General features: G+C 66.3%; 51 protein-coding genes (1 of these 51 running past the window's edge). 27 read left to right on the top strand and 24 right to left on the bottom strand.

Features of this window, described 5'->3' with window-relative positions; genetic code table 11:
* Positions 1–460 carry the beginning of an NADP-dependent malic enzyme gene (locus tag ARC78_RS01490; protein ID WP_054659761.1) on the bottom strand. The gene continues 1,835 nt to the left of window position 1, outside the view, so the window shows 460 of its 2,295 coding nt (coding positions 1–460); its start codon is at positions 458–460; the stop codon falls past the left edge of the window.
* A gap of 266 nt (positions 461–726) precedes the next feature.
* Between ARC78_RS01490 and ARC78_RS01485 the strand changes: the two genes are divergently transcribed.
* The 7 genes from ARC78_RS01485 to ARC78_RS01455 all read left to right on the top strand — a co-directional run bounded on the left by ARC78_RS01485 (position 727) and on the right by ARC78_RS01455 (position 8,913).
* Positions 727–1,938, top strand: coding sequence for an amino acid deaminase (locus tag ARC78_RS01485; protein ID WP_199398883.1), 1,212 nt, complete (start codon positions 727–729; stop codon positions 1,936–1,938).
* A gap of 22 nt (positions 1,939–1,960) precedes the next feature.
* Positions 1,961–3,316, top strand: coding sequence for a GntT/GntP/DsdX family permease (locus ARC78_RS01480; RefSeq protein WP_057505583.1), 1,356 nt, complete (start codon positions 1,961–1,963; stop codon positions 3,314–3,316).
* A 4-nt stretch (positions 3,317–3,320) separates the two neighbouring features.
* On the top strand, positions 3,321–4,196 hold the full coding sequence (locus ARC78_RS01475; RefSeq protein ID WP_199398882.1) for a MurR/RpiR family transcriptional regulator: 876 nt from the start codon (positions 3,321–3,323) through the stop codon (positions 4,194–4,196).
* A 3-nt stretch (positions 4,197–4,199) separates the two neighbouring features.
* Positions 4,200–5,636, top strand: a complete 1,437-nt coding sequence (locus tag ARC78_RS01470; RefSeq protein ID WP_057505582.1) for an N-acyl-D-amino-acid deacylase family protein — start codon at positions 4,200–4,202, stop codon at positions 5,634–5,636.
* Positions 5,637–5,682: 46 nt separating this feature from the next.
* Positions 5,683–6,081, top strand: a complete 399-nt coding sequence (locus ARC78_RS01465) for a RidA family protein (RefSeq protein ID WP_054660859.1) — start codon at positions 5,683–5,685, stop codon at positions 6,079–6,081.
* A gap of 295 nt (positions 6,082–6,376) precedes the next feature.
* Entirely contained in the window at positions 6,377–7,582 is a 1,206-nt protein-coding gene (gltS, locus tag ARC78_RS01460) for a sodium/glutamate symporter (protein WP_054660720.1), read from the top strand.
* An 89-nt stretch (positions 7,583–7,671) separates the two neighbouring features.
* Positions 7,672–8,913 (top strand): FAD-dependent oxidoreductase, encoded by a 1,242-nt coding sequence (locus ARC78_RS01455; protein ID WP_057505581.1) that lies wholly within the window; start codon positions 7,672–7,674, stop codon positions 8,911–8,913.
* Between the two features lie 22 nt (positions 8,914–8,935).
* Here ARC78_RS01455 and ARC78_RS01450 read toward each other — a convergent pair whose 3' ends face one another.
* Both ARC78_RS01450 and rsgA read right to left on the bottom strand, forming a co-directional pair.
* Positions 8,936–10,192, bottom strand: a complete 1,257-nt coding sequence (locus ARC78_RS01450) for a flavohemoglobin expression-modulating QEGLA motif protein (RefSeq protein ID WP_057505580.1) — start codon at positions 10,190–10,192, stop codon at positions 8,936–8,938.
* Between the two features lie 32 nt (positions 10,193–10,224).
* A complete protein-coding gene (gene rsgA, locus ARC78_RS01445; RefSeq protein WP_054660022.1) occupies positions 10,225–11,322 on the bottom strand; it encodes a ribosome small subunit-dependent GTPase A in 1,098 nt (365 codons plus the stop codon).
* 193 nt (positions 11,323–11,515) lie between these two features.
* Here rsgA and ARC78_RS01440 point away from each other — a divergent pair, with 193 nt between their 5' ends.
* From ARC78_RS01440 to ARC78_RS01425, 4 genes are read left to right on the top strand one after another with little or no spacing between them, the layout of a single operon-like run.
* Complete coding sequence (locus ARC78_RS01440) at positions 11,516–12,790, top strand: aminotransferase class I/II-fold pyridoxal phosphate-dependent enzyme (protein WP_057505579.1); 1,275 nt, start codon at positions 11,516–11,518, stop codon at positions 12,788–12,790.
* Positions 12,791–12,799: 9 nt separating this feature from the next.
* Positions 12,800–13,441 carry an SGNH/GDSL hydrolase family protein gene (locus tag ARC78_RS01435; protein WP_057505578.1) on the top strand — a complete coding sequence of 214 codons (642 nt, stop codon included), beginning with the start codon at positions 12,800–12,802 and terminating at the stop codon, positions 13,439–13,441.
* Between the two features lie 23 nt (positions 13,442–13,464).
* Positions 13,465–14,163: a class I SAM-dependent methyltransferase gene (locus ARC78_RS01430; protein ID WP_057505577.1), complete on the top strand. Its 699-nt coding sequence runs from the start codon at positions 13,465–13,467 to the stop codon at positions 14,161–14,163.
* Positions 14,164–14,216: 53 nt separating this feature from the next.
* Positions 14,217–14,546, top strand: a complete 330-nt coding sequence (locus tag ARC78_RS01425; RefSeq protein WP_057505576.1) for a DUF6172 family protein — start codon at positions 14,217–14,219, stop codon at positions 14,544–14,546.
* A gap of 18 nt (positions 14,547–14,564) precedes the next feature.
* Here ARC78_RS01425 and ARC78_RS01420 read toward each other — a convergent pair whose 3' ends face one another.
* Complete coding sequence (locus ARC78_RS01420; protein WP_057505638.1) at positions 14,565–15,821, bottom strand: DEAD/DEAH box helicase; 1,257 nt, start codon at positions 15,819–15,821, stop codon at positions 14,565–14,567.
* Between the two features lie 42 nt (positions 15,822–15,863).
* Positions 15,864–16,643 (bottom strand): polysaccharide deacetylase family protein, encoded by a 780-nt coding sequence (locus ARC78_RS01415; protein ID WP_057505575.1) that lies wholly within the window; start codon positions 16,641–16,643, stop codon positions 15,864–15,866.
* 61 nt (positions 16,644–16,704) lie between these two features.
* Here ARC78_RS01415 and grxD point away from each other — a divergent pair, with 61 nt between their 5' ends.
* Complete coding sequence (grxD, locus tag ARC78_RS01410) at positions 16,705–17,631, top strand: Grx4 family monothiol glutaredoxin (RefSeq protein ID WP_054658072.1); 927 nt, start codon at positions 16,705–16,707, stop codon at positions 17,629–17,631.
* Positions 17,632–17,710: 79 nt separating this feature from the next.
* On the opposite strand, the gene ARC78_RS01405 is transcribed toward grxD, so the two are convergent.
* A complete protein-coding gene (locus ARC78_RS01405; RefSeq protein WP_425478309.1) occupies positions 17,711–18,253 on the bottom strand; it encodes a DUF924 family protein in 543 nt (180 codons plus the stop codon).
* 317 nt (positions 18,254–18,570) lie between these two features.
* On the opposite strand from ARC78_RS01405, the gene ARC78_RS01400 reads away from it, so the two are divergent.
* Together ARC78_RS01400 and ARC78_RS01395 are read left to right on the top strand one after the other, a co-directional pair.
* Positions 18,571–20,370, top strand: coding sequence for a methyl-accepting chemotaxis protein (locus ARC78_RS01400; protein WP_158499970.1), 1,800 nt, complete (start codon positions 18,571–18,573; stop codon positions 20,368–20,370).
* Positions 20,371–20,388: 18 nt separating this feature from the next.
* Positions 20,389–22,608, top strand: a complete 2,220-nt coding sequence (locus ARC78_RS01395) for a putative bifunctional diguanylate cyclase/phosphodiesterase (protein WP_057505573.1) — start codon at positions 20,389–20,391, stop codon at positions 22,606–22,608.
* Here the strand turns inward: ARC78_RS01395 and ARC78_RS01390 are convergent.
* Positions 22,554–23,369, bottom strand: coding sequence for a helix-turn-helix transcriptional regulator (locus tag ARC78_RS01390; RefSeq protein WP_083468414.1), 816 nt, complete (start codon positions 23,367–23,369; stop codon positions 22,554–22,556). The two genes, ARC78_RS01395 and ARC78_RS01390, sit on opposite strands and share 55 nt — an antisense overlap.
* A 484-nt stretch (positions 23,370–23,853) precedes the next feature.
* Here ARC78_RS01390 and ARC78_RS01385 point away from each other — a divergent pair, with 484 nt between their 5' ends.
* From ARC78_RS01385 to ARC78_RS01375, 3 genes are all read left to right on the top strand, one after another.
* Complete coding sequence (locus tag ARC78_RS01385) at positions 23,854–24,798, top strand: DegV family protein (protein ID WP_054658060.1); 945 nt, start codon at positions 23,854–23,856, stop codon at positions 24,796–24,798.
* A gap of 85 nt (positions 24,799–24,883) precedes the next feature.
* A complete protein-coding gene (locus ARC78_RS01380) occupies positions 24,884–25,222 on the top strand; it encodes a hypothetical protein (RefSeq protein ID WP_054658058.1) in 339 nt (112 codons plus the stop codon).
* A gap of 3 nt (positions 25,223–25,225) precedes the next feature.
* Positions 25,226–25,900 (top strand): Dph6-related ATP pyrophosphatase, encoded by a 675-nt coding sequence (locus tag ARC78_RS01375; RefSeq protein WP_054658056.1) that lies wholly within the window; start codon positions 25,226–25,228, stop codon positions 25,898–25,900.
* Between the two features lie 58 nt (positions 25,901–25,958).
* On the opposite strand, the gene fghA is transcribed toward ARC78_RS01375, so the two are convergent.
* The 4 genes from fghA to ARC78_RS01355 are packed head-to-tail and all read right to left on the bottom strand — an operon-like array spanning position 25,959 to position 28,576.
* A complete protein-coding gene (gene fghA, locus ARC78_RS01370) occupies positions 25,959–26,798 on the bottom strand; it encodes an S-formylglutathione hydrolase (protein WP_054658054.1) in 840 nt (279 codons plus the stop codon).
* Between the two features lies 1 nt (position 26,799).
* The gene (locus tag ARC78_RS01365) at positions 26,800–27,129 is read right to left on the bottom strand and encodes a DUF3658 domain-containing protein (protein ID WP_158499969.1); all 330 of its coding nucleotides are present in this window, start codon (positions 27,127–27,129) and stop codon (positions 26,800–26,802) included.
* Positions 27,130–27,139: 10 nt separating this feature from the next.
* Positions 27,140–28,249: an S-(hydroxymethyl)glutathione dehydrogenase/class III alcohol dehydrogenase gene (locus ARC78_RS01360; RefSeq protein ID WP_054658050.1), complete on the bottom strand. Its 1,110-nt coding sequence runs from the start codon at positions 28,247–28,249 to the stop codon at positions 27,140–27,142.
* Between the two features lie 51 nt (positions 28,250–28,300).
* Complete coding sequence (locus tag ARC78_RS01355; RefSeq protein WP_057505572.1) at positions 28,301–28,576, bottom strand: metal/formaldehyde-sensitive transcriptional repressor; 276 nt, start codon at positions 28,574–28,576, stop codon at positions 28,301–28,303.
* 153 nt (positions 28,577–28,729) lie between these two features.
* Between ARC78_RS01355 and ARC78_RS01350 the strand changes: the two genes are divergently transcribed.
* Positions 28,730–30,412: a tetratricopeptide repeat protein gene (locus ARC78_RS01350; protein ID WP_057505571.1), complete on the top strand. Its 1,683-nt coding sequence runs from the start codon at positions 28,730–28,732 to the stop codon at positions 30,410–30,412.
* A gap of 93 nt (positions 30,413–30,505) precedes the next feature.
* On the opposite strand, the gene ARC78_RS01345 is transcribed toward ARC78_RS01350, so the two are convergent.
* From ARC78_RS01345 to ARC78_RS01325, 5 genes are all read right to left on the bottom strand, one after another.
* Positions 30,506–31,147, bottom strand: a complete 642-nt coding sequence (locus ARC78_RS01345; RefSeq protein WP_057505570.1) for a glutathione S-transferase family protein — start codon at positions 31,145–31,147, stop codon at positions 30,506–30,508.
* 98 nt (positions 31,148–31,245) lie between these two features.
* Entirely contained in the window at positions 31,246–32,421 is a 1,176-nt protein-coding gene (locus tag ARC78_RS01340) for a hypothetical protein (protein ID WP_054658186.1), read from the bottom strand.
* A 52-nt stretch (positions 32,422–32,473) separates the two neighbouring features.
* Positions 32,474–34,111 carry an alkaline phosphatase D family protein gene (locus ARC78_RS01335; RefSeq protein WP_054658184.1) on the bottom strand — a complete coding sequence of 546 codons (1,638 nt, stop codon included), beginning with the start codon at positions 34,109–34,111 and terminating at the stop codon, positions 32,474–32,476.
* Between the two features lie 72 nt (positions 34,112–34,183).
* Positions 34,184–37,198: a TonB-dependent receptor domain-containing protein gene (locus ARC78_RS01330; protein WP_057505569.1), complete on the bottom strand. Its 3,015-nt coding sequence runs from the start codon at positions 37,196–37,198 to the stop codon at positions 34,184–34,186.
* A gap of 298 nt (positions 37,199–37,496) precedes the next feature.
* On the bottom strand, positions 37,497–38,861 hold the full coding sequence (locus tag ARC78_RS01325) for a glutamate--cysteine ligase (RefSeq protein ID WP_054658183.1): 1,365 nt from the start codon (positions 38,859–38,861) through the stop codon (positions 37,497–37,499).
* Positions 38,862–39,022: 161 nt separating this feature from the next.
* Here ARC78_RS01325 and ARC78_RS01320 point away from each other — a divergent pair, with 161 nt between their 5' ends.
* Positions 39,023–39,727: a VIT1/CCC1 transporter family protein gene (locus ARC78_RS01320; protein WP_057505568.1), complete on the top strand. Its 705-nt coding sequence runs from the start codon at positions 39,023–39,025 to the stop codon at positions 39,725–39,727.
* A gap of 42 nt (positions 39,728–39,769) precedes the next feature.
* Here ARC78_RS01320 and yihA read toward each other — a convergent pair whose 3' ends face one another.
* Positions 39,770–40,405, bottom strand: a complete 636-nt coding sequence (gene yihA / locus ARC78_RS01315; protein ID WP_054658180.1) for a ribosome biogenesis GTP-binding protein YihA/YsxC — start codon at positions 40,403–40,405, stop codon at positions 39,770–39,772.
* Positions 40,406–40,636: 231 nt separating this feature from the next.
* Between yihA and ARC78_RS01310 the strand changes: the two genes are divergently transcribed.
* The 4 genes from ARC78_RS01310 (at position 40,637) to ARC78_RS01295 (ending at position 43,890) form a co-directional block, all read left to right on the top strand.
* Complete coding sequence (locus ARC78_RS01310) at positions 40,637–41,422, top strand: c-type cytochrome (RefSeq protein ID WP_057505567.1); 786 nt, start codon at positions 40,637–40,639, stop codon at positions 41,420–41,422.
* Between the two features lie 98 nt (positions 41,423–41,520).
* Complete coding sequence (locus tag ARC78_RS01305) at positions 41,521–42,165, top strand: thiol:disulfide interchange protein DsbA/DsbL (protein WP_054658178.1); 645 nt, start codon at positions 41,521–41,523, stop codon at positions 42,163–42,165.
* A gap of 117 nt (positions 42,166–42,282) precedes the next feature.
* Positions 42,283–43,080 (top strand): thiol:disulfide interchange protein DsbA/DsbL, encoded by a 798-nt coding sequence (locus tag ARC78_RS01300; RefSeq protein WP_057505637.1) that lies wholly within the window; start codon positions 42,283–42,285, stop codon positions 43,078–43,080.
* A gap of 72 nt (positions 43,081–43,152) precedes the next feature.
* A complete protein-coding gene (locus ARC78_RS01295) occupies positions 43,153–43,890 on the top strand; it encodes an endonuclease/exonuclease/phosphatase family protein (protein WP_172675130.1) in 738 nt (245 codons plus the stop codon).
* Positions 43,891–43,960: 70 nt separating this feature from the next.
* Here ARC78_RS01295 and ARC78_RS01290 read toward each other — a convergent pair whose 3' ends face one another.
* Positions 43,961–44,368: an ExbD/TolR family protein gene (locus ARC78_RS01290; protein WP_054660477.1), complete on the bottom strand. Its 408-nt coding sequence runs from the start codon at positions 44,366–44,368 to the stop codon at positions 43,961–43,963.
* Between the two features lie 202 nt (positions 44,369–44,570).
* Between ARC78_RS01290 and ARC78_RS01285 the strand changes: the two genes are divergently transcribed.
* Complete coding sequence (locus ARC78_RS01285) at positions 44,571–46,538, top strand: transglycosylase SLT domain-containing protein (RefSeq protein WP_057505566.1); 1,968 nt, start codon at positions 44,571–44,573, stop codon at positions 46,536–46,538.
* A 42-nt stretch (positions 46,539–46,580) separates the two neighbouring features.
* On the top strand, positions 46,581–47,801 hold the full coding sequence (locus ARC78_RS01280) for a multifunctional CCA addition/repair protein (protein WP_057505565.1): 1,221 nt from the start codon (positions 46,581–46,583) through the stop codon (positions 47,799–47,801).
* Here the strand turns inward: ARC78_RS01280 and ARC78_RS01275 are convergent.
* The 6 genes from ARC78_RS01275 to ARC78_RS01250 all read right to left on the bottom strand — a co-directional run bounded on the left by ARC78_RS01275 (position 47,798) and on the right by ARC78_RS01250 (position 53,976).
* Positions 47,798–48,232, bottom strand: a complete 435-nt coding sequence (locus tag ARC78_RS01275) for an SseB family protein (RefSeq protein ID WP_054658038.1) — start codon at positions 48,230–48,232, stop codon at positions 47,798–47,800. The genes ARC78_RS01280 and ARC78_RS01275 overlap by 4 nt on opposite strands.
* A 72-nt stretch (positions 48,233–48,304) precedes the next feature.
* Positions 48,305–49,372, bottom strand: a complete 1,068-nt coding sequence (locus ARC78_RS01270) for an acyltransferase family protein (RefSeq protein ID WP_054658040.1) — start codon at positions 49,370–49,372, stop codon at positions 48,305–48,307.
* A gap of 17 nt (positions 49,373–49,389) precedes the next feature.
* Positions 49,390–50,532: an N-acetylglucosamine-6-phosphate deacetylase gene (gene nagA / locus ARC78_RS01265; protein ID WP_057505564.1), complete on the bottom strand. Its 1,143-nt coding sequence runs from the start codon at positions 50,530–50,532 to the stop codon at positions 49,390–49,392.
* Entirely contained in the window at positions 50,532–51,560 is a 1,029-nt protein-coding gene (locus tag ARC78_RS01260) for an SIS domain-containing protein (protein WP_054658042.1), read from the bottom strand. Before ARC78_RS01260 ends, nagA begins: the two co-directional genes overlap by 1 nt.
* A 6-nt stretch (positions 51,561–51,566) precedes the next feature.
* Entirely contained in the window at positions 51,567–52,643 is a 1,077-nt protein-coding gene (locus ARC78_RS01255) for a LacI family DNA-binding transcriptional regulator (RefSeq protein WP_054658044.1), read from the bottom strand.
* Positions 52,644–52,686: 43 nt separating this feature from the next.
* Complete coding sequence (locus tag ARC78_RS01250) at positions 52,687–53,976, bottom strand: sugar MFS transporter (RefSeq protein WP_054658046.1); 1,290 nt, start codon at positions 53,974–53,976, stop codon at positions 52,687–52,689.
* 366 nt (positions 53,977–54,342) lie between these two features.
* Between ARC78_RS01250 and ARC78_RS01245 the strand changes: the two genes are divergently transcribed.
* The gene (locus ARC78_RS01245; protein ID WP_054658048.1) at positions 54,343–55,377 is read left to right on the top strand and encodes a glucokinase family protein; all 1,035 of its coding nucleotides are present in this window, start codon (positions 54,343–54,345) and stop codon (positions 55,375–55,377) included.
* 76 nt (positions 55,378–55,453) lie between these two features.
* On the top strand, positions 55,454–57,671 hold a 2,218-nt coding region (locus tag ARC78_RS01240; RefSeq protein WP_057505563.1), incomplete at its 3' end, for a TonB-dependent receptor.

The following is a 57,671-nucleotide window of genomic DNA, read 5'->3' as shown; positions in this document are numbered from 1 at the left end:
GCTCGCGCAGCTTGCGCTCGATGACGAAGCACTCCGGCGCCTTGATGTCTTCCAGGTTGATGCCGCCGAAGGTGGGCTCCAGCGAGGCGATGATGTCGATGAGCTTGTCCGGATCGTTCTCGTCGACCTCGATATCGAACACGTCGATGCCGGCGAACTTCTGGAACAGCACGCCCTTGCCTTCCATCACCGGCTTGCTGGCCAGCGGACCGATATTGCCCAGACCCAGCACCGCGGTGCCATTGGAGATCACCGCCACCAGATTGCCGCGGGCGGTCAGTTCGCTCACCTGCGCAGGGTCGGCCACGATCGCTTCGCAGGCATGCGCCACGCCGGGCGAGTACGCCAGCGACAGGTCGCGCTGGGTCAACATGGGCTTGGTCGCCGCGACCCGGATCTTGCCCGGGGGCGAGATGCGGTGGTATTCGAGGGCGGCCTGCTTGAAATCTTCTTTGGACATCGACGGGACTTGCAGTGGCTGAACCGTCGATTCTAGCGACTCGGCGCCGACATTAGCGGTTTCCAGCAGGTCCCCATTCAGGACAAACGTCACCCTTCTCATATGCTGCCATGCAGCAATATGCGAAAATATTTTTCACTCGCGGCGATATCTGGTACATAGACAGCTCCCGCTTCAGTGGCCAGCGCTTGTCGCCCGGGTGTATCGCATTGGATAAAAAATTATTTCAGCACACGTCCGCCCCGCTGCGTGGCAAGGGCATCGGCGTGTCCGCCACGGCCCTGGGTATTGCAGACGCCAGCGCCCAGGGCTGGTCGATCCTGCATGAGGACGTCAGCCTGCCCGCCGCCGTCCTGAGGCATGAAGCGTTGCTGCACAACCTGGAATGGATGCGCCGCTTCACCGCCGCCTACGGCGTGCACCTGGCACCGCACGGCAAGACCACGATGAGCCCGGAACTGTTCCGGCTGCAGCTGCAAAGCGGCGCCTGGGGCATCACCGTAGCCACGGCGCCCCAGGCCCGCGAGGCGTGGCTGGCCGGCGCGCGGCGCATCCTGATGGCCAACCAGCTGGTGGGCAAGGCCAACATGGCCATCGTCGCCGAACTGCTGCGCGATGCCGGCACCGAATTGTTCTGCCTGGTGGATTCGCCGGACAACGTCGCTGCGCTGGGCGGGTACTTCCGGCCGCAGGCCTTGCGCGTTGGCGTGTTGCTGGAGATCGGCGCCGCCGGCGGCCGCACCGGTGTCCGCGATGCGGCGCAGGTCCACGCGGTGATCGCCGAACTCGCCCGCTGGCCGGACGCCGTGCAGCTGGCCGGCGTGGAAGTCTACGAAGGCGTGGCGCCGGATGAGGCCGGGGTGCGCGCGATCCTGCAGCACACCGTGACCACCTTCCAGCAGCTGCATCAGGCTGGCGCGCTGGCCCGGAGGCCGGCACTGGTTTCAGGCGCCGGTTCGGCCTGGTTCGACGTGGTCGCCGAGGAGTTTTCGGTACTGGCCGGCGATCCGGGCATCGAGGTGGTGCTGCGCCCGGGCTGCTACCTCACCCATGACGTGGGTATCTACCGCGACGCGGCCAAGCGCATCCATGCCAGCAACCCGGTGGCGCGCCAGATGGGCAGCAGCCTGCAACCGGCGCTGCAGTTGTGGGCCTACGTGCAATCCCGCCCGGAGCCGGGCAAGGCGATCATCGCCCTGGGCAAGCGCGATGCCGCCTTCGATGCCGGCTTCCCGGTACCGGCGCTGCACTACCGGCCGGGCACTGCGGCACCGGTTGCCGCAGCCGGGCACTGGAAGATCACCGCGATGATGGACCAGCACGCCTTCCTCGACGTCGGCGACCAGGACGACCTGCGCGTGGGCGACATGCTGTGCTTCGACATCTCACACCCGTGCCTGACCTTCGACAAGTGGCGCCATCTGCTGGTGGTGGATGACGCCTATACCGTCGTCGACGCCATTTCCACCCAGTTCTGATCCACGCACCCGGCCTGTACGCATGAGCAATGGAAACCTGCTGTTGATCTACGCGGTACTGTCGATCCTGGCGCTGGTCGTGCTGATCGCCCGCTACCGGCTCAACCCGTTCATCAGTGTCACCGTGGTCTCGGTCGGGCTGGCGCTGCTGGCCGGGATGCCGGCCCCGGAAATCCTGCCGGCCTACGAGCAGGGCGTGGGCAAGACCTTGGGGCATATCGCGCTGATCGTTGCGCTGGGCACCATGCTCGGCAAGATGATGGCCGAATCCGGCGGCGCCGAACGCATCGCGCGCACCCTGATCGCCCGCTTCGGGCCGAAGAACGTGCACTGGGCGATGATGCTGATCGCCTTCTGCGTGGGCCTGCCGATCTTCTTCGAGGTCGGCTTCGTGCTGCTGATCCCGATCGTGCTCAACGTCGCCCGCCGCACCGGCGTACCGCTGCTGCTGGTCGGCCTGCCGATGGTCGCCGGCCTGTCGGTGGTGCACGGGCTGGTGCCGCCACACCCGGCGGCGATGCTGGCGGTGCAGGCCTATGGGGCCGATGTCGGCCGCACCGTGCTGTATTCGCTGATCGTTGGCCTGCCCACCGCCGCGCTGGCCGGCCCGGTGTTCGCCAAGTTCGTCGCACCGCGGGTGCAGCTGCCGGCGCACAACCCGATGGAGGCGGCGCTGCTGGATGAAGGCCATGGCCGGATTCCCGATGAGCAGCTGCCGGGTTTCGGCATCACCCTGGCCACCTTGCTGGTGCCGGTGGGGCTGATGCTGCTGGGCGGCTGGGCCGACCAGATCGCCACGCCGGGCTCGGCGCTGAACCACGGCCTGCGCTTCATCGGCCACTCGGTGGTGGCGCTGCTGATCGCCACCTTGATGAGTTTTGTCACCCTGGGCCTGATGCGCGGCTTCAACCGCGAGCAGATCCTGAAGTTCTCGCAGGAGTGCCTGGCCCCGACCGCGGCGATCACCCTGCTGGTCGGTGCCGGCGGCGGCCTCAACGGCATCCTCGTCCACACCGGCGTGGCCACCGAGATCATCGGCCTGTCGCAGCGCTTCGACCTGTCGCCACTGCTGATGGGCTGGACCATGGCCGCGCTGATGCGGGTGGCCACCGGCTCGGCCACGGTGGCGATGACCACCGCCTCGGGCATCGTCGCCCCGATCGCCGCCGCGCTGGGCTATCCGCACCCGGAACTGCTGGTGCTGGCCACCGGCGCCGGCTCGGTTGTGCTGTCACACGTCAATGACGGTGGCTTCTGGCTGGTCAAGGAATACTTCAACATGAGCGTGGCCCAGACCTTCAAGACCTGGACCGTGCTTGAAACCCTCATCTCCATCACCGCGCTGCTGCTGGTGATGGCCCTTGCCGCGGTGCTCTGAACCGATGACCTCCACCATGTTCGATATCGTCTACGAACTACGCCAGCGGCTGCATGAATTCAGCCCGGTCGAAGCCCGCATCGCCCACACCATCCTTGCCGATGTGGACGCTGCCGCCCAGTACGGTGTCACCGAGCTGGCCGATCGCGCCGACGTCAGTGCCGCGGCCATCTCGCGATTTGCCAAGACCCTGGGCTGCGAACACGTGCGCGAACTGCGCGCCCGCCTGGCCTCGGCCGGCGCGGTCGGCAAGCGCTTCCTCGAACAGCAGAACGCGCCGCCGGTCTCAGCCCTGTATGCGCAGATCTGCGATGACATCGAAGCCAGCCTGCGCCACAACCTGGCCAACCTGAAGGAAAGCGTGGTGCAGGATCTGGCCGACGCGTTGTGCCAGGCCCGGCGCATCCATGTGTTCGGCATCGGTGGCTGCTCGACCGTGTTCTCGCAGGAGATGCAGAACCGGCTGATGCGTTTCGGCCTGCCGATCTCGGCCTGCAGCGACGCGGTCACGATGAAGATGATCGCCGCAACCCTCGGTCCGAAGGATGTGGTGCTGGCCCTGTCGGTCAGCGGCATCACCCCGGAGATCGTCTCGGCCATCGACATCGCCCGTACCTATGGCGCGCGCGTGGGCGCCATCACCCGCGCCGACACGCTGCTGTCCGAACGCAGCGACTGGCTGCTGCCGATCAGCATCGAGGAAACGGATTTCGTGTTCAAACCCTCGGCCTCGCGCTACGCGATGATGCTGGCCATCGACGTGCTGGCCACCACCGTCGCGCTCAACAACGCCAGCGACAACCACGAGCACCTGCGCCGCATCAAGCTGGCGCTGGACCGCTACCGCGGCGGCGATTCGCGCCTGCCCCTGGGCGACTGATCCGTGTACGAGCTCCTTATCCGCAACGCCCTCGTCTTCGATGGCAACGACCGGCCCGCGGTCCGCGCCGATGTGGCCATCAACGGCGGCCGCATTGCCGCCATCGGCCGGCTCGCCGGCCCGGCCGGTGAGGTGATCGACGCCGCCGGTCGCGCGCTGGCGCCGGGCTTTATCGATGTACACACCCACGATGACCTGGAAGTGATCCGCAACCCGGACATGACCAGCAAGCTCTCGCAGGGTGTGACCACCGTGGTGGTCGGCAATTGCGGGATCAGCGCCAGCCCGGTCCGGGTGCGCGGCGAGGTGCCCGATCCGATGAACCTGCTCGGCGATGCACCCGACTTCCGCTATCCGGATTTCGCCAGCTACCGCCGTGCGGTGGAAGCGGCCGCCCCGGCGGTGAACGTGGCCGCACTGGTCGGCCACACCGCGCTGCGCCAGAACCATATGGACCGGCTGGATCGCGCCGCCTCGGTGGAGGAGATCGCGTCCATGCGCGCGCAGCTGCGCGAGAGCCTGGCCGCCGGCGCGCTGGGCCTGAGCAGCGGCCTGGCCTATGCCTCGGCCTTCAATGCCCCGTCCACCGAGGTGGATGCACTGGCCGGGGAACTGCCGGCTGGCGGGCTCTACGCCACCCACCTGCGCGACGAGTTCGCCGGCATCCTCGCGGCGATGGATGAAGCCCTCCATGCCGCGCGCACGCCGCAAGCCGCGGTCCGCGTGTCGCATCTCAAATGTGCAGGCGTGGACAACTGGGGCCGCAGCGCCGAGGTACTGGAACACCTGCAGCACGCCGCGGCCGGGCAGGACGTGGCCTGCGACTGCTATCCCTACGCCGCCAGCGCCTCGACCCTGGACCTGAAGCAGGTCACCGATGCCTACGACATCCTGATCACCTGGTCCGAGTCCGAACCGGACCAGGGCGGTCGGCTGTTGGCCGAGATCGCCGCCGACTGGCATCTGCCGCTGACGGAGGCCGCCGTGCGTCTGCAGCCGGCCGGCGCGGTCTACTTCTGCATGGACGAAACCGACGTGCGCCGCATCCTCAGCCACCCGCTGACGATGATCGGCTCGGACGGTCTGCCGCGCGATCCGCGCCCGCACCCGCGGCTGTGGGGCACCTTCCCCCGCGTGCTCGGCCACTACGCGCGCGACGAGCAGCTGTTCCCGCTGCACACCGCCGTGCACAAGATGACCGGGCTGCCGGCCTCGCGCTTCCACATGGGCGCCCGCGGCCAGATCCGCGAAGGCTGGTGGGCCGACCTGGTGCTGTTCGACCCGGTCCGGGTGCGCGACACCGCCAGCTTCCACGATCCGATCCGCGCCGCCGAAGGGATCGACGCGGTCTGGGTCAACGGCCGGCTGGCCTACGACGGCCGCCAGGTTACCGCCCGCCCGGGCCGGTTCATCCATCCGGAACCGGCGCCAGCGGCCTGAACCGGCGCAACTTCCCGGTACACCTCATACATAGAAAGGAATACCCATGAGTGACATCAAGCGCTATGGCGCCGAAGGCGGCGTCGGCCAGGGCAAACAGCACATGCCGTTCTCGCGGGCGGTGGAGGCCGATGGCTGGCTGTTCGTCTCCGGCCAGGTGCCGATGCGCGATGGCGAGCTGGTCGCCGGCACCGTGACCGAGCAGTCGCACGTGGTGATCGGCAACGTGCTGGCGATCCTGGCCGAGGCCGGCTACGGCCCCGAGCATGTGGTGCGCTGCGGCGTATGGCTGGACGACGCGCGCGACTTCTACGCCTTCAACGGCGTGTTCAAACACTATTTCGGCGAGCACCCGCCGGCCCGTGCCTGCGTGGAAAGCCGCATGGTGGTGGACTGCAAGGTGGAAGTGGACTGCGTGGCCTACAAGCGTCCACCGCGCGACTGAGCCGCCGGCAGCGCGGCGCCTTTCCGCAGCGGGGCGCACCCGGCCGCTCGAACTGCGAACAGGCGCGCACCCAGCCGCAGGCCGCAAACCGCTGTGGGGGTTCCGCCGGCAAACCCCCACAGCGCGCGCGGGGCCGGCGCTGCACGCATCGCAAGCCATCCCCATTCAGCTTCGAGCCGGGCGATTCCAGCGCCACCCGGTGGCGGAAATGCCGCCGCAACCACCTCTACCTGCTATTGATATTGTTTCTTGAGCCGGACAAAGTCCGTGTCCCGTTGGTAGAGGTACCTGTTCCATGATCCAACTCGATGCCGTGCAGACGGTGGCCTTTGCCGGCCTGACGCTGTTCGCGGGTTACGCACTGTGCCGCGCCATCCCGTTTCTCCGCCGCTACAACCTGCCCGAGCCGGTCATCGGCGGGCTGCTGGTGGCGCTGGCGGTATGGTGGGCGCACAGCCAGCAGGTAACGCTGTTCACCCTGGACACCACGCTCAAGACCCCGCTGATGGTGGCCTTCTTCACCACCCTGGGCATCAATGCCAGTGTGCGGCTGCTGCGTATCAGTGGCCGGCAGGTGATGACCTTCCTGGTGATCGCGGCGCTGTTTGCGGTGCTGCAGAACCTGATCGGCATCGGCGTGGCCTGGATGTTCGACCTGCACCCGATGTTTGGCGTGTTGGCAGGTTCGGCCACGCTGACTGGCGGCCCGGCCACCGGCCTGGCGTTCGCGCCGCTGTTCGAGAAGGCCGGCCTGCAGGGCGCCGAGACCCTGGCCGTCACTGCGGCCATGGCCGGCATCATCTGCGGTGGCGTCGTCGGCGGACCGGTCATCACCGTGCTGCTGCGCCGCTTCAAGGTCATCACCCCCAGCAGCCGCGGCGAAAGTGGCGCAAAGGACGTGGATGAGTCGATCCTGCTGCGCTATCCCAGCGAAGCGGCCCGCGAGTTCGATTCGCTCAAGAGCATCGTCGTGCTGCTGATGGCGATGTGGGTCGGCGCGTGGGTGGGCCAGAGTTTCACCCACATCGGCCTGACCCTGCCCGGCTATATCGGCGCGATGCTGGTGGGCGCGCTGATCCGCAACATCGATGACGCCACCGGCTGGATCAAGCTGTCGGTACCCACCACCGATCTGATCGGCAACATCTGCCTGGCGCTGTTCCTGGCCATGGCGCTGATGGACCTGAAACTGTGGGAACTGGCCGGTCTGGGCGTGCCGCTGCTGGTGAACCTGATCATCCAGGTCGGCGTGGTGGCGCTGTTCGCGGTGCCGATCTTCTATCTGATGGGCCGCGACTATGACGCGGCGGTGATGGGCGGTGGTTTCATCGGTTTCATGCTCGGCACCACCGCCAACGCCATGGCGGTGATGCGCAAGCTGGTGCAGCGCTATGGCATTGCACCGCGTGCGTTCCTGGTGGCACCGCTGGTGGGCGCGTTTTTCATCGACTTCATCAACGCGTTGATCATCACCGGCTTCCTGAACTTCTGGCCGCATTGAGCGACCGGTTCCGTGCGCCATATCCGTGCCATGCGCACGGATATGGCGCGACAATGTGAAGCAACGCTCACACCGTAGCCGCCTTCACCATGACCTCTCCCGCTGCAGCCCCCGCGTCCTCCGGTCCTGACCTGATCATCCTCGGTGCCGGCGTGGTGGGTCTGGCCAGCGCTTGGGCGGCCGCCCGGCGCGGCCTGGCGGTGCTGCTGGTCGATCGCAACGCCGGTCCGGCGCTGGGCACCTCCTTCGCCAACGGCGCCCAGCTCAGCTACGCCTATACCGACGCGATGGCCGGCCCGGCCACCTGGCGCCAGCTGCCGGAAATGGCGTTCGGCCGTAATGGCCCGTTCCGCACCCGCTGGTCGGCCGATCCGGATTTCCTGCGCTGGGGCGTGGCCTTCCTGCGCCAGGCCAATGCGGGCAGTCTGCACAAAAACACGCTGGCCACACTGGAACTGGCGCTGGAGTCGCGCGCGGCGATGCAGGCGCTGCTGCAGCAGCACCCGATCGCCTTCGACCACGCCGTCTCCGGCAAGCTGCACCTGTATCCCACCGCAGAAGGCGTGCAGGGTGCGGCGGCGATGATCGCGCTCAAGCGTCCCTACGGCGTGCAGCAGCAACTGGTGGATGCCGCCGGGGCCCGCGCCATCGAGCCGGCGTTGAGCGGTGCGCCGTGGCTGGCCGGCGCGGTGTACTCGCCCGAGGAGGAGGCCGGCGATCCATGGCGTTTCAGCCTGGGACTGCTGGAAATACTGCAACGCCAGTACGGCGTGCAGACCCGGTTCGATTTCGACACCCGTTCGCTGCAGCGCAGGAACGGCCAGTGGCAGCTGGAATCAGCCGATGGACAGGCGCTGCGGGCACCGCGGCTGCTGGTCTGCGCCGGCATCGACGGTGCCCGGCTGCTGCGCCCGGCCGGCATCCGCGTGCCGCTGATGGCGATCAAGGGCTATTCGTTCACCGCGCCATGTGGCGCCAATGCGCCGCAGGTCAGCATCACCGACACCAAACGCAAGCTGGTGTTCTGCCGGCTCGGCGAGCGTATCCGCGTGGCCGGTCTGGCCGATCTCAACGACTGGAACCCGGCGCCGGAACCGGCGCGGCTGGCACAGCTGGTGGCGATGGCGCGGGCCTCGCTGCCGGAGGCCGCCGACTACGACCACCTCACCAGCCACTGGGCCGGCCTGCGCCCGGTGACACCGTGGTCCTCGCCGGTCATCCGCGACCTCGGCGACGGGCTGGGCTGCAACCTCGGCCACGGCATGCTCGGCTGGACGCTGGCGATGGGCAGCGGCGAGCGCGCCATCGCACAGTTGCTCGGCACGCCCTGAGAGCGCGTTCCGGGCGAAGGCCTCAGCGTTCGCCAAGCTGGTCCATGCGGATCCGGTTGGCGAACAGCGAAAACGCCAACACCCCGGCCAGCCCGTTGGCGCGCTGGATCCAGCCCGGCAGCCAGCGCGGCGGCGCCAGCACTCCGGCCTCGAACAGCGGCGCCAGCGCCTGCGCATCGTGCAGGGTCATCTTGCCGGCGAACAGCCAGCGGCAGACCTGCAGTTTTTCATCGCGCAGCATCTGCCGGAAGAAGGTGTGCACCGACACCAGCCCGCGCAGATACACGGTGTCCTTGGTGAAGGCAGACCCACCGCGGGTCGGCACACCGCGGAACACCCGCTGCGCCGAGGAGAAACTTTCATCCGGAGTCTGCCCGGCATCACGGAAGTACTGGAACACCTGGATGAAATCGGCCCCGTCGCGCGCCATCGCAATGGCCTCGATCCGCAGACTCACCCGCTTGAGCCGCTGGATGTCGATGCTGCCGGTGATCTGCTCGGCGAACGTCGCCAGCCCTTCCTGGGTGGCGGTGATGCGCGGCGAGGACAGCCCCAGGCTGGGCAGCAGCACCTGTTCGCGGCCGTTGAGCGCGGTGAGTGAATGCACCAGCGCCTCGTGGTGGAACAGCTGCGCGCGGTCGTAGGCGCTGAAGCAGGCGCCACTGCGCAGGCGGATGCGGGTGGCACCGGCGGCGGCCTTGGCGATCAGCCCCGCGTCCAGCTCCACGCTGATAACGCGCCCATCGAAGAAGTCATCCAGATCGGCCTGCAACTGCAACTGCAGCGCGGTGGCCGACACCGGCACGGTTTCCTCCGGTGCCAGCAGCTCGTGGTCCAGCTCCTGCGCGATCTGGATGAAATGCCGCGCCGCCTCGCGGGTGCTGGGGCCGTTGCCAGGCATCGGCTGCTCGGGCACGCCGAACAGCTGGCTGGAGAAATGATCCACCGCCGGCGTGCCCAGTGCTTCAAGCAGGCTGGCGGCCTGGTCCCAGCTGCGCACCGAATCACGCAGATAGGCCCCGAGCGGATGTGATTCATCGACGGCCGCCTCGATGGCGGCCAGTTCGCGACGGGCGTCGCTGAAATCGTGCTGCGGGTAACGCACCTGCGGCAGGCGCGGATTGCCGCGGGCCACGCTGTCCAGGAATGGCGCCTGCATCGACGCCGGCCAGCTGGTCAGGGTCAACAGGCGGAGGCCTTTCACCGCCTGCACCATCCGCGCATCCAGCGCGGCATGGTGGACGATGGCCGGATCATTGGCGGTGATTGCGTTGCCCATACCCCCCAACCTCGATCAGTGGCCGCTGCCGGTCAGCGGCGTTTGCCCTTGTTGACCGGACGCCACTGCGCGCCACGTCCGCTGCGTTTCCGCTCTGTGGCCTGCTCGGCCTGGCGCTGGGCCAGCTTGGCGGCGGCGGCGGCCACTTCCTCGCGCAGCTTGCGGTAGCTCTCCAGCCGGGTCTCATCGATCTCGTCACGCTCGATCGCGGCCTGCACCGCGCAGCCGGGCTCGGTCTGGTGCGAGCAGTCACTGAACTTGCATTGCAGGATCAGCGCTTCGATATCGGCAAAACCGCCTTCGGCCAGCGTTTCCTCGCCGGTGGGCTTGAGCTCGCGCATGCCGGGCGTGTCGATCAGACAGGCGCCGGTGGGCAACGGCATCAGCGCGCGATGGGTGGTGGTGTGGCGGCCGCGCGAGTCATTGCCGCGCACCTCGGCGGTCTTCATCCGCTCCTCGCCCAGCAGCGTGTTGGTCAGGGTCGATTTGCCGGCACCGGAGGAACCGACCAGCACCACGGTGCGGCCCGGCCCCAGCCACGGATGCAAGGCGGACACGCTGGCCGGATCCTTGCCGTTGATCGCCAGCAACGGGATCTGCTGCGCGGCCAGATCCTGCAGCACCTCCAGCGCATCGTCGCTGTATTCGGTCTGGTCGGCCTTGGTGAGGACCACCACCGGCTCGGCGCCACCGCCCCCCACCAGCAGCAGGTAACGCTCGATGCGACGCGGATTGAAGTCCGCATCCAGCCCGCAGACGATGAACACCGTATCGATGTTGGCGCCGATCACCTGCTGGTGGTAATGCTCGCCGGCGGCGCCGCGCTTGATCGAGGTGCGCCGCGGCAGCAGCGCCACGATGCGCTTGCCTTCCAGCAGCACCCAGTCGCCTACCGCCGCGCGCTCGTGGCTGGGGAAGCGCGGCCGCTGCCATTCCGGGGGCGATTCGGTCTTGATCGCGGCCTCGGGCGCGTCGGCCACCACATAGCCGGAGCGGTGCTGCTCGATCACCCGTCCGGGACGGGCCTGCGGATGCGCGGCGAACAGCCCCTGCCAGGCCGGATCTTCCGGCGCGCCGGGCCAGGGCCAGCCAATGGGACGCAACGCGGTGAAGTCGATGGAATCTGTCATCGGCCAATTCTACCGGGCTGCGGCATCGACTCCCGCCAAGGCGGTGGTCGCAGGGGGAAAAGGCCCTGCGCAGGCGCGGTTTGCGCGGCAGTTGCGCCGCTGATTGTTGGGAATTGTTGGGAATGGAACCGTTGCCCCGCATCGCAACAATTCCGCTACCATGCGGTGTCCATGCCCTTGACGGCTCTGAGAAATGTCAACCTCTGCCAAACCGCTTGCGACCCGTGAACGCCTGTCCGAAGTCCGCTACGAGATCCGTGGTGAACTGGCCCGGCGAGCGCGGGAGCTGGAGGCGCAAGGGCGCAGGCTAATCAAGCTCAATATCGGCAACCCCGGCAATTTCGGTTTCCGCGCGCCTGAGCACCTGCAGCACGCGATCGCCGATGACATGGGCCGCACCGATCCGTACACCCACCAGCAGGGACTGCCGGGCGCGCGTGAAGCCATCGCCGCCGCCTATGCCCGCCGCGGCGCGCCCGATGCGGTGGCTGACCGGGTGTTCGTGGGCAACGGCGTGTCCGAGCTGATCGACCTGTCGCTGCGCGCCCTGCTCAACCCGGGCGACGAGGTGCTGGTGCCTTCGCCGGACTACCCGCTGTGGTCGGCCGCGACCATCCTCAACGACGGCCGCCCGGTGTACTACCAGTGCAAGCCGGAAAACGGCTTCCTGCCCGACCCGGTGGAGATGGAGGCGCTGGTGTCCGCGCGCACCCGTGCCATCGTGCTCATCAATCCCAACAACCCGGCCGGCGCCAGCTACCCGCGGGCGCTGCTGGAGAAGATCGTCGCCATCGCCCGCAAGCACAACCTGCTGCTGCTGGTGGACGAGATCTACGACCAGATCCTGTATGACGGCGCGCAGTTCCAGCCGGTCGCGCCGCTGGCCGGCGATCATCCGTGCCTGACCTTCAGCGGCCTGAGCAAGGTGCATCGCGCCTGCGGCTGGCGCGTGGGCTGGATGCTGCTGTCCGGTGCCGGCGAACAGCTGGGCGAATACCGCGCCGCGCTGGACCTGCTCAGCGCGCTGCGCCTGTGTGCCAACGTCCCCGGCCAGTACGCCATCGAGGCGGCGGTCAATGGCCCGGATACCATCACCGCGCTGTGCAGCCCCGGCGGCCGCCTGTACGAGACCCGCCGCGCGGTGATCGAGGCCTGCGCCGCCAGCGAGCACCTGTCGCTGGTCACCCCTGCCGGGGCGCTGTACGCGTTTCCGGCGGTGGTCGGCCCGGCCGCGCAGGGCTTTGACGACCATGATTTCGCGCTGCAGCTGATGGAAGAAGAAGGCGTGCTGGTGGTGCCCGGTTCCAGCTTCAACGTGCCCTACCGCAACCACTTCCGCGTGACCCTGCTGCCGGAAGCCGGCGTGATGCGCGACGTGTTCGCCCGCATCGACAAACTGCTGGCCCGCCGCGCCGACGCGGTGACCAAGGTAGTCACACTCAAACCCCGCAATGCCGCAACCGGCTGAGCGAAGGCGATGAACGCGATCGATACCGCTGCCGCCCGTTATCTTGCGCTGGGCGATTCCTACACCATCGGCGAGGGCGTGCCGGCCGCCGGCACCTGGCCGTTCCAGCTGGCCGCGGCGCTGCGCGCGCAGGGTGTGCCACTGGCCGACCCGCAGGTCATCGCCACCACCGGCTGGACCACTGACGAGCTGGCCGCGGCCATCGATGAGGCTGCGCCCCAGGGGCCGTTCGCGCTGGTCAGCCTGCTGATCGGGGTCAACAACCAGTACCGCGGACGCCCGCTGGCCGAGTACCGCCAGCAGTTCGAGCAGCTGCTGCAGCGCGCGATCGCCCTGGCCGACGAGCTGCCGGCCCGGGTGCTGGTGCTGTCCATTCCCGACTGGGGCCTCACGCCCTACGCGCGCGACAACGGCCGCGATGCCGCCCAGGTCGCGCAGGACATCGATGATTTCAACGCCGCCGCCCGTGCCTGCTGCGGCGACTACGGCGTGGCCTTCGTCGATATCACCCCGGTCAGCCGTGATGGCGGCGACCAGCCGGCCATGCTGGTCGACGACGGCCTGCATCCGTCGGCGCAGATGTACCGGCGCTGGATGGAAGTGGCGCTGCCGGTCGCCAGGGGCCTGCTCGCGGCCTCGCAGCCCCAGTGAGTACGCGCGACGACTCCCCGGCCATGACGTCCGAGGACGCGCGCGTCATCGCCCGCGCCTTCGCGCCGACCCGGCCCTGGGGCAACCGCTGGGACTATTACTACACCCTGGGCAAGCTGCGCAGCGACCCGCTTTACCCCGGCGTGCTGCAGGCCCTGCGCGGCACCCGCGCCCCTGTGCTGGACATGGGCTGCGGCCTGGGCCTGCTGGCCCACGCCCTGCGCCGGGACGGACAGAGCATGCGTTACCGCGGGGTCGACAACGATGCGGCCAAGATCCGCCGTGGCAGTACGGTGGCCAGTCGCGCCGCGCTGGCCAGCGCCAGCTTCGAGGTGATGGACCTGGCCACCACCCTGCCCGAACACCGCGGCAGTGTCGCGATTCTGGATGTCCTGCAATACCTTCCGGCCCCGGCGCAGCAGTCGCTGCTGCGCCACGCCGCCGGCATGCTGGAGGGCGACGGGCGGCTGGTGCTGCGCATGGCCCTGGCCGATGACAGCCGCCGCGGCCGGATCTCGCGCCTGGGCGACCGTGCCGCCAACCTGATCGGCTGGATGCAGTTCCGTCCACGCCACTATCCCGATGCCGAATCGCTGAAGGCATTGCTGCTGCAGGCCGGGCTGTCGGTGCGCCTCACTCCGCTGTACGGCAACACCCCATTCAACAACTGGCTGCTGGTCGCGCAGCGCGATCAGCCACGGCCGGCCCATTTGCGCCGATAATTGGCCCATTCCCTCCGCCGCCCGTCCCGGGCCGGCACCGCAACGAGATTCCCGTGAAGAAGACCTACCGCCTCGATATCGAAGGCAAACATCCGGACCGCCTGCTGGAAGCCAGCAAGCACGACATCCGCAAGTACACCAAGCGTGAGCGCGGCAAAGCGCTGCCGGCCGGCGCCGATACCTGGGGTTTCGACAGCAAGCTCGGCGTGGACGAAGCGTCCGCCAAGCCGGTGGCGTATGACGGGTTGTTCCGCGCCATCGACGCGCTGGTCGCCGCCGGCAACACCCAGTTCTATGTGGAAGTGCTGAGCAAGCCGGCCAAGCGCAGCCCGCGCCCGGCCGCGGAGCCGGCGGTGGCACCGGAAAACGACTTCGAAGATTGACCGGGCAAGGCCGGCGCGTCAGCCGGCCTTCTTGGCGGCCGCCGCCGCGCGCAGGCGGTCCTTCTTGCTGGGCCGGCGGCCCTTGATGCCGCCATTGCTATCGGCCACCACGCCTGGCGCCGGTGCCGCCTGCTGCGGTACAAAGCCGGGCAGCACCTCGACCGTCACCGCCAGCCCGTGGCGCTTGCCGATCAGACACCAGTGCGGCATCGCCGCAGCATCGATGAAGCTCACCGCCAGGCCTTTCTCCCCGGCCCGCCCGGTCCGGCCGATGCGGTGCAGGTAATCGGCCGGCGCACGCGGCAATTCGTAATTGACCACCACCGGCAGGCGCGCGATATCGATGCCCCGCGCCGCCAGATCGGTCGCCACCAGCACCCGCAAATGGCCATCCTTGAACGCCTGCAGCATGCCGAAGCGACGGCCCTGCGACAGCTCGCCGTGCAGCGCCTGGGCGCTGATATCGGCTTTGCGCAGCTGCGCGGCCAGCCGGTCGCCCTCGCGGATGCTGGCGACGAACACCAGCACCTGCGGCCACTGCTGTTCTTCCAGCAGCGACAACAGCAGCTCGGCACGGCGGCCGCTGTCGACCTGGATCGCCCGCTGCTCGATCTCCACTGGCGCCTGCGCGCCCACTTCCAGCCGCTGCGGATCGCGCAGCCCGGCCGCGGCCAGCGCCTGGATATCGGCCGGGAAGGTGGCCGAGAACAGCAAGGTCTGCCGCTGCACCGGCAGCTCGGCCAGCAACTGCCGCAGCTCGGCGCCGAAGCCCAGCTCCAGCAGACGGTCGGCCTCATCGAGCACCAGCAACTGCACCTGCCTGAGTGACAACGCGTTGTGCGCCAGCAGGTCGAGCAGCCGCCCGGGCGTGGCCACGACGATATCGGCACCGCCACGCAAGGCCATCATCTGCGGATTGATCGACACCCCGCCCACCGCACACACCAGATGCGGTTTGCGCGGCAGTTCACGCCCCAGCGTGGCGAATACATCGGCCACCTGCAGCGCCAATTCACGGGTGGGCACCAGTACCAGCTGGGCCAGCACGCGGGGCTTGCGCGGCGGTGACACAAAGAAGCGCTGCAACGCCGGCAGCACGTAGGCGGCCGTCTTGCCGGACCCGGTCGGCGCCAGCGCCACCACATCCCGACCCTTCAACACCAGCGGTACCGCCTGTTGCTGGATCGGGGTCGGCGCCGCATAGCCGGCCTGCTGCAACGCCTGCTGCAGGGCGGGCGATACATAAGGAGACAGGCCGAGCGGGGAAAAAGGCATGGTGCAGATCCGGTACACCGCCGGCATGGCGGGGAGGCGAGTCTACGCCGTTCGCTGTGGCAGGCGTGCACGCAGGCCGCGCGCCTGCAGCTGCTGCAGCAACGCTTCGATGATGGCCAGGGTGTGGCCATGCCCGGCGCCTTCATGCAGCAGCACGATCGCGCCGGGTTGCAGATCCGGTGCGATCCGCGCCATCACCCCTTCCGGAGTGCAACCCACCCCGTCAAAGCCGCGCGCACTCCAGCCCACCCGGGTCAGGCCATGCCGCTTGAGCGCGGCGGCGACAAACGGATTGGTCATGCCCACCACCGAGCGGTACCAGCGCGGCGGGGTGCCGGCGATGGCGGTCAGGGCCTGCTGGCACTGGCCGATCTCGCGCGCCATCTGCGCCGGACCCAGCGCCCAGAAGCGCGCCTGCGGGTGCGAGTGGCTGTGGTTGCCCAGTTCATGGCCACGCCGCAGCACCTCGCGCACCAGCTCCGGCCGCGCCGCTGCCCGCTCGCCCACCATGAAGAACGTGGCCTTGGCCGCATGGCGATCAAGCAGATCCAGCAGCGCCGGGGTCTCATCGGAGGGGCCGTCATCGATGGTCAGCCACACCTCCGCGCCGGGCACGCGGCTGAGCACCGGCGCGTAGAAGCGGCTGTTGGGCAGGAACACCGGCACGATAAACAGCCCGTGGCTGGCCAGCAGCAGCGGAAGTCCCCAGGCCCAGCCCAGCTGCCACCACACCAGCGCCACACCCAGCTGCGAGGCCAGCAGCCACTTCACCCAGCGCCAGGGGCGCACAGGAATGCGATACAGGGTTTCCGGGGCAGTCATGCCCCATGATGCCATGCAGCGTAGAATCAGCCGCAGTCCTCACCACTTCTGCGAGTTCCCGATGTCCCTGGACCCTGCCCTGCGTTCGCGCATTGAATCCATCCTCGCCGCCGACCGCGTCGTCCTGTTCATGAAGGGCCAGCCGTCCATGCCGCAATGCGGCTTTTCGGCCAAGGCCGTCGGCGCGCTGCAGGATCTGGGCGTGGAATTCGGTCATGTCAACGTGCTGGCCGACCAGGACATCCGCGAAGGCATCAAGCTCTATGGCGACTGGCCGACCATTCCGCAGCTGTACGTGGACGGCGAGCTGATCGGCGGCAGCGACATCATCCTGCAGATGGCCAACAGCGGCGAGCTGAGCAGCCTGCTGGGTGTGGCCGCCCCGGACCGCACCCCGCCGACCATCACCGTCACCCCGGCGGCGGTGGAAATGCTCAAGGGCGCGCTGGCCGACTCCCCCGGTGCCGCGCTGCAGCTGAGCATCGATGCCAACTTCCAGCCGAACTTCCAGCTGGCCCCGCACGATCCCAACGCGATTGCCGCCGAATCCAATGGCCTGCGCGTGCAGTTCGATGTCTCCAGCGCCCGCCGCGCCGAAGGCATCACCATCGACTGGGTGGACGACATCCGCGGCCAGGGTCTGGCGATCAACAACCCCAACGCCCCCAAGGCGGTGCAGGAGCTGGACGTCCGCAGCGCCGATGACCAGCTGCGCGCCGGCAGCATCACTGTGGTGGATGTGCGCCCGGCCGACGAGCGCGCCATCGCTGCGATCAACGCGCCCTTCGAAACCTTTGACGGCGACAACCGCGCCAGGCTCGAAGCCCTGCCCAAGGACACCGCGCTGGCGTTCCTATGCCACCGTGGTGGCCGCAGCGCGCAGGCCGCCGAACAGTTCCGCGCCAAGGGTTTCAGCAACGTGTTCAACATCACCGGCGGCATCGATGCCTGGTCGGAGCACGTGGACAACAGCGTACCGAAGTACTGATCGGCTACTGGCCACAGCAGAACCAGAAAACGCCGGCATTGCCGGCGTTTTTTTTGGGTAAACCGTGCCGGCTGCGGACTCAGCCGGCGAACCCGCCTTCGGCCAGGAAGTGCAGCTCCTCCGGGGTCGGAATCCGCCCCAGCACCGCGTTGCGGTGCGGGAAGCGGCCGAAGCGGCGGATGATGTCGCGGTGCAGTTCGGCAAAGCGCAGGTATTCCAGATCGCCCAGCACTTCGAACATCGCCACCGAGCGGTCCTGGTCGACCGGATCTTCGGAGTGTTCGAACGGCAGGTAGATGAAGGCCCGCAGCTGCGGTGTCAGCTCACGGTCCAGCCCTTCCTCGATGCTGCGCATGGCGTAGTGCCGTGCCAGTCCATCCGTGGCATAGCAATGGGCGGTGCCGCGGAAGCAGTTGCGCGGAAACTGGTCCAGCAGGATCTGCAGCGCCAGGGCACCTTCGGCGTCGTGCAGCCAGTCCTCACAGCCACGCCGGGCAGCGGTGTAGTGCGTGTCCAGGAAGCGCTCGCGGAATGCCGCATCGAACGCATCGTCACGCGCGAACCAGCGTTGCGGCCCTGCCGCCCGCCAGAATTCCACCACCGAACGTGCCGTTTCCACCACTGTCTCCCCGATCAGCTGCTATCCATATGGCGATACCCACCCACATACGCGGCCCCTGAAGGTGACGTGCAGACCTATCGCATTGCGCCGCTAGCTTAAGCCGCGCGCAGCGCCGTGCATACGGCTTTGTGCGCTGCCCGTCGCCAGCACGGCCACCCGCGTCATCCGCCTGCGGCAGCCCCGGGCAGGGGGAGGGGGAAACCCCGCTGGCGGAGCGCGTCGGCCTTTCATAGCCTCGCCGGATAAAGGGAGGGGGTCCTTTGAAAGCGCTGATCCGAGCATTCTGGCCGCGCAGGCGCGCCGCCGGTATCCAATCGTTGTCGCCCGCGCTGTGGGCAAGCATTGTCGATGGCGCCAGCACCTGCCTGATGGTCGCCAATGCCGATGGCTTCATCCTGGCGGTCAACCCGGCATTGCGGAACATGCTGGCCAGCCTGGAAACAGAACTGCGCCAGCAATTTCCCGATTTTGACGCGGCGACGCTGGTGGGCAGTTCGATCGACCGCTTCCATCATGATCCGGCGGCGCGCCACCTCCAGCTGCGACAGCTCACAGGGCGCCACCTGACCGACATCCGTGTCGGCAGCGCACGGTTCGGCCTGGCCATCACCCCGATCGCCGGCGCCGACGGGACTACCAGCATCTACGCGGTGGAATGGACCGACAAGACCCGTTGGGCACAGGCCGCCGATAGCGAACTGCGCCTGCGCACCGCACTGGACAACATGACCGCCAAATTGATGCTGGCCGATGCCGACAGCACCATCGTGTACGTCAACGATGCACTCAAGCGCATGTTCCAGCGCAACCTGGAAGCCATGCGCAATCGTTTCCCCGACTTCGATCCGGAGCAGCTGGTCGGTCGCAGTATCGATATCTTCCACCGGCATCCGCAGCACCAGCGCGAGGCGCTGCGCAACACGCGGACAAAGATATCGGCGTCACTGCAGATCGGGCCCATGCGCATGGAACTGGATGCCATGCCGATCCGTGATGGCAACGGCCGCTATCTGGGGGCTTTCGCCATCTGGGACGACATCCACGCGGTACACGAGCTGGTGCGCCGCGTCGGCCATGGCGACCTGGATGGCCGGCTCCAGCCCGCGCACTATGAAGGCAGCATGCAGGCACTGGCCGAGCTGCTCAATACGATGATGCAGGCGGTGCATGCCCCGATGACGAGTGCCGTTGGCGTGGCCACTGCTCTGGCCCGCGGCGAGCTGGGCAGCCGGCTGGATGAGCACGCCGAGGGTGTCTTCCAGCAACTGCACGTGGCCCTGAACACCGCGGCGGGCAATCTGGCGCAGATGATCCGGTCCATCCAGGTGTCATCGGCGGCGGTGCTGCAGACGGCAAGCGAGATCGCCGCCAGCAGCAGCGAGCTCAGCAGTCGCACCGAAGCCCAGGCGGCTTCGCTGGAGGAGTCGGCAAGTGCGGTCAAACATCTGGGCGTGCATCTGCAACAGACCAACCGCGCACTGGATGCGATCACTGCGCAGGCCGCCAGGATCAACGCGGAATCGCAGTCCGGACAGGACATGGTCACCGCGGTGGCCCATGCCATCGACACGATGGCCCGGGATAACACCCAGATCGCCAACTTCGTCAAACAGATCGACGCGATCGCCTTCCAGACCAATCTGTTGGCACTCAACGCCGCCGTGGAAGCGGCCCGCGCGGGCGTCCATGGCAAGGGCTTTGCCGTGGTCGCCAGTGAGGTACGGGCATTGGCGCAGCACAGCGCCGAGAGCGCACAACAGATCAACCGGATCGTGACGGCATCGACGCAGGGCGTCCTGCACGGCCAGTCGCTGGTTGCCGACGCGGCAGCGAAACTGCGGGACATCACCGAGGCCGCGGGGCTGATAGACCATGACTTGGGCATCCTCTCCGCGGATGCCGGGCAGCAGCGCCAGAGCCTGCGCGAAGTCGATGTTGCCATCGATACGATCGATCGTTTTACCCAGCAGAACAGCGCCATGGCCGAGCAGAACGCCGCCGCCGCCGAGGCCCTGCACGAGGCCGCACGGGAGCTGCATACCCAGACCGGCCGCTTCCATCTGCAGGCCCTGCCGCCGTCGACAGCCATCCGCGACACCCCACTTGCTACGCTCTAGTTTCCAACAGGTTTGAAGATGGATTTTCCAAAACCCAGCTCACCGTTTTCCGGTGGAACGCCAGAGATTCCGCAAGCTGAAATCGACCTGCGTCTGGCCTATCTGAAATACAACGCCGAAGATCAACGCAACCTCAACCAGGCCTGGGATTACATCCAGAGCTGCTCCCAGCACAACATCGACCGCTTCTACGCCCATGTGGGCGCGTTTGCTGAAACCGGCTCCTACATCCAGGACGGGCGCCAGCTCGACCGCCTGCGCGGGATGCAGCAGCACTACCTGCGCGAGCTGTTCTGCGCACCGGTGGATGCAGCCTACGTCGACAACCGCTTGCGTATCGGCATGGTCCACCACCATATCGGGCTGGAACCGCACTGGTATCTGGGCTCCTGCAGCCAGCTGCTCAGCGAGATCACCCACTCGCTGGAGCCGATCCTGACCGAGGATCCGCGCTTTTACGCAGCGGCCATGCAGTCGGTGATCAAGCGGCTGTTTCTGGACATGGGCATCGCGATGAACGCCTATGTCTTCACCGATCGCCATGCGCTATCCAAATCCACATCGTCGTTGCGCGAGAGCGAAGCCCTGTTGTCCGAGGCACATGATCTGGCGCAGCTTGCACGCTGGGAGCTGTTCCTGCCGGAAGGCCCGTTGAACGGATGCCCGCGCGCGCAGGAGATGCTGCATCTGGAACAGACCCAGGAGAAGAACGGGTACGAACGCCTGCGCTACTGGGTCAATCCGGCCGACCGTGCCGAAGTCGATGCCGCCTTCGCCTCGACCCTGGCCAGCGGCGTCACCTATGACGTCCGCTATCGGGTAGAACATCCCGGGCATCCCTTGCGCATGCTACGCGAGCGCGGCCGGGCCCTGCTGGAGAACGGCAAGCCGGTCCGCGTGGTCGGTACCGTGCAGGACATCTCGCTGCAGGTCTCGCAGCTTTCGCGGATCGAACAGCTGGCCCTGTTCGACGACCTGACCCAGTTGCCCAACCGGGCCAACTTCCTGGGCAACCTCGAACGTCACCTGATAGATGCCGGGAAGACCCGCAAACCGTTCTCGCTGCTGTTCATCGATCTGGATGACTTCAAGGAGATCAACGACACCCAGGGACACAGCGTCGGCGATGAAGTGCTGATCGAGGTCGCACGCCGTCTGAAGGAGAACCTGAAACCACAGGAAATGGTGGCCCGGCTCGGTGGGGACGAGTTTGTCGTGCTCACCCCGACCGGCGCCAAGGACGGCGCAACAACCGCTGCCTTGCGGTTCTCAACTGCGATCGGCAGACCCCTGTGGATCGGCCAGTCGATGATGGGTATCCGCGCCAGCATCGGTATCGCCAGCTGCCCGGAGGACGGCCTCAAAAGCGGCCTGCTGCTGCGCAATGCCGATATCGCCATGTATGCGGCAAAATCTTCGCGCAGCGGCATCGAGATCTACCGGCCGGAGATGAGTGAACGCCTGTTGCGGCGCGCGCAGCTGGCCAGTCGTCTGCAACATGCCCTGGATGAAGGTGCCCTGGAGCTGTACTACCAGCCCCAGGTAACGGTCGCAGATGGCACCCTGGTCGGTGCCGAAGCGCTGCTGCGCTGGCACGATCCGGTGCTGGGCCAAGTCAGTCCCGACGAGTTCATCCCATTGGCCGAACATCGCGGCCTGATCGGCGCCGTCGGCCAGTGGGTTGCTGCCCAGGCCTGCCGGCAACTGCACCACTGGGAGTCGGCCGGGCGTGCCCTCCCCGGCCAGCTGGCAATCAATATCTCCCCACGCCAGCTCGATGATCCACAGTTCGCCGAACAGCTGCTGGAGCTGGTCCGCCAAGCGGGGGTACTGCCCGGAAAAATAGACCTGGAACTGACCGAGAGCGGGATCATGATCGACCCCGAGTCGTCGCTGTCCATCCTCCAGAAGCTCAAAGATGCCGGTTTCTCACTGTCCCTAGACGACTTCGGCATGGGCTACTCGTCGCTGGCGCATCTGCGGGGTTTCCCGCTGGACAAGATCAAGCTCGATCGCTCCTTCGTGCTGGGGATGCTGGAGCAACCGCACGACTACGCCATCGTGGTGGCCACCATCGCGATGGCACAGAGCCTGGGGTTGCGCATGGTCGCCGAAGGCGTGGAAAGCGCGCTGCAGGTGGATGCGCTGAAGCGGCTCGGGTGCAGCCATGCGCAGGGATATTTCTACGGAGTACCGCTGCCGGCGGAGCAGTTCGCCGAGCAATGGCTGAACACATGATGCGTTGCGGGTGAATCGGCATCGTCGCCGGGTGCGATCTGGATGAAGTAACCGGAGCGCCACCGCATCGATGCCGCCAGCAGGGCGTCACGGCCTTGCAGCTGCAGTTTCTGTTTTATTTTCTCGCGATAGCTTTCGACGGTTTTCACCGACAGGCCGGACTCGCTGGCGATCTGTGTCGGCCCCATGCCTTCGCCAATGCGCAGGAATATCTCGAACTCACGCGGCGACAGCGGCAAATCGGCTTTTTTCAGGGTTTCCTGCAGCACACACCCACCGCACCGGGAATCTTCCGCACCACTGAACCGGCATTCAAGCAGCGTCAACAGCAGGAGACGGGCACTGCACTCGCAGCCCTTTTCCGTGAGCATGCCGCACAGACGGCCCTGCCGGGGAAAAGCGTCCTCACCGGCATGGTCGCGCGAGGTGATGACAAGCGTGCGCACCGACGCAAGTGCATGACGATCGGCACGATGCAGTTGCGAAGCATGCTCGGGATCCGTCAACAGCACCTCGACGTTGCTTCGCTGCAGCAGCTGGCTTGTCTGGGCGACACTGCGGCTGATGCTTATGTGTCCCGGGGTCTCCAGCTTCTCCAGCAGACGCACAAGTCCGTGCTGGATCAGTGGACGGTTCACCGCAATCACAATCATGCGTGAATCCACCGCTCCGGCTCCGTGGGCGGTCACTGCTTTTTCGCCTGGAGTATCTGCGGCCTGTCCGGCGGCCTGACCTGTAGAAAGCGCGTTGCTGGAACACATACTGCACTTCGCCAAATTTCCCTATGTGCCGCATTCTATCGCGCATTCATAAATACCACCCTGCGTAGCGGTATGGCTGATACCGCTGTTGCGTGGGGGAAAAATCTGGTGGCGGCAGAGTCGCTTCACTACCTGCACGCCGGAGCGGTTGGAAGCCTGCCGGCCGGTCCCGGCCGTGACCAGAGGTTTGCGCAGATCCGGAGCCGGCACGCACCAGCGAGTGGACTTGCCAGGTGTGAGGCAATGGCGGGCGGGCACCTTCATCGAGGTGCAGGGAGCGCCGCCATCGCCGGTGCCTGTGCCCGTTGGTCAGGCCCCCTCGGCAGGCCTGCGCGGAAGGAACCGGATACGGTCCACCGGACTCCACACTGGACCATCGGGCAGCCGCCGCTCAAGGACGGAATACCTGGCGCGAAACCGTACGCCGGCGTTGGTTTTGCGATACGGTTCGCACATTCAGATCACATCGGGACGGGGGGCTTCAATGCGCATAGGGATTGTTGTCGATTCGGCCTGCGACCTGCCGCCGGAGTTCATCCGCCAGCACGGCATCGTGCTGCTGCCCATCACGGTACGGATCGGCGAAGCGGTGCTGGCCGACCACCGCGACGAGGAGGCCACGCTGGGTTTCCTGCATGCGCATGTGGCCGAGGGCGGTGCCGAAGCGGAAACCATTGCCTTCAGCGTCAACCAGATCCGCGATCTGTTCCTGGGCACGCTGGTGATCGACTACGACCATGTGTTCTGCATGACCATCACCAAGACCCGCAGCCCGATCCACGACAACGCGATGCAGGCCAGCTTCGCGATCCTCAACGACTACAAGCCCGTGCGCCAGGCTGCCGGCCACAACTCGCCGTTCGCCCTGCGCGTGCTCGACACCCAGAACCTGTTCGCCGCGCAGGCGGTTACCGCGGTGGAGGCGGTGCGCCTGCGTGAAAGCGGTGCCAGCGTGCAGCAGATGCGCGAGCGCCTGGAACAGCTGGCGGGCAACGTGCATGGCTACATGGTCACCCGGGATCTGTACTACCTGCGTGCCCGCGCCCGCCACAAGGGCGACCGCAGCGTCGGCCTGCTCAGCGCCGCACTGGGCAGCGCGCTGGATATCAAGCCGGTACTGCACGGCTATCGTGGCGATACCGCGCCGGTGGCCAAGATCAAGGGCTTCGACAACGCGGTGCAGAAGCTGTTCGATTTCACCGGGCAGCGGGTGCGCAACGGACTGCTGACGCCCACCGTATGCGTGAGCTACGGCGGCGAGCTTTCCGAACTGCGGACCTTGCCCGGCTACGCCGCGCTGCGTGATACCTGCAGCGCGAACAAGGTGGAACTGCTGGAAAGCGTGATGAGCCTGACCGGCATGGTCAATGTCGGCAAGGGCGCGGTGACCGTCGGTTTTGCCGACGAGCACCACAGCTTCACCGCCTGACCACCGATCGCCCCCGGCCATCACTGGCGTGACGCGGTCGCAACGCGTTGCACGTTACGTTGGGTCAACCCTCAGGAGAATCCGTATGTCCGTGCAGTACTCCATCTCCCTGCCCGATCCGGCCAAAGCCCGTGGCAACGATCCGCGCCTGTCCTTCAGCGCCAATGGCGCCGAGGAGTTCGCCGCGCAGCTGCAGGCCGCGCTGCGCACGCCCGAGCTGTTCCAGCGCTGGAAGGCCACCCAGGAGGATCCGGAGGATGTCGACCCGGCGTTGGGCGCCACCGACCCGGATGCCACGGTGACCGGCCAGCAGGCCGATCTGCGCATCAACCTCCAGGCCACCACCCGCCTGCCCGGCGAGCTGTTCAAGCAGCGTCTGCGGCTGCTGGCGGGCAGCCACTGGGAACTGCGCGACGTGCGCTGAGCGGTGGCCACGCCGATCCTGCTGTCCTGGAGCGGTGGCAAGGATGCCGCCTGGGCACTGCATGAACTGCGCCAGCGCGAGGACTTCACCGTCGTTGCGCTGCTTACAACGCTCACCGAAAGCTACAACCGCTCTTCGATGCAAGGCGTACGTGCCGACGTGCTCCAGGCCCAAGCCGATGCCGCGGGACTGCCACTGGTACAGGCCTGGATTCCACCGGTTTGCGACAACACGGTGTACCTGGCACGCATGTCCGAGGCATTGACCGGCGCTCGCCAGCGCTGGCCTGCGCTGGAAACCATCGCCTTCGGCGATCTGTTGCTGGCAGACATCCGCGACTGGCGCGTGCAGCAGTACGCCGAACTCGGCTGGCGCACACTGTTTCCCCTGTTTGGCCGCGACACCGCTGCGCTGGCCCGGCAGATGGTGCAGGAAGGATTGCGCGCGCAGCTGTGCTGCGTGGATAGCCAGGTGTTGGATGCAACGTTCGCCGGACATGCCTTTGACATGGCTTTCCTTGACGCATTGCCCGCCGGCGTTGATGCCTGCGGCGAGAACGGCGAGTTCCACACCTGCGTCAGCGCCGGCCCGATGTTCCGTGCGCCACTGCGATTGCGCCAGGGCGATACCGTGCTCCGTGACGCACGCTACGCCTATACGGATTTCCTGACGGCTTGACCGCACCGGCCACTGTCCCACTGGCGCAGGAACGACCTGCGCCAGTGGGACAGCCAGTTCAACCGTGCATCGCCCTGGCGTGATGGGCGATGTGCTCGCCGATGAAGCTGCTGATGAAGTAGTAGCTGTGGTCGTAACCGGGCTGCAGGCGCAACTGCAGCGGATGGCCAGCCGCCCCGCAGGCGGCCTGCAGCAGCTCGGGCCTGAGCTGGCTGGCGAGGAACTCGTCGGCATCACCCTGGTCGACCAGCAGCGGCAGACGCTCGCTCGCCCCGGCAACCAGCGCGGTGGCGTCGTGACGCGCCCACGCCGCCCTGTCGTCGCCGAGGTAGGCCGCAAACGCCTTCTGTCCCCACGGCACCTGCGAGGGCGCCACGATCGGCGAGAACGCCGACACGCTGCGGTAGCGGCCGGGGTTCCTCAGCGCGATGGTCAACGCGCCATGGCCGCCCATCGAATGGCCACTGATCGCGCGGACATCGCTGGCCGGGAAATTCGCCTCCACCAGCGCCGGCAGTTCATCGACGATGTAGTCGTACATCCGGTAATGGCGGGCCCACGGCTCGGTGGTGGCATTGACATAGAAGCCGGCGCCCTGGCCCAGGTCGTAGCCGTCGGCATCGGCCACCGCCGGGCCCCGCGGGCTGGTATCCGGCGCCACCAGAATGATTCCATGCTCGGCCGCATAGCGCTGCGCGCCGGCCTTGGTGATGAAGTTCTGTTCGCTGCAGGTCAGGCCCGAGAGCCAGTACAGCACCGGCAAGCGAGCGCCAGCCTGCGCCTGCGGCGGCAGATAGACCCCAAGCGTCATGTCGCAGCCCAGCACCCGGGAAGGATGGCGGTAGACCTCCTGCCAGCCGCCGAAACTGGCACGGTGTTCGAGGCGTTCGGCCAGCATCTCAGCCACCTCCCGATGCGGACGACAGGCGGATCTGGCAAGTCTTCAACACCTCCAGGTCGCCCTTGACCTCGATGCGCGAATCGTTGGCCAGCGCGCGGATACGCAACGCGTAGAGCGCCTCCGGAATATCCTCGTATTCGTCGGGTGCGGCAATCAATACGCCGGTGGTAACGAAGCCGGCCTTCTTCCAGCTCCGGTCCAGCGACGACAGGATCAACGCATCAATCTTCGCCAGATCGGATGCCTGCAGTCGCTCGATCGCCTCACGCGCTTCCGCGCTGTCGTCCACGCCAGCCAGTGCCGCGGCCAGTCCATCTTTATTGAACATCGCACTCATCTCAGTAGTGGATCACCGAACGGATCGACTTGCCTTCATGCATCAGCTCGAAGGCTTCGTTGATCCTGTCCAGTTCCATGGTGTGGGTGACGAACGGCGCCAGTTCGATATGGCCCTTCATCGCATCCTCGACCATGCCCGGCAGCTGGCTGCGGCCCTTGACGCCACCAAAGGCGGTGCCCAGCCACTTGCGGCCGGTGACCAGCTGGAACGGCCGGGTGGAGATTTCCTTGCCCGCGCCGGCCACGCCGATGATCACGCTCTGGCCCCAGCCGCGGTGCGCGCATTCCAGCGCCGCGCGCATGACATCGACGTTGCCGATGCACTCGAAGCTGTGATCCACGCCCCAACCGGTCATTTCGACGATGACCTGCTGGATCGGCTTGTCGAAGTCCTTCGGGTTGACACAGTCGGTGGCACCGAACTGCTTGGCCAGTTCGAACTTGGACGGGTTGGTGTCGATGGCGATGATGCGCCCGGCCTTGGCCTGGCGCGCGCCCTGGATCACCGCCAGACCGATGCCGCCCAGGCCGAACACGGCCACCGAATCACCCTCGGCCACCTTGGCGGTGTTGTGCACCGCGCCGATGCCGGTGGTCACGCCGCAGCCGAGCAGGCAGACGTGCTCCGGGTTGGCTTCCGGGTTGACCTTGGCCAGCGAGACCTCGGCCACCACGGTGTACTCGGAGAAGGTCGAGCAGCCCATGTAGTGGTAGATCGGCTCACCGTTGTAGCTGAAGCGGGTGGTGCCATCGGGCATCACGCCCTTGCCCTGGGTGGCGCGCACGGCCACGCACAGGTTGGTCTTGCCGCTGGTGCAGAACTCGCACTTGCCGCATTCGGCGGTGTACAGCGGAATCACGTGGTCGCCCGGCTTCACGCTGGTCACGCCCTCGCCCACCTCGACCACGATGCCGGCACCCTCATGGCCCAGCACCACCGGGAACAGGCCTTCCGGGTCCTCACCGCTCAGGGTGAAGGCATCGGTATGGCACACGCCGGTGTGGGTGATCCTGACCAGCACCTCGCCGGCCTTGGGCGGGGCAACATCGATCTCGACGATCTGCAGCGGTTCACCGGCGGCAAAGGCGACGGCGGCACGGGATTTCATGGTTTTTCTCCTGCGGGAATGACGGAAGGCGACGCTGTGCGCCGCCCGGGATTACTTGAGATAGGAACGGATCAGGCTGGACATCTCGGTCACGCGCGCGGCGCGCTGGGCTTCGGACCGCGCCGGCTGGCCGAATTCCTCACGCAGGTGGGCTTCCATGACCTGGCTCATCAGTCCGTTGACCGCGCCGCGGATGGCGGCGATCTGCTGCAGCACCGGGCCGCAGTCGGCACCGGCCTGCAGCGCGCGCTCCAGCGCATCGCACTGGCCACGGATGCGCTTGACCCGGGCCAAAACCTTCTTTTTTTCCTCCGGCGAGTGCGGCATGACCGACCCCGATACCTTGTACTGGGGGGTAGTATATTTTGCAGGCTGCGCGATTGCACCCGCCAGAGATGCCGGCACATCCTTCACAGCGCGGTATCACCCCGCGCGCGGGGCCGCAGTATCGTCCCGGTCAACTGCTCCGGAGGCGCCACAATGATCCGCCGATCCGCGCTCCTGCTGCTGCCATCGACGCTGGCTGCGCTGCTGCTGACCGGCTGTGATCGGGCCGGGAACGCCGGCATCGAGACAGCCGCCGTCCCCGACTCGGTGCCGGTGCCCCTGTTTGAAACCTTTGGCGATCTGCATCGGGATATCGGCACGCCCGTACCGATGGCACAACGCTATTTCGACCAGGGCCTGCGGCTGGCCTACGGCTTCAACCACGAAGCCGCCGGACGTGCCTTCGCCGAAGCGGCGCGCCTGGATCCACAGTGCGCGATGTGCGCATGGGGACAAGCGCTGGTGCTGGGTCCGAACATCAACCTGCCGATGGACCCGGCCGCGGCCAAAGAAGCCAGCGCGCTGGCGGCAAAGGCGGCGCATCTGGCCGGCAGCGCGCGACCGGTCGATCAGGCCCTGATCCAGGCACTGCAGAAGCGCTATCTCGCCCCGGCACCGGACGACCGCGCACCACTGGACCACGCCTATGCCGAGGCGATGGCCCAGGTGGTCGCGCAGTTCCCGGACGATGACGACGCGGCCACCCTGTATGCCGAGGCGCTGATGGATCTGTCGCCGTGGGCCTACTGGAACGCGGACGGCTCACCGGCGCAGTTCACCCCGAAGCTCGTCGGCGAACTGGAGCGCGTGCTGGCGCGCAATCCGCGCCACATCGGTGCGATGCACTACTACATCCACGCCATCGAGGCCTCCCCCGACCCCAAGCGCGGCGAACCCTATGCCGATACCCTGGCGGCGCTGGCGCCCGGCTCCGGGCATCTGGTGCATATGCCCGCCCATATCTACATCCGCGTCGGCCGCTACCACGATGCGACCCTGACCAATCTGGCCGCCACCACCGCCGACAAGGACTTCCTGGCCGTATGCCGCGGCAGCAACGGCGTATATCCGCTGGGTTATGTGCCACACAACTGGCACTTCGCGACGATGACCACCGGCCTGACCGGCTCACGCACGCTGGCGCTGCAGGCGGCAAAGCAGACGGCCGAGCGCGCCGACCGCAGCGCCATGGGCGAGGCGACGATGCAGTTCATGCAACAGTTCGTGGTCGCGCCGCTGCTCACCCAGGTCCGCTTCGGCGACTGGGACGCGATCCTGTCCGACACCAGCACGCCATCGGAATTGCCCTATCCGGCCGCGATACGCCACTTCGCCCGCGGCATGGCCCAGCTGCGCAAAGGTGCCGTGGATCAAGCGGAAAAAGAAGCCGACGCGCTGCATGCGATCGCCATCGATCCGGCGATGGCGCAGGTGAGCTTCTTCGCCATCAATCACGCCGACAATGTCCTGCGGGTCGCCGATGGGCTGCTACAGGGCGAGTTGCTGCGAGCACAGGGAAATCATCGCGACGCGATCACCCGCCTGCGCGAAGCCACCGCGGCCGAGGACGCACTGGCCTACAACGAGCCGGCCGACTGGCCCCTGCCGGTACGCCCGTATCTGGGCGCCGCGCTGCTGGAAAACGGCGATGCCAACGGCGCGGCGGAAGCCTTCAACCAGGATCTGAAGACCTATCCGCTCAACGGCTGGTCGCTGTTCGGCCTGGCGCAGGCACAGCAGGCCCTGGGCCAAGCCGATGCCGCGCACGAAACCTTTCGCCAGCAGGCCACCGCCTGGCAGTGGGCCGATGCGCCGCTGACTGCCGCGCGCTATTGAGCGCAGCCACGCCGATTCTGCGCCGGGCGTCCCCGCCGCAGGGCACCACTCCCCAGCCGGGAGTAGGCTTCCCCGCCACGCCGGGTCACGGCATCAGCCCGCCGGCTGTGCGACCAGCGCGTCATCGGCCGCCGCGGCGCGCTTGAACGCCTCCCGCTCGCCCAGACGTTGCGCATAGGCGAGAAAGCCCGGCTGCGGCGGGAGCGTCTTGAAGGTCAAGCCGAACAGGATCTGGCTGCCGACATAGACATCGGCCGCGCTGAAACGCTCGCCAAGCAACCACGGCGACGCCTTGGCCGCGATCTGCTCCAGCAGGCCGATGGTCGCCTCATAGCTGCCATAACCGACGAACCCGGCCTTCTCCGGGGGCGGCTCCTGGCCCAGCGCGCGGGCGGTAACCGCGGCCTCGACCGGGCCTGCGACGAAAAACAGCCAGCGCAGGTAGCTGCCACGCAGCGGATCGGCCAGCGCCGGGGCCAACCCGGCGGCCGGAACCGCGTCGGCCAGATAGGCGCAGATCGCCGCGGTTTCAGTCACCACCACGCCGCGGTGGACGATGGCCGGCACCTTGCCCATCGGATTGATCGCCAGATACTCCGGCGACTTCATACTCTGTCCGTAGCCCATCACCTCGACGCGGTAGGGCTGCCCGATCTCCTCCAGCATCCAGCGCACGACGCGGCCGCGCGATTGCGGGTGGGTGTAGAAGACAATCTCATCGTTCGAACTGCCCATGCACGTGGCTCCGGATGGTGGAACGGCAGTCTAGCAACACGCTGCGGTATCTCCCGGAAGTGCCCGCTGCGCTGCAAGACGAATCCGGCCGGCGGCGGTCATTGCCCCGGCGGCTCCGTCAACACCGGCATCAGCGGCTGCGATGTGTCGCCGGTCCAGCGCATCAGCGTCAGTTCGGCCTGCTGCGCGCCCTTTGCACCGGAATTGCGCACGGAATAGAACAGCCCCCCGCCCAGCGACTGCAAGCCGACATCGGCCTTCTGGTTCCAGCCACGGATGCCGGTCGCCGGATCGCGCTGGCCATCGGCGGCCAGGGCCAGTCGCAGGCCCTGTTCCCAGCCCTTGCCATCGGCCGCCGGCACCCCGACCAGATCCCCAAGGACCGGCGCCGCCCGGCCATCCACGGCGAACAGCTGGTAGTTGGGAAATGCCGCCTTGCGGCCGCGGTATACGCCCATGAACCAGCGCTGCGATGCAGCGTCATAGGTGAGGTTCTGCACCCCATAGGTGGTGTTGCCGGTGTACACGAAGTACTTCCCGTCAACCTCCGCCGGTCCCTGCCGGTGCGGGCGTGCCTCGATCAGTGGCTGCGCGTGACGCGCCCAGTCGCGGATGTCGTATTGCAACAGCACCTGGTGGTCGTTGTCGGTGCGTGCGGTGTTTCCGTAGATGCCGTAGGCCACGGTCAGGTACAGCGGGCCCTCGCTCGCACCGAAGCGTGGCCCGAACGCCACTCCGTCGATGCCCGAACAGCCATAGCGGTGATCCGGTGACTGCGCCTCGTTGCCGGAGTAGCGACCGTCATCGCCATCGAAGCGACCGTCGCCATCCACGTCGGCGGTGTAGTCGTCCACCACCTCGGGCAGATGGACCGTGCGGAAAACCTCGCCCTCGGCGGCATCCATCCCCACCCGGTTGATGCCTTGGCCATCGATGATGGCGATGTAGAACGCCTGATCGGCCTTGTATTCGAGCGAGCCGTAGATCCGCCCGTCAGCGGGGTTGAGATCCAGATCACCCAGATGACCGGTCCAGCCGGCCAAGGTACCCACCAGCTTTCCCTCGAAGTCGAACTTGGCCAGCAGATTGGTAAACGAGTAGTAGATGAAGCCGCCCTGCCGGTCCACGGCGATGCCCTGCACATGTCCTGCATCCCAAGTGCCCCCGTCCTGCTTCAATGGCAGCAAAGGGGGTTTGCCGGAGGTGACAGCCGGTTCCCCGGCCAGCGCCGGAGCCGCCAGCAGCGCCAGCATCAGGTAGAAACTGTTTTTCATGGGAGATTCCTGGAAACGGATGCAGGTGGCCGGTTGGCAGGCGGGCGGCAGTTCATGCGCCGCTGAAACGGTTCTGTCCGCGCTGCACGGTCATCTGATGGGAGCCGGCCAACGCGGTCGTGCGGGTCTTGATGTCCTGCATGAACACCCACTCGCAGCGGATCCGCTGCGGGTTGATGTCCAGCAGCGCGTAGCCGCGCTGTGCGGTATCGCACCAGCGGATTTCCGGGTTGCGGGCCATGAAGGCCGCAGCCACCGTTTTCGGATCGGTGGCCATGCTGCCTTCGATACCGCCAGAAGTGACCGCCTGCACCGCGAACTCCACCCCCGCCGCTTGCCCGCCCTCCTCCAGCGCATAGGCCCAGGCGTTGTGGCTGTCACCGGAGAGCATCACGAGGTTGGCATCGGCCTGTTGCGCCGCACGCAGCAGACGCGAACGCGCGGCAGGGTAGCCATCCCAGCGGTCCATCCACATCGGCAGGCCAACGCGTGCGCCGCGGATGTTGTCCTTGAAGGCCTGCACCGTACGTTCGCTGGCCTCCGGGCGCAGCCAGCCCAGGGTCTGCTCCGGCATCAATGTGCGACCGAGAATAGTGCCCATCCCCACCAGTTGCCACGTGGTGTTGCCGGCGTTGTGCTGCAGACCGTGGTACAGCCAGCTCTCCTGCTCCAGGCCGAGCATCGTTGCCGAGGGATCCTGCCACGGGCCATCGCGGAACGCCTCCAGCGCCTCCCGGGTACCGGCCAGATAGGCGCTGCGGATATCGGCCGGCTGCGTGCGCCCGATCAGGCGCGACTCGGTGCGGTACAGCGTGGCCAGCGTGCCGATCGGATACTGCTTCCACGGCTCGTCGGACACCGGCAGCCATTCCCGATAGGCCTGCACCGCGGCCGCCTTGCGGGTGTTCCAGTCACCTTCGCTGGCGGGCTGGTGGTTCTGCGCGCCGCCCTCCCAGCTGTCGTTGGTGATCTCGTGGTCGTCCCACAGCGCCACCATCGGTGCCATCTGATGCAGCCGCTGCAGGTCCGGATCGGCGCGATAGCAGGCCAGGCGCAGGCGGTAATCCAGCAGCGAAACCATTTCGTGATCGTGCGCCGGCAGCCCCTCACGTCCTGCAACCCGGTCCTGCGTTTTGTAGGAAGCCAGACCATATTCGTAGAGATAGTCGCCCACGTGCAGCCACAGGTCCATGTCCTCGCGCTCGGCCGCATGCGCGTAGGCATTGAACCAGCCGACCGGCAGATTGGCGCAGGAGAACAGGCCGAGCCTGAAGCTGGCGACCTCGCCTACCGGCAGCGTACGGGTGCGGCCCACCGGCGAGAAGCTGCCATCGGGTGCGATGAAGCGATACCAGTAGGTGGTCGCCGGCTGCAGACCGTCGACAGTGAGCTTGGCCGTCCAGTCGCGGTAGCTCCCGGTGCGGACACTGGCGCCGGCCACCACCCGGGTGAACGCGCGGTCCAGCGCCATTTCCACCTGCAGGGTCACGTCATTGCTGCCTGCCGGGGGCAAATAGCGCGTCCACAGCAGCATGGAATGCGGGCCGGGTTCGCCGCTGGCGACATTGTGGGTGAAGCCTTTGGCGCCGAGCAGCTCGCCAGCCAACGCGCGGCCGACCGGCAGCAGCAGCGCACCAACCCCCAGGCCGGCGCCGATGATCAGGCGGCGACGATCGATATTGACGGTCACGAAGCAGTCTCCAACGGGAATCCAGATAGAAAAAACCCTTCCGCGCCCGGCGCGGAAGGGGTGCAGTGGCGATCAGAAGCGGCCGCGGATACCAAAGTTCCACATCGAGCCGTAGACCGTGTACATCTGCACGCGGCTGGGGATGTTGGAGTAGATGACTTCCGGCTCGTTGAAGATGTTGCGGCCGGCCAGCATCACGTCGATGTTGTCAGTCAGCTTGTAGCTGGCGCTGATATTCCACAGCTGACGCGAATCGCGGTAGAGAATGCCGTTGTTGGCAGTGGTCGGCGTGTTGCTCAAGGCGCTGACGCGATGCTCGGACTGGTAGTTGCCGTTGATCTGGAAATCGAAGCGCCCGTAGTTGTAGCGGACACCCCAGTTGGCTGCTTCCTTGGGAATGTTCTGGCGCGGACCATCCGGATTCACATGGGTCAGCGAGCCGTACAGGCTCAGGCCCTTGAGCGCACCGGGCAGGAAGGTGAGCTGCTGGTTGTACTCCAGCACCATGCCTTCGTTGGTGCTGGTGCCCGGCAGGTTCTGCGCACTGCGGAAGGTATAGCCTTCGTAATCACCGGGGTTGAAACCCACACTTTCCGGATCGACCGTGATACCGGTGACCTGCATGTCCTGCATGTCCAGTTTGTAATACGACAGCCCCAGCATGCCCGACGGCTCCAGGTAGTACTGCAGGCTGGCGTAGTACTTGGTGGAATGCTCGGGCTTGAGCTGCGCGTTGGGCACGGTGACGATCATCGTGTCCTCGTTCACCGACACCACACCACCGAGGTTGCCGTAATCCGGGCGCAGGATGGACTGGCTGAAGGACAACTGGCCGACCAGCTTGTCGGTGAAGTCGTACTTCATGCCGCCGCTGAGGAAGAAATCGTCGTACTCGCCCTTGCGCGTGGTGTAGCGGCCGTTGTTGTACTGGTACAGCAGGCCTTCGACCGTGTTCGGGTCCAGCCCGGCGGCCTGGACCTCGCTGCGCGGACGCACGTCGGCCATGCGCGCCGCGGTACGGGTCTTCTCATAGCGCAGGCCAAGGTCGAAGCGTGCATCGCCAATGCGGGTTTCCGCTTCGATGTAGGCGGCATCCACGTCTTCCTGGATGCGCTTGTTGTTGTCGAGCCGGCGCTTGAGGTTGCCGATAACGTCCGGCACGAAGTACTCCGGATGCTCCCGGTAGATGTCGTACATCGCGTAGTTGTTGTCAGCGCGCCAGCCCTGATCGTTCAGGTTGCCCGCGCCGGTCCCGATGATCGCGAAGTCGTAATTCCCGGTCCACGGCACCGAGGCCGAGGGATCGGTCTGGCTGCCGTTCGGACCGACATACTTGTATTGCTGCCAGGAACCTTCATTGGTGCGCCAGTCGTTGCTGCGCGTGCCCAGACCGCCCATCAGCGTGAGCGGGTTGTCGTTCCAGCTCAGATGCTTCTTCAGGTCGAGATTGATACCGGACTGGTCGTTGACCGCATCGGATTCGGCAGTGCGCACGTTGTAGCCGATGGGGTGATCGCGATTGAAGTTGGCCGGATCGTTCCAGGGCCGCCCTGCGGTCTGCGCCAGATTCCACGCGTGCGAACCTTCCGACGGGCGATCAAGAGTGAAACCGATACCGGTCAGCCAGCTGTCGGTGCGCTGGAAGAAGCCCTTGCTGTTGTCGCGGAAGTTGAACTCGGCTGACGAGTAGCTGCCGCGCAGCACCGCCTCCCAGCTCTCGCCCTTGTACTCGAGCTTGGGCGCGACCAGATAGGCGGGGGTACCGGCATAGCGATGCGAGTACTGCGTATGCAGCCGGGTGTTGGTGCCATTGGGATCCACCACGATGTGCTCGGGGGTGGAGCCCGGCGCGGCTTCGGATTTGGACGTGGTGCCAAAAATCAGGTAGGTGTACTGGTTGAAGTACTCCACGTCGTACATCGAGTAGGTGCTGCGCAGCGAGGCGACCAGGTTGTCGGTGATCTGGTAGTCCAGGCTCAGGTTGGCGGCGGTACGGCTGGTCTTCTTCGGACCCGGACGCCACATCACCCGGTAGGGCATGGCGCTGCCGTCGGGCTTGTAGGCCCAGTCGGTCTGGATGCGGTCCTGCTGCACATAGTTGGCGTTGTAGCTGGCGTTGAACTCCACGCCGAAGCGGCCGTCCATGAACACATCGCCGAAGCCGAACTGGCCGGAGGGATAGATCGTGTCGTGCTTCTTGTCGTCGGGGAAATATCTGCCGGACCAGTTGGAATCGGACGTGCCCACCGCACCAAGCTGGAACACCAGATCACGCTTGCTGCGCTGGAACGCATGCTTGCTGCGCAGGTTGATGTTGCCACCCGGCGAATCGGCATCCATCGCCGCGGTCAGCGTGTGGTTGAGCTCGATCGACTCGATGCCGGTGATCGACATCTGCTCGAACGAGTTCTGCCGGCCGGAGTTGTTGTTCGAGGTGGCCGTGGCCATGCGTGCGCCATCGGTGGTGAACGTCGAATACTTCGGATCCAGACCACCGATACGCACCGCGGTGGCGTCGACTTCGGTGTAATCCAGCGACAGACCCGGCATCGACTTCATGAACTCGCCGACGTCGCCCATGGTCAGCGCGCCATAGTTGTCGGCGGCCACCACGTTCTTGGCATTCATCGCCGCACGCCGCTCCATGATCGCGCTGGCCTGGCCTTCGCGACTGGCGGTGACGGTCAGACCCTCCAGGCTCACCGCCTCGCTGGCTCCCGATGCATAGGCGGGGGCCTTGAGCGGAATATCCACGCTGGCCACTTCATCCTTGGTGACCGTGACCGCCACCCGGCTTTCCTCAAGCCCGGCGTAGCGGACGACGAGCACAACCTCACCTGCGGGAACACCATTGAGGCGGAAACCACCGCTTTGATCGCTGTAGACGACATTGGTGGTTCCGGCAACGCGCAGTTCGGCATTGCGCACGTACTGCCCACTATCGGTATTGAAGACACGGCCGCGAACCGCACCACCGGCCATTGCCTGCTCCGAAACCTGCCGCTGCTCCTGCGCGAAGGCTTCTGGCGCAAGGCAAAGCGCAAGCACGATGGCACCAGCCAGCGCCGACTTCCTGACTACGATCATGATTTGTTCCTGAAGAGATATGCGTAGGTCGTGCCTGGAAACTGCTTCCAGGCAGATGCAGCGCATCGTATTCACCTTCAGTTACAGAACATTTACATGTGGTCGCCGGCTCTATCCGCTGGCGTCCAGGTGCGGATGCCTCGCACCGTTGAAACAGGAAATCCCCGCCACCGGCGCAGCACCCGTGGCAAGGGATTGATGGCAGCGCACGATGTCGCCGCTGCCCGGCAATGGACTCGATACGCGGCGCTGCCGGCAGGCGGTGCGCATTACGCGGGTTACCGCGCGGCAACTGTGTTCAGTACGCGAACTCGGCGAACAGCGGGTCCACACGGCCGTTCCAGCGGCCGTGGAACAGGTCGAGCTTGCGCTCGGCGGCGGTCTTGCCGGAATCGACGATCTCCTGCAGCACGTCCAGGAAATGGGTTTCATCCTGGCCATCGGCATTGAGCGCGGCGCGCCGACGCAGGCCGTCGCGCGCGATCTCCAGCGCGCGAGCGGCAAGATCGCGCACGGTGCCGTTGCGGAACGGCAGATGCAGGGCCTGCTCCGGCACACCGTCACGCAGGGCATGGCGCTCGGCCAGACTGAAATCCTTGACCAGGTCCCAGGCCGCATCCAGCGCGGTCTGGTCATACAGCAGCCCCACCCAGAACGCCGGCAGCGCGCAGATGCGGCTCCACGGACCACTGTCGGCACCGCGCATTTCCAGATACTTCTTCATCCGCACTTCCGGGAACGCGGTGGTCATATGGTCCGACCAGTCACGCAACGTGGGCAGTGCGCCCGGCAGCACCGGCAGTTTGCCCTGCATGAAGTCGCGGAAGCTCTGGCCGCTGGCATCGTGGTAGATGCCGTCACGGTAGGAGAAGTACATCGGCACATCGAGCAGATAGTCGACATAGCGCTCGTAACCGAAGCCATCCTCGAACACGAAGTCGAGCATGCCGGTGCGGTCGGCATCGGTATCGGTCCAAATGTGCGAGCGCCAGCTCAGGTAGCCGTTGGGCTTGCCTTCGGTGAAGGGCGAGTCGGCGAACAGCGCGGTGGCGATCGGCTGCAACGCCAGCGACACGCGGAACTTCTTCACCATGTCCGCCTCGGAGGCGAAATCCAGGTTGACCTGCACCGTGCAGGTGCGGGTCATCATGTCCAGGCCGAGCGCGCCGACCTTGGGCATGTAGTTCTTCATGATCTGGTAGCGGCCCTTGGGCATCCACGGCATGTCCGCACGCGTCCACTTGGGCTGGAAACCCATTCCCAGGAAGCCCAGCTGCAGCTCGCCGGCCACCTGCGCCACCTCGTTGAGATGGGTGCCGGTTTCCACGCAGGTCTGGTGGATGGTTTCCAGCGCCGCGCCGGACAGTTCCAGCTGCCCGGCCGGCTCCAGCGACACCGAAGCATTGTCACGCAGCAGGGCGATGGTGCGGCCGTTTTCCTGCACCGGCGCCCAGCCGAAGCGGGTCAGCCCGGTCAGCAGCGCCTCGATGCCACGGTCACCGTCGAAGGCCGGCGGACGCAGGTCATCGAGGCGGAAGCCGAACTTCTCGTGCTCGGTACCGATGCGCCATTGCGCCTTGGGTTTTTCACCCGACGCGATCTCCTGGACCAGTTGGTCGCGGTCGGTGATGGGGGTATCGGCGACGTGGCTGGGGCTCGACAAGGGCTGGCTCGCACTGGGGGAATGAAGGCGCGATGTGGGGTCCGGAGCGGTCCATCGCAAGGCGGCACTATATCGCGCCACCTGCACCGGCCATGTGGACAGTCGCGGATTTCAGCATCCCAGCTATGGCGGCTTGACGGGCGCGGCCGCTACACTGGGGCATGGACCGTAGCCGTCATATGCACTACGAAAGACACCGTTCCGACCGGGTTGGCTGGCTGCGGGCGGCCGTGCTGGGCGCCAATGACGGCATTGTCTCCATCGCCGGACTGGTGGTGGGGGTGGCCGCTGGCGGCGCCAGCGCCACCACGATCATCGCCAGTGGCGTTGCCGGCACGGTGGCCGGGGCGATGTCGATGGCGGCGGGGGAATACGTATCGGTCAAATCACAGGCCGATGCCGAGCACGCCGATCTGGCCCTCGAACGCCGCGAGTTGCGTGAAGACCCGCACAGTGAGCTGGACGAGCTGACCCGCATCTACCGCCAACGCGGACTGGATGAGGAACTGGCCCGTGCCGTGGCCGAGCAACTGACCGCACACGATGCCTTGGCGGCCCATGCCCGCGATGAACTGGGCATCACCGAAACCCTGCGTGCCCGGCCGCTGCAGGCCGCCGCGTCCTCGGCCGCGGCTTTCATCGTCGGTGCCGCACTGCCGATGCTGACCGCGCTGCTGGTTCCCGCTGCCCACGTGACGCTGGCAACCACCCTCGCCACGCTGATCGGGCTGTGCCTGACGGGCGCCTTGGCAGCCAGCCTGGGCGGCGCCTCGCCAGGACGCGGGGCTTTGCGGGTCACGTTCTGGGGAGCGATGGCGATGGCCGCCGCCGCCCTGATCGGACGGCTGTTCCAGATTCCGGTCTGATCCCCCACCGCGCCACGCACCGGGGTGTGGTGGAGAGGGTCCTTATCCGGCAGCGGTATCGGTATCGGCGACGGTCGGATTCAATCCCAGCCAGCCACCGACAACCAGGCGGGCTTCATCCACACCCTGCTTGGATTCGCTGGAGAAGCACTGCACGCTGACGCTGTCGCCAAAGCGCGAGGACAACTCTTTCTTCACCTGTTGCAGGGTCTGCATCTGCTGGCCCCGACCGAGCTTGTCGGCCTTGGTCAACAACGCATGCGCCGGCAGGCCGCGCTGCACCGCGTAACCGAGCATCTGCAGGTCGTATTCCTTCAACGGGTGCCGGATGTCCATCACCACCACCAGTCCCTTCAGGGCCTCGCGGGTGCGGAAATATTTCTCGATGAAGGCCTGCCAGTGCGCTTTCAGGTCCAGCGGCACCTTGGCGTAGCCGTATCCGGGCAGATCGACCAGATGCGCCTGGGGGGTGACCTGGAAGAACACCAGCTGCTGGGTGCGGCCAGGTGTTTTGGAGACGCGGGCAAGTGCATTGCGGCGCGTCAGGGCGTTCAGGGCGCTGGACTTGCCGGCATTGGAGCGACCGGCAAAAGCCACTTCATTGCCGATATCCTCCGGCAATTGCTTGGCATTGTGGGCGGAAAGCAGGTATTGGGCGCGTTCGAGGAGCTGTGACATGGGCATAGGATCGCATGTTGCGGCGCCGCGCGCCGGGTCCGATTGATGGCCGCTGCGGCATTTCCCCCGGCAACGGCGAAAAATCCCTCCCCCGGGCCACTACGCCCCCTTCGGCACCGTGCCCGTGCGGTTTTTGCTGCAGTGCTGCGTTGACCCTGCCGCGAAACGGCGTTGATAATCCGGGCGATGCCGGCGGAAGCCCCGCCCGGCCGGTCCACACGGAGCTTCCGCATGCGCCATGCTCGTGTTCTTGCCGTTGCTGCACTCGCTGTACCGCTGATCGCCGTCGTCGCGTTTGCGCAGAGTTCGGTGAGCGCCGTCCCCGACAATGCGCCGGTGGCCGTGGCGCCGCTGGAAATCGATTTCAGCAAGACCCGCCCTGGTGATGCCACCGCCGGACAGGCCAAAGCTTCCACCTGCGCGGCCTGCCATGGCGCCGACGGCAATTCGCCGATCGATATCTACCCGCGCCTGGCCGGACAGAGCGAACGTTATGTCGCCAGGCAGGTGGCACTGATCGCCAACGGCCAGCGCAACGAAGGCGCGGTGGCGGCGATGGTGCCGTTCGTGCAGAACCTCACCGCCCAGGACATGCGTGATATAGGCGCCTACTTCGCCACGCAGAAAAGTGGCGCCGGCGTCGCCGATGATGCACAGGTCAGCGAGGGCCCTTATGCCGGCATGAAGTTCTTCGAGATCGGGCAGAAGCTCTACCGCGGCGGTGACGCCAGCCGCGGCATTCCCGCGTGTATCGCCTGTCACGGGCCCACCGGCACCGGCAATCCCGGTCCGGCCTACCCGCACATCGGCGGCCAGTACGCCGGCTACGTGGCGCAGCGCCTGCAGCGCTACCGGGCCGGGCAGACCGGGGAAACCGATGCGGCCCAGTTCAAGATCATGGCGCAGGTCAGCCAGGCACTGACCGGGCAGGAAATCCAGGCGCTGGCCAGCTATGTGCAGGGCCTGCATGATCGGGCCGATGACGCCACGGTGGCCGCTGCCCCCGCTCAACCCTAGCCCGCGCAGGTCGCTGCGGCGACCGGCAGGTGCTGTTCGCAGACGCGCCGGCCCCACCAGGTCGGCGTCTTTATTTTTGACTGGAGACTTTTAGCCCTATGTCGTTTCTCTCCCGCCTGATGGCCCTGATGCTCGCCCTGGCGCCGCTGGCCGCCACTGCCGCCCCCGCCACGCCGGTGGAAGGCCAGGACTATGACCTGATCGCCGCCCCCGGGCCGTTCGCACCGCTGGCCGGCAAGATCGAGGTGGTCGAGCTGTTCGGCTACACCTGCCCGCATTGCGCCCACTTCGAGCCGCTGCTGGAGGCCTGGGCCGCCAAACAGGCCGGCGATGTTCGGCTGACGCGGGTGCCGGCGGTCTTCGGTGGCTACTGGGACTCCTATGCCCGCGCGTTCTATGCCGCCGAACAGGTCGGCGTGCTCAAGCGCAGCCACGGCGACATGTTCCGCGCCCTGCATGAGCAGCGCAGCCTGCCGGTACAGAACGTATCGCCGCAGGAACTGGCGAGCTTCTACGCCAGCTATGGCGTGCAGCCGCAGCGCTATATCGAGGCGCTGCGCAGCCCCGAGGTCGACAGCAAGCTGGAAAGTGCGCGCAGCTTTGCGATGCGCGTGCGTGCACCGGGCACACCGGCGCTGATCGTCAACGGCAAATACCTGGTCAAGGGCCGCACGTTCGAGGATGCCGTGCGCATCACCGATGCACTGATCGCCCGCGAACGGGCTTCCGCCAAACGCCGCTGAGCGGCTTCCTCGCGGCCGACTGCCGGTTCAGCCGCGCCTGCACATAATGTCATCATGTGTTCTCCGGCCGCTCCGCGCGGCCCGATGAACCCCAAATTTCCGCTGGAGATCCACCCGATGAAGATCCGCTTCGCCCTGGCCCTGATGGCCCTGCTCCCGTTGATGGTCGCCTGCAAGGCCCAGGATGGCTCGGCCGACACCACCGCTCCGGCCACCCCGGCCGCGCCGGAAGCGGCGCCGGCTCCGGCCGCCACCGAACAGGCACCGGCCGCGGACGCCAGCACTGAGGCCGCCGCTCCGGCAGCGCCAGTTCCGGCCGCCGCCCGCCTGGTTGGCCCGGAGCCGGTTGCCGGCACCGACTATGTGGCCATCGAAGGCGGCCAGCCGTTCCAGCCGGCCACCGGCAAGATCGAAGTGGCCGAGATCTTCGGCTATGTCTGCCCGGCCTGCGCCCGCTTCCAGCCGCTGGTGAGCTCGTGGAAGGCCGGCCTGCCGGCGGACGTGAACTTCGTCTACGTGCCGGCCGTGTTCGGCGGCACCTGGGATGACTATGCGCGCGCCTTCTACGCCGCCGAAGCGCTGGGCGTGCAGGACAAGACCCACGATGCGCTGTATTCGGCCATCCACATCGAGCAGACCCTGAAGGGCGAGCGCGGCCGTGACTCGGTCGAGGACATCGCCAACTTCTACGGCAAGCACGGCGTGGCGCCGAAGACCTTCGCCGACACCATGGGCAGCTTCTCGGTTTCGGCCAAGGTCAACCGCGCCAAGCAGTTCGCCCAGCGCAGCAAGATCTCCGGCACCCCGTCGCTGATCGTCAACGGCAAGTACCTGGTCAAGGGCCAGGGCTGGGAAGACATGCTGCGCATCGCCGACCACCTGGTCGCGCGCGAACGCGCCGCCAACGCCCGGTAAGGTATCAAGGGCCTCGGAATCCCGGGGCCCTCCAGTCGCACTATCGTGAAATCCCCCACCAAAACGCTGCGGCTGTTGACCGCGAACATCCAGGCCGGCTCGAGCACCCGTCGCTACAGCGACTATGTGACCCGCAGCTGGTCGCATGCGCTGCCCGCCGGGCAGAAACGCTCCAGCCTGGACGCCATCGCCCAGCTGGCCAGCGGGCATGACATCGTCGGCCTGCAGGAAGCCGATCCGGGCAGCCTGCGCTCGGGCTTCACCAACCAGACCCACTATCTGGCCCAACGCGCCGGCTTCAATTACTGGAGCCACCAGCCGAACCGGCGCATGGGCGGTGTGGCCTCCAGCGCCAACGGCCTGCTCAGCCGCCTGGAGCCGGTGGAGGTGCAGGATCACCCCCTGCCCGGCCGTATCGGCGGCCGTGGCGTGCTGCTGGCCCGTTACGGGGATGGCAAGGAAGGGCTCACCGTGGCCGTGGCGCATCTGTCGCTGGGTACCAATTCGCGCATGTCGCAGCTGGATTTCATCTCCGACCTGCTGAGCGATCACCCCAACGCGGTGCTGATGGGGGACTTCAACTGCATGGCCGATCGTCCGGAGATGCAGCTGCTCTATCGCAAGACCCGGCTGCAGCCACCCGGTTGCCTGGTCCCGACCTTCCCCAGTTGGCGCCCGGAACGGGCCATCGACCATATCCTCACCAGCGACACGCTCAATGTGGTGGATACGCAGGCGGTACCCGCCGCCTATTCGGATCATCTGGCAGTGAAGATGGAAGTCCAGGTGCCGGAAGAAAGCCTGCGCTGATCCACCGCGCAGATACGGGAAAAGGCCGGCAGATTGCCGGCCTTTCCATCGGTGCCATGTCGCGGCGCCGCTATTGCACGAAGGCGATCCGCTCCATCCCGGCGTTGCTGGCCGCCGCCAGAATCCGCGCCATCACGGCGTACTCCGCGCCCGGATCGGTGGCGATGCGCAGCTCCGGCAGATTGCCCGCATGGGCCTGCGCCTGTTCCTGCAGGCGGGTCTGCACATCGGCCAATGCCAGTGGTTGGCCATTCCAGCGGAGCTGGTTGCCGGCATCCACCCGCAATTCGATCGGCGGCGGTGGTTCAAGCCGTGGGGGTGGCGTGGTGGTGGGTTGCGGCAGGGCCACGGGAATCGGATAGGACACCAGCGGTGCGGTCACGATGAAAATGATCAGCAACACCAGCATCACATCCACCAGCGGCGTGACATTGATCTCGGCCAACGGTCCAGAATTGCCCTTCGCACTGAATGCCATGGTCTTCCCCTCCCGTGGAGGCCGCTCGCCTCATGGCCGACACTAGCGCCGATGATGCAAGCGGCGGAGGTCCGCAGCCGACGGATGCAGCCGGCGTTCCGCCTGTCATCCCGGCATCGTTGCGCAGGTCCCGGCCACCGGCATTCATCATCGAGCAGGACTGGCGCACCGCCGTTGACACCCGCGCCGCTATGCTTCGCGCATGAGTCGATTCTCCCTGCTGCCCCTGGGCATTTTCCTTTCGCTGGCCACGGCCGGCCTCCACGCCCAGAACGTGGAGGCGCAGCGCGCCGCCCTGCGTACCGCCATCGCCAATGCCGAGGCCGGCAAAGCCGACGATGCCTCGATAAGCGGTCTGCGCAACCATCCCCTGTATGGCTGGCTCGAGTACGCCCGTCTACGCCGCAACATCGACACACTGGCGACCTCGCAGGCGCAGGACTTCCTCAAGCGCTACCAGGGCCAGGCGGTGGCCGAGACGTTCCGCGCGGCGTGGCTGCCGGCGCTGGCCCGCCGCCAGGACTGGCCGACGTTGCTGGCCAACTACACCTCCAGTACCGATCCGGGCCTGCGCTGCGCCGTGCTCAATGCCCGCCAGGCCACCGGCAAGGCCGATGCGCAGTGGACCAGCGAGGCCCAGGCGCTGTGGCGCAGCAGCGGCAAGTCCCTGCCCGATGCCTGCGATCCGGTATTCGCGGTGCTCGCCAGCCGCGGTGGCCTGCCTGCCGCGTTGCGCTGGGAACGCATCGATGCCGCCGCCGATGCCCAGCAACCCGCGGTGATGCGCGCCGCCGCGCGCGGCCTGCCTGCGGCCGAACTGGCCCAGGCCAACGACTACGCCGCCTTCGTCGACAAGCCCGACGCCCGCGCCCTGAACTGGCCGAAGAACGAGCGCAGCCGCCGCATCGCCACCGATGGCCTGGAAAAGCTGGCCAAGACCGACCCGGGCGCCGCCGAGCAGCAGCTGCCGCAGTACACCCGGGCCTTGGAGCTGAGCGCCGCACAGCAGGGACAGGTGCGTTACCAGATCGCACTGTGGACAGTGGCCTCCTACCTGCCGGAGTCGGCGCTGCGGTTGGCCGCGGTACCCGAATCGGCCTATGACGAACGCCTGCACGAGTGGCGTACCCGCGAAGCGATGGCGCGCGGCGACTGGCCGGCCGCGTTGGCCGCCATCCGCAAAATGCCGCCGGCCCAGCGCAACGACTCGCGCTGGCGCTGGTTCGAAGGCCGTCTGCTGGAGAAGACCGGCAAGTCGGCCGACGCCACGGCGCTGTACCGCGCCGCCGCCAGCGAGCCGACCTTCCACGGCTTCCTCGCCGCCGACAAGCTGAAACAGCCCTATGCGCTGTGCCCGTGGAATCCGGGCGACAGCGCCCAGGCAAAGAGCAGCGTCGCCCGTGACCCCGCACTGGTGCGCGCCTTGGAACTGTTCAAGATCGAGCGCCCGCTGTGGGCCGCCCGCGAATGGGCCGATGCGCTGTCGCGCTTTGACGACACTCAGCGCCGGCTCGCGGTGGAAGTGGCCAGCGACAACGGCTGGTTCGACCGGGCCGTGTTCGCGCTCAAGGGGCCGCAGGAGCAACGCCTGTACAAGCTGCGGTTCCCGCTGCACCACGACGACAGTATCCGCCGCGAAGCCGCGCGCAACGCGCTGGACCCGGCCTGGATCGCCGCGGAAATCCGCGCCGAGAGCATCTTCAATCCCAGCGCGCGCTCACCGGCCAACGCGATGGGCCTGATGCAGGTGCTGCCCGCCACCGGTGCCAGTGTGGCCAAGCGCATCGGCCTGAGCGGCTATGGCGGCGCGGCCAGCCTGTACGACCCGGACACCAATATCGCCATCGGCAGCGCCTACCTGCGCCAGCTGATGGACAAATACAACGGCCAGCCCTACGTCACCATCGCCGCCTACAACGCCGGCCCGACACCGACCGCACGCTGGCAGTCGCAGCGCCCGGACTTTGATCCGGATTTCTGGATCGAGACCATCAGCTACAAGGAAACCCGCGAGTACGTGGCCCGCGTGCTCGCCTTCAGCGTGATCTACGACTGGCGCCTCAATGGCGACGCCGCCACCCTGAGCGAGCGCATGGTTGGCAAGATCGACACCCGCCGCAAGCCGTTCACCTGCCCCAGCGTACCGGTGGTGACCAGCGGCAGTCGCTGAAACGCGCCCCTGATGCCACTGCGAGTGCGGCATCATGTGCCCATGAAGATCTATCTCGTTGGCGGCGCGGTCCGCGATGCATTGCTGGGCCTGCCGCCGGGTGACCGTGACTGGGTGGTGGTCGGTTCCACCCAGGCGGAAATGGAAGCGCAGGGTTTCAAGGCCGTGGGCCGCGATTTCCCCGTCTTCCTGCATCCGCGCAGCGGCGAGGAATACGCACTGGCCCGTACCGAACGCAAGTCCGGCCGCGGCTATCGCGGCTTCGTGGTCGATGCCGATCCTTCAGTGACGCTGGAAGAGGATCTGCAGCGCCGCGACTTCACCATCAACGCCATTGCCCGCGACCAGGACAGCGGCGAGCTGGTCGATCCCTGGGGTGGCGTGCGTGATATCCAGCAGCGGGTGCTGCGCCATGTCGGTCCGGCGTTTGTTGAAGACCCGCTGCGCGTGCTGCGCGCGGCGCGGTTCCTGGCCCGCTTCGCGCCACTGGGGTTCACCTTGGCGCCGGAAACGGCCGCACTGATGCGCCAGATCGCCGAAAGCGGTGAGCTGGAGGCGCTGGTACCCGAGCGCATCTGGCAGGAGACCCGCAAGGCGCTGACCTGCAGGCAGCCCTCGACCTTCCTGCGCAGCCTGCACGACACCGGCGCGCTGGCGGTGATCCTGCCCGAACTGGATGCGCTGTACGGGGTGCCACAGCGCGCCGAGTTCCACCCGGAAATCGACACCGGCATCCACCAGGAAATGGTCAGCGACATGGCCGCGCAGCTGGCGCCGGGCGATGACCTGATCGGCTTTGCCGCGCTCACCCACGATCTGGGCAAGGCGCTGACCCCGGCCGGTCAGCTGCCGCGCCACATCATGCACGAGCAGCGCGGCCTGAAGCCGCTGGCCAAGCTCTGCGAACGCCTGAAGATTCCGGTCGATCACCGCCAACTGGCCGAAGCGGTCTGCCGCGAGCATCTCAACGTGCACCGCATCGATGAACTACGTGACGCCACCGTGCTGGAACTGATCTCACGCTGCGACGGCTTCCGCCGGCCCGAGCGCATCGCGCAGATGGCGCTGGTGTGCGAATGCGACAAGCGCGGGCGGCTCGGCTTTGAAGACAGCGACTATCCACAGCGCAGCACACTGCAGCGCCTGCATGCCGCCGCCCTGGCGATCAATGCCCGGGATATCGCTACTGAGGGGCTGAAAGGCCCCGCCATCGGCGAGGCCTTGGCCAAGGCGCGCATCCGCGCCATTGGCGCGGCGCGTTAAACCCCTGCGGCGCGTACCAATGCCGCGGCGCGCTGTTTCAGCTGTGCCACCGCGTCGGGGACCATTTCCATGCCGACGTCGAAGCCCGGGTTGAGCACGATGCCCACGCCATCGGCGATACCGCCCAGCAGCCAGCGGAAATCCAGATGCAGCGCGTTTTCGAACGCGGGCACCTGCTCGCTCCAGACCACCGCTCTCTCGGGCGCGGAGAACACCGCGAACATCGGCTCGTTGGCGTCATTGGTCAGCACCAGCGGGTTGATGGTTTCATCCCAGTCGCCGCCTTCGGGAATCTCTTTGTCCAGCAGCACAAAGACCTTTTCATTCAGCAGCGAATCGAGGAAATCCGCCGGGCTGACGACCGCTTCCTGGGTTCGCAGCAGACGGACTTCCAGATCGTTGAGCGGGGTGAAAGGGACTTCAGTGGACATCGGTGTTCCTGGAGAAATGGATTACGCCGGCGACTGTACCAGCCTCATCCTGCCCGCCGCAGCCCGGCGCTGTCAGATCTTCAGATAGATCTTGCGCCGGTCCATCCACGCCATCGGCAGCCACCACACCCCGACGAAGGCCAGCGCCATCGTCAGCGAGGCCATCTGCGCCCCCGCCAGCGGCGTGATCCAGCGGTCGAACACCTGCGTCCACAGCCCGCTCCAGACACCCGCAGCTATCAACGCCAGCACCATCGCCGACGAGCCGGCGTAAGCAGTGATCGCATTGACGCCGAAACGGCGCCCCAGCGCCGGCCAGTGGCGGAGGTCGATCAGCACATGGGCCACCCACAGGCAGGCGAACGCCCAGCCGGCGGTCCACAGCACGTAGGACGGGGTCCACAGATTCTTGTTGAACGGCAGCCACGGCGACCACGCCAGGCCTCCCGTCAGCAGGATCAGCGCGCCTATCAGCAGATGTCTGCGGCGTTTGCGCAACAGCATCCCGGCCTGCAGGCCGATCAGCGTCGAGGCGAGCGCACCCAGCGTGGACAGCAGGCCTTCCGGATCGTGGCCGTGACCGGTGGCCACCTCGTACTGGTACAGCAGCGGCCCCAGCAACGCCGTATCGATGCGGCTGGACAGGTTGACCAGAGGCTCCAGCGAACCACCGGCGGCCAGCAGCACCGCGTAGCCGATCAACACGCCCCCGAGCAGCAGCCACTGCGCCAGCGGTCGCAGCCAGATTGCAGCCATGCCGGCCAGCGCGAAACAGATACCGATGCGCTGCAACACCCCCCATGGCCGGTAGTGCGGCAGGTCCAGCCACCACCACGCCAGATAGTGCAGCAGCAGCCCCAAGCCGAGAATGCGCAGCGCGCGCAGCAGCACGGTGCGAGCGAGCCGCGCGCGGTCCGCGTCCTGTTCGACCCTCGGCACCACGCCCAGTGCAATCGACACACCGACGATCACCAGAAAGAACGGAAACACCAGATCGGTCAGCGTGCAGCCATGCCAGTCCGAATGCAGCAGCGGCGCATAGACATGACTCCAGCTGCCGGGATTGTTGACCAGCAGCATCGCCGCGACGGTGATGCCACGCAGGGCATCAACCGAGGCGAATCGAACGGGCTTGTCCATTTTCCAGAGCGACGTTGTCAGTCGCGCTGACCGGCGATCCAGGTGGCCTGGACCTGCAGGTCCCGGTCCAGCAGGACGAAATCGGCCTGATATCCGGCCGCAATCTGCCCGTAGCGGTCACCCAGCCCGAGAAACTGCGCCGGATAGGTCGAAGCCATGCGTGCGGCCTCCGCCAGCGGCAGGCCCAGCAGCTTCACCGTGTTGCGCACAGCGGTGACCATGTCCAGCGCGGAGCCGGCCAAGGCACCGGCGGCGTTGCGCACCACGCCATCCACGGCAGTGATGACTTCGCCATACAGCTCGAACGCCGGATTGTCCGAGCCCACCATTGGCATCGCGTCAGTCACCAGGAACACCTTGCCGCGCGGTTTGGCCGCCAGCGCCACGCGCAGGCTGGCCGGATGCACGTGCACCCCATCGACGATCACCCCGCACCAGCTGCCGGCATCTTCCAGCGCGGCGCCGACGGTACCCGGATCACGCCCCTGCAGCGGCGACATCGCGTTGTACAGATGGGTGAAACCGGTGAGGCCGGCGTCCAGTCCGGCGCGGATTTCCTCGTAGGTCGCTGCGGTATGGCCCGCGGCAACGATCGCACCGTTGGCGACCATCTGCTGGATCGTCGCGGCCGGCACCCGCTCCGGTGCCAGCGTGATCAGAGTGATGCCGTTGTCCAGCGACGTCACCATCTGGACTTCGTCGGCATCGGGCACGCGGAACTTGCCGGCATCATGCGTGCCCTTGCGCGCCGGGGCGATGTAGGGCCCTTCAAGGTGGATGCCGAGCACACCCGGCACCTGCGCCGCGATGGCGTCGCGGATGGCCTGCAACGCACGCGCCATCACCCCGGCATCGTCACTGATCAGTGTCGGCAGCATGCCGGTAGTGCCATACCTGCGATGGCCGGCCATCATCGTGCGCAGCGCTTCCACATCGGTCCGGTTGTTGAACAGCACACCGCCGCCGCCATTGACCTGCACGTCGATGAAGCCGGGCATCAGCCAGCCGCCGCCCAGATCCACCACCTCGTCGGCAGCGGCCAGTTGCGGATCATCGGCAGCGGCGAGCGCAACGATACGGCCGTCGTCGATCAGTACCGCGACATCGTCACGGAAGTCCTCGCCGGCAAGGATGCGGCCGTTGCGCAGTACCGTTTTCATCAGACCGTTTCCGTGACCTTGTTCAGATGCGGCGGCAGATCCGGGTTGTTGCCCCGACGCAGCGCCAGCGCATTGATCGCACGGTAGAAGCTCTGCACGATCAGCAGCGGCGCACACAGCGGATGGGGTGCCGCCGCCACCGGCAGCGCGCCACCTTCACCGGCCAGCCACACCTGGGCGCCACGCGCGGCGAATTCCTCGGCCACGGCGCGGGTGCCGGCGCCGGTTTCATCGGGCATCGCGAACGCCAGTACCGGGAAATCCCTGCCGACCAGCGCCATCGGACCGTGCTTCACTTCGGCCGAGCTGTAGCCCTCGGCGTGCAGGCCGCAGGTTTCCTTGAACTTCAGCGCCGCTTCCTGTGCCGCTGCCAGACCCGGGCCGCGGCCCAGCACAAACAGGTTGTGCGCACCGGTCAGACCGTCGGTCACCGCCGACCAGTCGCATTCCCATGCCTTGGACAACGCTGCCGGCAACTCGTCCAGCGCGGCGATCAGCGCCGGATCGTTCTTCCAGTGCGCGCCCAGCTGCAGGATCGCCGCCAGCGAGGCCAGATAGCTCTTGGTCGCCGCGACACTGCGCTCGATGCCCGCCCCGAGCGGGATCACCGTGTCGGCCAGCTGCGCCAGCGGCGAATCCTCGACATTGACCAGCGCCACCACGCGCGCGCCGGCGACCTTGGCAGCCTCGGCATTGCGCAGCAGGTCCGGGCTCTTGCCCGACTGGGAGATCACCACATACAGCGCGCCACGCACCTGCAACGGCGCCTCGTAGACCGAACCGACCGATGGGGAGGCCGAGGCGGTGACCAGGCCCAGCCGGGTTTCGAACAGATACTTGGCATAGGTAGCCGCGTGATCGGAGCTGCCACGTGCACAGGTCACCACGAACGGCGGCGGATTCTGCCGCAGGTCGGCGGCCAGCGCCTGCACCACATCGCGGTTGCGGGCGAACTGGGCGGCGATGACGGCGGCGCTTTCGGCCGCCTCACGGAACATCAGGGTTTCGGTCTCACTCGGCAGTGCCATGGATCGTTACTCGGACAGGTCAGGGGGAGAGGAAGGAGGCCGCGACGACTGTTGACGCAGCGGCGCGGTGGAGCCACGCACCACCAGCTGCGGGACGAAGCCCTGGTTGTGCAGCTGCATGGGGGTGTCGTCATAGGCGTCGCTGCGCAACTGGCTGATCAGCAGCCGCGCGGCATGCCGGGCGATATCACCGGTGGCCTGCTTGGCGGTGGTCAGTGCCGGCCAAGACTGGCGGGAGAAAGGACTGTCCTCGAAACCGGCGATGGACAGGTCATACGGCACGTTCAAACCAGCCGAGTTGGCCGCCGCCAGCACGCCGGCGGCGATCTCGTCGTTGGAACCGAAAATCGCGGTGGGCGGCTCGCGCAACGCCAGCAGGCGGCGCGCGCCACGGAAGCCGTCATCGAAGGTGTAATCGCCCGGCACGACCAGGTGTTTGTCCAGCGGAATGCCGTAGTCCTTCAGTGCCGCCTCGTAGCCGGCATAGCGCTCGCCGCTGGAGCGGTGTGAAATGCCGCCCCACAGGAAGCCGATGCGCTGGTGACCCAGCTGGATCAGGTGCTCGGTGATTTCATAGGCCGCATCGCGGTCATCGACGAACACGCACGGGCCATCGCCCGGGTCCTCGGTGGCGGCGATGATGCGGACCGTCTTGATGCCACGGGCATTGAGCGCGGCGACCAGCTCCGGGCGCTCGGACATCGGCGCGGTCAGCACCAGTCCGGCCAGACGCGAGCGCTGCACCGAATCGGCCAGCTCTTCGGCCAGCATCGGCGAGGTGGAATCACAGGGATGGATCTGCAGGCCGAAGCCGGTTTCCCGGCAGGCCGAGAGCACCCCGTTCTGCACGCCGATGATGTGGTACGGGTTGGGGTTGTCGTAGACAAGCCCGATCACGAACGTGGTGTTGCTGCGCAGATTGCGCGCCGACGGGTCCGGCTCGTAGTCCAGCTCGGCCACCGCACGCAGCACGCGCGCACGGGTGGCCTGCATCACCGATGGCTCATTGTTGATGACGCGCGAGACGGTCTTCAACGAGACCTTGGCCCGCTCGGCGACATCCTTGATGGTGGGTCTACGCATAACTGTTTCCCGCGTTGGCTCGATTCCCGCCATGATGCTCGATTCAGCGGCCACGTGCCTTGCCTGCGTTGTGCCCCACCGTGCCGAAATACAGGATGTACAGGTAGCAGGGAATCATCAGTGCCGCGAACACCAGCTGGAAGTGTTCCGGATAGGCGTGCTTGAGCAGCGCGAAGGCCTGCGGGATGATCGCGCCGCCGGCAATACCCATCACCAGCAGCGCCGAACCGGTCTGGGTGAAGCGGCCCAGACCACGGATCGCCAGCGGGAAGATCGCCGGCCACATCATCGCGTTGGCAAAACCCAGTGCGGCCACAAAACCGACCGACACATAGCCATGGGTGAAGAATGCGCCCAGGGTGAACAGCACGCCCAGCACCGCGGACACGGCCAGATACTTTTCCTGCGAGATGAAGCGCGGGATAAGCGCCAGCCCCACGATGTAGCCGACCAGCATCGCGAACAGCGTGTAGGAAGTGAACAGCTTGGTGCTGTCCAGTGGCAGGCCGAAGGCATTGCCATAGGTACCGATAGCATCGCCAGCCATCACTTCCACGCCCACGTAGACAAACAGGCACAGCACGCCCAGCCACAGATGCGGGAACTGGAAGATGCTGCGCTTTTCGACCTTGCCGTCATTGGCGACCGCATTGGCCTCGTCGGCACGCACTTCCGGCAACGGCGAGAACAGCACCCCCACCGCCACCAGCAGCAGCACGCCGGCAATTGCCAGATACGGAGTATGGATCTTGGCGGCGAAGGCATTCAGCAGTTCGCTCTTGGTGGCGGCATCGGCCGCCTGTACCTGGGTTTCCAGGTCACCGATGCCTTGCAGCACGAAGGTGCCGATCACCACCGGCGCCAGCATGCCGGCGATCTTGTTGCAGATACCCATCAGCGCGATGCGCTGCGCGGCGCCTTCGATCGGGCCAAGGATGCTGATGTAGGGATTGACCGCGGTCTGCAGCAGCGCCATGCCGCCGCCAATGACAAACAGCCCCCCCAATGCGCCACCGAACCAGCGCTGCGTGGCGAACTCGCCGAAGGCCATCGCACCGACCGCCATCACCGCCAGGCTCAACGCCAGACCTTTCTTCATCCCGGTGCGATTGAGGATCCACGACGCCGGCAACGCCAGGAAGAAATAGGACAGGTAGAACACCATCAGCACCAGGAACGCCGACACCTCGCTCACGTCGAAGGCCAGGCGGACAAAGGTGATCAGCGGACCATTGATCCAGGTACAGAAACCGATGATGAAAAACAGCACGCCGACGATGGCGATGGACGACACCATGCTGGTGCGCGGCGTGGAAGCGGGAACAGCAGACATGGGAAAGCTCCTGCGGATGCGGGAGACGGATCGAGCCGCCTGGCGATTACGTGGGAACAACGTTGTCACATATATGGTTTGCTGCTGACAGATTTGTCAACAACACCTGCCAGCAACGGTGGCTTGCTCGGCGTCCAGCAGATACCGGCAATCCTTTTCGTACCAGCGCCTTCCCAATAAAACCGCGTGTTTCAGCTGTTTCAAACTATCGGATGCAACAAAACCGGCGGATGCAGGAATTGCGCGAAGCACGCCGCAGTGCAGCATCGAAAGTTGCAACTATTCGTTGACATCGTTGTCAGAACGATTACAGACTCGGCCCCGATTGGCGCCCCTGCGGGCGCTCCCACCTCACAGGGAATTCGAGTGACCGCTGTCGTCCCCCCACAACAGAGCAACTGTCACGAACACGCCTCCCGGCCCTTCTTCGCGGCGGATGTCGGCGGTACGCATGTACGTGTCGGCCTGATCCAGACCGGAGACGGCGACAGGCCCGCAATCGACGTGCTGTCCTACCGGAAGTACCGCTGCGCCGACTACCCGGGGCTGGACGCGATCCTCTCCGATTTCGCCAGCCACAATCCGACGGTTGCCGATTGCGTGATTGCCACCGCCGGCTATGCGCTGGCCGATGGCAGTGTGATATCGGCCAACCTGCCATGGCCGCTATCGTCGCGGAAGATCCGCGAGGATCTGGGCTTCAAGAGCGTCTACCTGGTCAACGACTTTGAAGCCGTCGCGCATGCGGCCGCGCATATCGATGACAACCAGGTCCTGCAGTTGACCGGTCCAAGCCAAACCCCGGCAGGCCCGACGCTGGTGATCGGTCCTGGCACCGGACTCGGCGCCGCCCTCTGGATTCCGGCTGGCACGCACTCGATGGTCCTGCCCACGGAAGCCGGCCAGGCGTCACTTGCGGCGACCACCGAGCTGGAAATGGCCGTGCTGCAGCAGATGCTGCGCACCCGTCCGCACGTGTCCATCGAACACGCCCTGTCCGGGCCGGGACTGCTCAACCTTTACAACGCGCTGTGCGCGGTACGCGACATCACGCCCATCCACATCACGCCCGATGCCGTCAGCGCCGCCGCCTGCGATGGCAGCGACCCGCATGCGGTGGAAGCCCTGCACCTTTTCTGCGGAATCCTCGGCTCGACCATCGGCGATATGGCCCTGCTCTACGGTGTGCAGGGCGGCATCTATCTGGCGGGCGGCATCCTGCCAAAGATCAGCCAGTTCCTTTTGAACAGCACCTTCGTCGAACGCTTCCTCAACAAGGGGCCGATGCGCAAGGCACTGCAAAGCATTCCCGTGAAGCTGGTAGAGCACGGGCAACTGGGCGTCATCGGCGCCGCCAGTTGGTATCTGGAAAAGTCGGCCAAGCAAGCCCACGCAGCATAAGCAACAGATCCACCAGCACGACCTGCAGTAACGCGGCACATCCGTGCCATTCAATCTGATGTTGAGGAGAGACAACATGCATCGTAGAACCCTGCTTTCAGCGGCGATCGTCAGCTGCCTTGCGTTCAGCGCCCACGCACAGGACGCCAACCAGACCGCGACCGACCTGGACACCGTGACCGTTACCGGTATCCGTGGCTCTATGGAAAAATCGCTCGACACCAAGCGCGAAGCCAACTCCCGCGTTGAAGTGGTCACCGCGGAAGACGTGGGCAAGCTGCCGGCACACAACGTGGCCGATACCCTGCAGCGCCTGCCGGGCGTGAACATCAGCTCATCTTCGGCCGATGAAGGCGGCTTCGACGAAGCCGACCGTGTCAGCCTGCGTGGCACCAGCCCCAGCCTGACCCAGACCCTGATCAACGGCCACAGCGTGGGCTCGGCCGACTGGTTCGTGCTCAGCCAGGGCAGCAACGTTGGCCGCAGCGTCAGCTACACGCTGCTGCCGTCCGAACTGGTCCGCTCGGTGGAAGTGAACAAGTCCTCGCAGGCCAAGCTGCAGGACGGCGGCACCACCGGTACCGTCAACATCATCACCCGCAAGCCGCTGGAATTTGCAAACCAGTTCACCGCTGAAGCGTCGGTCGGCATGGTGCGTTCGGATCAGGCCAAGTCCAACGACCCGCAGCTTGCAGGTCTGTTCAATTACAAGAACGAGGACAGCACGTTCGGTGTGATGGTTCAGGCCTTCAGCCAGAAGCGCGAATTGCGTCGCGAGGCACAGGAAATTCCGGCAGGCTTCGCCCAGATCGGCGCCAACTCCGCTGCCGCCCAGAGCAACCCGGACCTGGCCGGCGTCTATGTCCCGGCGCTGCTGGGTTCGACGCTGTTCGAACAGACCCGTGAGCGCAAGGGCGGCCTGATCGGCCTGCAGTTCAAGCCGGCTGACAACCTCACGCTCGGCCTTGAAGCCTTCAGCTCGAAGATGGACGCCAACAACTACAACCGCAACTTCATGTTGTGGGGCTCGAGCTTCGCCAACAGCCAGGCACCGGACGCTGGCTACATCGTCAAAGATGGCGTGCTGACCAATGCCACCTATACCGGCAGGCCGGGTACCGACTATGCCGTGTACGACATGATCTACCGTGAAGCCACCGCAAAGAGCAACTACATCACGCTCGATGCCGACTGGCAGATCAACGACAACCTGAGCGCGAAGTTCCAGGCCGGCAACACCAAGGGCACCGGCTCGACCCCACGGCAGTTCATTGCCGAGGTGACACTGGCCAATGGCGGCGGCGCCAGCTGGACCACCCATGGCAACAGCGCACCGGTGGACTGGAGTGTTGGCGGCGACATCAGCCCCGCCGGGGTGACCAGCTTCGGCACCTGGGGCAACCAGGAAGTGACCGCCGAAGACCAGGAAAAGTGGTTCACGGCCGACTTCAGCCGCTACTTCAATGATGGCGGCACGCTGTCTTCCATCGAGTTTGGCGCCCGCTACGCCGATCACAAGCGAGAGGCGCTGTCGCCCGAGGGGGCCAGCCCGGGCGACATCTGGTCGGCCCTGAAGGATGGCGCTACCGCCAACTATCCCGGCGGCTTCGCTGGCGGCATCGGCGGCAACTTCCCGCGCAACCTGTGGTACTTCACCCCGGGCGCGCTGAAGGATGCGATCCTGGCCAACTCGACCTGGCTGTCGAATGACGATGGCCCGACCGGTCGCCACAATTACGGCGGCGAATGGAAGGTGGCGGAGAAGAACTTCGCTGGCTATGTGCAGGCGAAATTCGCTGGCGACCGCTGGAGCGGCAACGTCGGCCTGCGTTACGTCAACATCGACCAGGACATCAACACCTACCAGGCGGTCACCGACGCCGCCAACGCCGATGTGAGCAGCCTGTTCGGCCAATGGAAAGCCCTGGCCTACAACAACAAACACGACCGCATCCTGCCCAGCGCGAACCTCAAGTTCGACATGGCCGATGATCTGGTGTTCCGTTTCGCCGCCTCGCAGACCCAGACGTTGCCCGACTTCTCGGCACTGGGTGCTTCGTCGTGGGGTTCGGACTTGAGCCGCACCGGCGGCGGTGGCAATCCGAAGTTGAACCCGGTGCTGTCTACCAATTTCGACGCCAATCTGGAGTGGTACTTCATGCCGCGCGGCCTGCTGTCGGTTGGCGCGTACTCAATGAACCTGAAGGACTACGTGGCCTTCGGCACCGAAACCCAGATGCTGTTCAGTGAACTGACCAACCAGTTGGAGGCCTATGGTAATCCCCCCGCAAAAC

It is taken from the genome of Stenotrophomonas pictorum JCM 9942 (assembly GCF_001431585.1).
Lineage (GTDB): Bacteria > Pseudomonadota > Gammaproteobacteria > Xanthomonadales > Xanthomonadaceae > Stenotrophomonas > Stenotrophomonas pictorum.
This window is presented reverse-complemented; position numbering and strand designations above follow the sequence as displayed.

Coding starts and splice junctions, on each gene's coding strand:
- ARC78_RS01415 (WP_057505575.1), bottom strand. CDS start 16,643: ATGACTGCCCCGGAAACCCTGTATCGCATTCCTGTGCGCCCCTGGCGC.
- nagA (WP_057505564.1), bottom strand. CDS start 50,532: ATGAAAACGGTACTGCGCAACGGCCGCATCCTTGCCGGCGAGGACTTC.
- ARC78_RS01455 (WP_057505581.1), top strand. CDS start 7,672: ATGACCTCTCCCGCTGCAGCCCCCGCGTCCTCCGGTCCTGACCTGATC.
- ARC78_RS01280 (WP_057505565.1), top strand. CDS start 46,581: ATGAAGATCTATCTCGTTGGCGGCGCGGTCCGCGATGCATTGCTGGGC.
- ARC78_RS01380 (WP_054658058.1), top strand. CDS start 24,884: ATGTCCGTGCAGTACTCCATCTCCCTGCCCGATCCGGCCAAAGCCCGT.
- ARC78_RS01355 (WP_057505572.1), bottom strand. CDS start 28,576: ATGCCGCACTCGCCGGAGGAAAAAAAGAAGGTTTTGGCCCGGGTCAAG.
- ARC78_RS01250 (WP_054658046.1), bottom strand. CDS start 53,976: ATGTCTGCTGTTCCCGCTTCCACGCCGCGCACCAGCATGGTGTCGTCC.
- ARC78_RS01385 (WP_054658060.1), top strand. CDS start 23,854: ATGCGCATAGGGATTGTTGTCGATTCGGCCTGCGACCTGCCGCCGGAG.
- ARC78_RS01390 (WP_083468414.1), bottom strand. CDS start 23,369: ATGTGTTCCAGCAACGCGCTTTCTACAGGTCAGGCCGCCGGACAGGCC.
- ARC78_RS01345 (WP_057505570.1), bottom strand. CDS start 31,147: ATGGGCAGTTCGAACGATGAGATTGTCTTCTACACCCACCCGCAATCG.
- ARC78_RS01395 (WP_057505573.1), top strand. CDS start 20,389: ATGGATTTTCCAAAACCCAGCTCACCGTTTTCCGGTGGAACGCCAGAG.
- ARC78_RS01300 (WP_057505637.1), top strand. CDS start 42,283: ATGAAGATCCGCTTCGCCCTGGCCCTGATGGCCCTGCTCCCGTTGATG.
- ARC78_RS01255 (WP_054658044.1), bottom strand. CDS start 52,643: ATGCGTAGACCCACCATCAAGGATGTCGCCGAGCGGGCCAAGGTCTCG.
- ARC78_RS01305 (WP_054658178.1), top strand. CDS start 41,521: ATGTCGTTTCTCTCCCGCCTGATGGCCCTGATGCTCGCCCTGGCGCCG.
- ARC78_RS01275 (WP_054658038.1), bottom strand. CDS start 48,232: ATGTCCACTGAAGTCCCTTTCACCCCGCTCAACGATCTGGAAGTCCGT.
- ARC78_RS01330 (WP_057505569.1), bottom strand. CDS start 37,198: ATGATCGTAGTCAGGAAGTCGGCGCTGGCTGGTGCCATCGTGCTTGCG.
- ARC78_RS01360 (WP_054658050.1), bottom strand. CDS start 28,249: ATGAAATCCCGTGCCGCCGTCGCCTTTGCCGCCGGTGAACCGCTGCAG.
- ARC78_RS01475 (WP_199398882.1), top strand. CDS start 3,321: ATGACCTCCACCATGTTCGATATCGTCTACGAACTACGCCAGCGGCTG.
- ARC78_RS01465 (WP_054660859.1), top strand. CDS start 5,683: ATGAGTGACATCAAGCGCTATGGCGCCGAAGGCGGCGTCGGCCAGGGC.
- rsgA (WP_054660022.1), bottom strand. CDS start 11,322: ATGACAGATTCCATCGACTTCACCGCGTTGCGTCCCATTGGCTGGCCC.
- ARC78_RS01285 (WP_057505566.1), top strand. CDS start 44,571: ATGAGTCGATTCTCCCTGCTGCCCCTGGGCATTTTCCTTTCGCTGGCC.
- ARC78_RS01430 (WP_057505577.1), top strand. CDS start 13,465: ATGACGTCCGAGGACGCGCGCGTCATCGCCCGCGCCTTCGCGCCGACC.
- ARC78_RS01320 (WP_057505568.1), top strand. CDS start 39,023: ATGGACCGTAGCCGTCATATGCACTACGAAAGACACCGTTCCGACCGG.
- grxD (WP_054658072.1), top strand. CDS start 16,705: ATGTCCCTGGACCCTGCCCTGCGTTCGCGCATTGAATCCATCCTCGCC.
- ARC78_RS01340 (WP_054658186.1), bottom strand. CDS start 32,421: ATGAAAAACAGTTTCTACCTGATGCTGGCGCTGCTGGCGGCTCCGGCG.
- ARC78_RS01450 (WP_057505580.1), bottom strand. CDS start 10,192: ATGGGCAACGCAATCACCGCCAATGATCCGGCCATCGTCCACCATGCC.
- ARC78_RS01480 (WP_057505583.1), top strand. CDS start 1,961: ATGAGCAATGGAAACCTGCTGTTGATCTACGCGGTACTGTCGATCCTG.
- ARC78_RS01350 (WP_057505571.1), top strand. CDS start 28,730: ATGATCCGCCGATCCGCGCTCCTGCTGCTGCCATCGACGCTGGCTGCG.
- ARC78_RS01435 (WP_057505578.1), top strand. CDS start 12,800: ATGAACGCGATCGATACCGCTGCCGCCCGTTATCTTGCGCTGGGCGAT.
- ARC78_RS01260 (WP_054658042.1), bottom strand. CDS start 51,560: ATGGCACTGCCGAGTGAGACCGAAACCCTGATGTTCCGTGAGGCGGCC.
- ARC78_RS01365 (WP_158499969.1), bottom strand. CDS start 27,129: ATGTTCAATAAAGATGGACTGGCCGCGGCACTGGCTGGCGTGGACGAC.
- ARC78_RS01310 (WP_057505567.1), top strand. CDS start 40,637: ATGCGCCATGCTCGTGTTCTTGCCGTTGCTGCACTCGCTGTACCGCTG.
- ARC78_RS01290 (WP_054660477.1), bottom strand. CDS start 44,368: ATGGCATTCAGTGCGAAGGGCAATTCTGGACCGTTGGCCGAGATCAAT.
- fghA (WP_054658054.1), bottom strand. CDS start 26,798: ATGCTGGCCGAACGCCTCGAACACCGTGCCAGTTTCGGCGGCTGGCAG.
- ARC78_RS01440 (WP_057505579.1), top strand. CDS start 11,516: ATGTCAACCTCTGCCAAACCGCTTGCGACCCGTGAACGCCTGTCCGAA.
- gltS (WP_054660720.1), top strand. CDS start 6,377: ATGATCCAACTCGATGCCGTGCAGACGGTGGCCTTTGCCGGCCTGACG.
- ARC78_RS01270 (WP_054658040.1), bottom strand. CDS start 49,372: ATGGACAAGCCCGTTCGATTCGCCTCGGTTGATGCCCTGCGTGGCATC.
- ARC78_RS01420 (WP_057505638.1), bottom strand. CDS start 15,821: ATGCCTTTTTCCCCGCTCGGCCTGTCTCCTTATGTATCGCCCGCCCTG.
- yihA (WP_054658180.1), bottom strand. CDS start 40,405: ATGTCACAGCTCCTCGAACGCGCCCAATACCTGCTTTCCGCCCACAAT.